This is a genomic window from Palleronia rufa, assembly GCF_000743715.1.
Classification (GTDB): domain Bacteria; phylum Pseudomonadota; class Alphaproteobacteria; order Rhodobacterales; family Rhodobacteraceae; genus Palleronia; species Palleronia rufa.
Genome location: NZ_JQEY01000001.1, coordinates 393,920 through 449,610, shown reverse-complemented (window position 1 = coordinate 449,610; position 55,691 = coordinate 393,920). Strand labels below are relative to the sequence as shown.

General features: G+C 67.1%; 57 protein-coding genes and 1 pseudogene (1 of these 58 cut by a window edge). 35 read left to right on the top strand and 23 right to left on the bottom strand.

The window, feature by feature from the left end; genetic code table 11:
• On the top strand, positions 1–5 hold the final stretch of the coding sequence (locus tag KW83_RS02205; RefSeq protein WP_036173807.1) for an S-(hydroxymethyl)glutathione dehydrogenase/class III alcohol dehydrogenase. Its footprint begins 1,108 nt before the window's first position; only the last 5 of its 1,113 coding nucleotides appear in the window; the start codon falls outside the window, past its left edge; it ends in the stop codon at positions 3–5.
• A gap of 97 nt (positions 6–102) precedes the next feature.
• A complete protein-coding gene (locus KW83_RS02200; protein ID WP_036173804.1) occupies positions 103–822 on the top strand; it encodes an NYN domain-containing protein in 720 nt (239 codons plus the stop codon).
• Positions 823–826: 4 nt separating this feature from the next.
• Here KW83_RS02200 and KW83_RS02195 read toward each other — a convergent pair whose 3' ends face one another.
• Positions 827–1,441: a TetR/AcrR family transcriptional regulator gene (locus tag KW83_RS02195; protein ID WP_036173801.1), complete on the bottom strand. Its 615-nt coding sequence runs from the start codon at positions 1,439–1,441 to the stop codon at positions 827–829.
• 434 nt (positions 1,442–1,875) lie between these two features.
• Between KW83_RS02195 and mbfA the strand changes: the two genes are divergently transcribed.
• From mbfA to KW83_RS02155, 8 genes are all read left to right on the top strand, one after another.
• A complete protein-coding gene (mbfA, locus tag KW83_RS02190) occupies positions 1,876–2,850 on the top strand; it encodes an iron exporter MbfA (RefSeq protein ID WP_036173790.1) in 975 nt (324 codons plus the stop codon).
• 41 nt (positions 2,851–2,891) lie between these two features.
• On the top strand, positions 2,892–3,815 hold the full coding sequence (locus KW83_RS02185; RefSeq protein ID WP_036173788.1) for an AEC family transporter: 924 nt from the start codon (positions 2,892–2,894) through the stop codon (positions 3,813–3,815).
• A gap of 50 nt (positions 3,816–3,865) precedes the next feature.
• On the top strand, positions 3,866–4,699 hold the full coding sequence (gene fghA, locus KW83_RS02180; protein ID WP_036173786.1) for an S-formylglutathione hydrolase: 834 nt from the start codon (positions 3,866–3,868) through the stop codon (positions 4,697–4,699).
• Positions 4,696–5,148, top strand: a complete 453-nt coding sequence (locus KW83_RS02175) for a YaiI/YqxD family protein (RefSeq protein WP_036173784.1) — start codon at positions 4,696–4,698, stop codon at positions 5,146–5,148. The genes fghA and KW83_RS02175 overlap by 4 nt, the downstream gene beginning before the upstream one ends.
• Positions 5,145–5,771 (top strand): HAD family hydrolase, encoded by a 627-nt coding sequence (locus tag KW83_RS02170; RefSeq protein WP_036173782.1) that lies wholly within the window; start codon positions 5,145–5,147, stop codon positions 5,769–5,771. The genes KW83_RS02175 and KW83_RS02170 overlap by 4 nt, the downstream gene beginning before the upstream one ends.
• Positions 5,772–5,843: 72 nt before the next feature.
• Positions 5,844–6,638, top strand: coding sequence for an SDR family NAD(P)-dependent oxidoreductase (locus KW83_RS02165; protein ID WP_036173779.1), 795 nt, complete (start codon positions 5,844–5,846; stop codon positions 6,636–6,638).
• Between the two features lie 13 nt (positions 6,639–6,651).
• The gene (locus KW83_RS02160) at positions 6,652–7,506 is read left to right on the top strand and encodes an SDR family oxidoreductase (RefSeq protein ID WP_036173776.1); all 855 of its coding nucleotides are present in this window, start codon (positions 6,652–6,654) and stop codon (positions 7,504–7,506) included.
• A complete protein-coding gene (locus KW83_RS02155) occupies positions 7,496–9,091 on the top strand; it encodes an alpha-amylase family glycosyl hydrolase (RefSeq protein ID WP_051928132.1) in 1,596 nt (531 codons plus the stop codon). Before KW83_RS02160 ends, KW83_RS02155 begins: the two co-directional genes overlap by 11 nt.
• On the opposite strand, the gene KW83_RS02150 is transcribed toward KW83_RS02155, so the two are convergent.
• From KW83_RS02150 to leuS, 4 genes are read right to left on the bottom strand one after another with little or no spacing between them, the layout of a single operon-like run.
• A complete protein-coding gene (locus KW83_RS02150; protein WP_036173774.1) occupies positions 9,092–9,679 on the bottom strand; it encodes a glutathione S-transferase family protein in 588 nt (195 codons plus the stop codon).
• Positions 9,679–10,698, bottom strand: a complete 1,020-nt coding sequence (gene holA / locus KW83_RS02145; protein WP_036173771.1) for a DNA polymerase III subunit delta — start codon at positions 10,696–10,698, stop codon at positions 9,679–9,681. The genes KW83_RS02150 and holA overlap by 1 nt, the downstream gene beginning before the upstream one ends.
• Entirely contained in the window at positions 10,695–11,243 is a 549-nt protein-coding gene (gene lptE / locus KW83_RS02140) for an LPS assembly lipoprotein LptE (RefSeq protein ID WP_036173768.1), read from the bottom strand. The genes holA and lptE overlap by 4 nt, the downstream gene beginning before the upstream one ends.
• The gene (leuS, locus tag KW83_RS02135) at positions 11,230–13,779 is read right to left on the bottom strand and encodes a leucine--tRNA ligase (RefSeq protein ID WP_036174847.1); all 2,550 of its coding nucleotides are present in this window, start codon (positions 13,777–13,779) and stop codon (positions 11,230–11,232) included. Before leuS ends, lptE begins: the two co-directional genes overlap by 14 nt.
• A gap of 112 nt (positions 13,780–13,891) precedes the next feature.
• Between leuS and KW83_RS02130 the strand changes: the two genes are divergently transcribed.
• Positions 13,892–15,130, top strand: a complete 1,239-nt coding sequence (locus KW83_RS02130) for a glycosyltransferase (RefSeq protein WP_036173765.1) — start codon at positions 13,892–13,894, stop codon at positions 15,128–15,130.
• Here the strand turns inward: KW83_RS02130 and KW83_RS02125 are convergent.
• Positions 15,127–15,594 (bottom strand): DUF3576 domain-containing protein, encoded by a 468-nt coding sequence (locus tag KW83_RS02125; RefSeq protein WP_036173762.1) that lies wholly within the window; start codon positions 15,592–15,594, stop codon positions 15,127–15,129. The two genes, KW83_RS02130 and KW83_RS02125, sit on opposite strands and share 4 nt — an antisense overlap.
• Before the next feature lie 266 nt (positions 15,595–15,860).
• Between KW83_RS02125 and KW83_RS02120 the strand changes: the two genes are divergently transcribed.
• The 3 genes from KW83_RS02120 to KW83_RS02105 all read left to right on the top strand — a co-directional run bounded on the left by KW83_RS02120 (position 15,861) and on the right by KW83_RS02105 (position 18,702).
• Complete coding sequence (locus tag KW83_RS02120) at positions 15,861–16,121, top strand: hypothetical protein (protein WP_036173759.1); 261 nt, start codon at positions 15,861–15,863, stop codon at positions 16,119–16,121.
• A 716-nt stretch (positions 16,122–16,837) separates the two neighbouring features.
• Positions 16,838–17,953 (top strand): porin, encoded by a 1,116-nt coding sequence (locus KW83_RS02110; protein ID WP_161785435.1) that lies wholly within the window; start codon positions 16,838–16,840, stop codon positions 17,951–17,953.
• A 95-nt stretch (positions 17,954–18,048) separates the two neighbouring features.
• The gene (locus KW83_RS02105; protein ID WP_036173752.1) at positions 18,049–18,702 is read left to right on the top strand and encodes a YggS family pyridoxal phosphate-dependent enzyme; all 654 of its coding nucleotides are present in this window, start codon (positions 18,049–18,051) and stop codon (positions 18,700–18,702) included.
• On the opposite strand, the gene KW83_RS02100 is transcribed toward KW83_RS02105, so the two are convergent.
• Both KW83_RS02100 and ribA read right to left on the bottom strand, forming a co-directional pair.
• Positions 18,699–19,193, bottom strand: coding sequence for a L,D-transpeptidase family protein (locus KW83_RS02100; protein WP_036173750.1), 495 nt, complete (start codon positions 19,191–19,193; stop codon positions 18,699–18,701). The genes KW83_RS02105 and KW83_RS02100 overlap by 4 nt on opposite strands.
• A complete protein-coding gene (gene ribA, locus KW83_RS02095) occupies positions 19,190–20,260 on the bottom strand; it encodes a GTP cyclohydrolase II (RefSeq protein ID WP_036173748.1) in 1,071 nt (356 codons plus the stop codon). Before ribA ends, KW83_RS02100 begins: the two co-directional genes overlap by 4 nt.
• A 140-nt stretch (positions 20,261–20,400) precedes the next feature.
• Here ribA and KW83_RS02090 point away from each other — a divergent pair, with 140 nt between their 5' ends.
• Entirely contained in the window at positions 20,401–21,087 is a 687-nt protein-coding gene (locus KW83_RS02090) for a response regulator transcription factor (RefSeq protein WP_036173746.1), read from the top strand.
• A gap of 26 nt (positions 21,088–21,113) precedes the next feature.
• On the opposite strand, the gene KW83_RS02085 is transcribed toward KW83_RS02090, so the two are convergent.
• The gene (locus KW83_RS02085; protein WP_152563448.1) at positions 21,114–21,737 is read right to left on the bottom strand and encodes a hypothetical protein; all 624 of its coding nucleotides are present in this window, start codon (positions 21,735–21,737) and stop codon (positions 21,114–21,116) included.
• On the opposite strand from KW83_RS02085, the gene KW83_RS02080 reads away from it, so the two are divergent.
• The 4 genes from KW83_RS02080 (at position 21,727) to KW83_RS19540 (ending at position 24,341) form a co-directional block, all read left to right on the top strand.
• A complete protein-coding gene (locus KW83_RS02080; protein WP_036173742.1) occupies positions 21,727–22,509 on the top strand; it encodes an exodeoxyribonuclease III in 783 nt (260 codons plus the stop codon). The genes KW83_RS02085 and KW83_RS02080 overlap by 11 nt on opposite strands.
• Positions 22,510–22,575: 66 nt before the next feature.
• Positions 22,576–23,499, top strand: a complete 924-nt coding sequence (trxA, locus tag KW83_RS02075; protein ID WP_036173739.1) for a thioredoxin — start codon at positions 22,576–22,578, stop codon at positions 23,497–23,499.
• Between the two features lie 27 nt (positions 23,500–23,526).
• Entirely contained in the window at positions 23,527–24,168 is a 642-nt protein-coding gene (locus KW83_RS02070; RefSeq protein WP_036173736.1) for an LON peptidase substrate-binding domain-containing protein, read from the top strand.
• Positions 24,165–24,341, top strand: a complete 177-nt coding sequence (locus tag KW83_RS19540) for a Trm112 family protein (protein ID WP_081904407.1) — start codon at positions 24,165–24,167, stop codon at positions 24,339–24,341. Before KW83_RS02070 ends, KW83_RS19540 begins: the two co-directional genes overlap by 4 nt.
• A gap of 3 nt (positions 24,342–24,344) precedes the next feature.
• Here KW83_RS19540 and KW83_RS02065 read toward each other — a convergent pair whose 3' ends face one another.
• Complete coding sequence (locus KW83_RS02065) at positions 24,345–25,553, bottom strand: FAD-dependent monooxygenase (protein WP_036173734.1); 1,209 nt, start codon at positions 25,551–25,553, stop codon at positions 24,345–24,347.
• Between the two features lie 76 nt (positions 25,554–25,629).
• On the opposite strand from KW83_RS02065, the gene KW83_RS02060 reads away from it, so the two are divergent.
• The 3 genes from KW83_RS02060 to KW83_RS02050 all read left to right on the top strand — a co-directional run bounded on the left by KW83_RS02060 (position 25,630) and on the right by KW83_RS02050 (position 31,105).
• A complete protein-coding gene (locus KW83_RS02060) occupies positions 25,630–26,958 on the top strand; it encodes an amidase (protein WP_036173731.1) in 1,329 nt (442 codons plus the stop codon).
• A gap of 113 nt (positions 26,959–27,071) precedes the next feature.
• Complete coding sequence (locus KW83_RS02055) at positions 27,072–28,241, top strand: aminotransferase class I/II-fold pyridoxal phosphate-dependent enzyme (protein WP_036173728.1); 1,170 nt, start codon at positions 27,072–27,074, stop codon at positions 28,239–28,241.
• A gap of 17 nt (positions 28,242–28,258) precedes the next feature.
• Positions 28,259–31,105, top strand: coding sequence for a DNA translocase FtsK (locus KW83_RS02050; protein ID WP_036173725.1), 2,847 nt, complete (start codon positions 28,259–28,261; stop codon positions 31,103–31,105).
• A 95-nt stretch (positions 31,106–31,200) separates the two neighbouring features.
• Here the strand turns inward: KW83_RS02050 and dps are convergent, their stop codons facing one another.
• Positions 31,201–31,683 carry a DNA starvation/stationary phase protection protein Dps gene (gene dps, locus KW83_RS02045; RefSeq protein WP_036173722.1) on the bottom strand — a complete coding sequence of 161 codons (483 nt, stop codon included), beginning with the start codon at positions 31,681–31,683 and terminating at the stop codon, positions 31,201–31,203.
• Between the two features lie 192 nt (positions 31,684–31,875).
• On the opposite strand from dps, the gene KW83_RS02040 reads away from it, so the two are divergent.
• Positions 31,876–32,481, top strand: a complete 606-nt coding sequence (locus KW83_RS02040) for an outer membrane lipoprotein carrier protein LolA (RefSeq protein ID WP_036173719.1) — start codon at positions 31,876–31,878, stop codon at positions 32,479–32,481.
• Here the strand turns inward: KW83_RS02040 and KW83_RS02035 are convergent.
• Together KW83_RS02035 and KW83_RS02030 are read right to left on the bottom strand one after the other, a co-directional pair.
• Positions 32,478–33,062 (bottom strand): transglycosylase SLT domain-containing protein, encoded by a 585-nt coding sequence (locus tag KW83_RS02035; RefSeq protein WP_036173716.1) that lies wholly within the window; start codon positions 33,060–33,062, stop codon positions 32,478–32,480. The genes KW83_RS02040 and KW83_RS02035 overlap by 4 nt on opposite strands.
• A 73-nt stretch (positions 33,063–33,135) precedes the next feature.
• On the bottom strand, positions 33,136–34,020 hold the full coding sequence (locus KW83_RS02030; protein ID WP_036173713.1) for an AEC family transporter: 885 nt from the start codon (positions 34,018–34,020) through the stop codon (positions 33,136–33,138).
• Positions 34,021–34,104: 84 nt separating this feature from the next.
• Here KW83_RS02030 and hspQ point away from each other — a divergent pair, with 84 nt between their 5' ends.
• The gene (gene hspQ / locus KW83_RS02025) at positions 34,105–34,431 is read left to right on the top strand and encodes a heat shock protein HspQ (protein ID WP_036173710.1); all 327 of its coding nucleotides are present in this window, start codon (positions 34,105–34,107) and stop codon (positions 34,429–34,431) included.
• Here the strand turns inward: hspQ and KW83_RS02020 are convergent.
• Positions 34,428–34,802: a rhodanese-like domain-containing protein gene (locus KW83_RS02020; protein ID WP_036174845.1), complete on the bottom strand. Its 375-nt coding sequence runs from the start codon at positions 34,800–34,802 to the stop codon at positions 34,428–34,430. The two genes, hspQ and KW83_RS02020, sit on opposite strands and share 4 nt — an antisense overlap.
• Before the next feature lie 41 nt (positions 34,803–34,843).
• Positions 34,844–35,239: pseudogene (locus tag KW83_RS19535) on the bottom strand (IS5 family transposase); the annotation flags it as partial.
• A 50-nt stretch (positions 35,240–35,289) separates the two neighbouring features.
• Between KW83_RS19535 and KW83_RS02010 the strand changes: the two are divergent.
• Complete coding sequence (locus KW83_RS02010) at positions 35,290–36,222, top strand: IS5 family transposase (protein WP_036173704.1); 933 nt, start codon at positions 35,290–35,292, stop codon at positions 36,220–36,222.
• An 857-nt stretch (positions 36,223–37,079) separates the two neighbouring features.
• Here KW83_RS02010 and KW83_RS02005 read toward each other — a convergent pair.
• The 3 genes from KW83_RS02005 to KW83_RS01995 all read right to left on the bottom strand — a co-directional run bounded on the left by KW83_RS02005 (position 37,080) and on the right by KW83_RS01995 (position 40,025).
• Positions 37,080–38,198 (bottom strand): CaiB/BaiF CoA transferase family protein, encoded by a 1,119-nt coding sequence (locus tag KW83_RS02005; protein WP_036174843.1) that lies wholly within the window; start codon positions 38,196–38,198, stop codon positions 37,080–37,082.
• Positions 38,199–38,284: 86 nt separating this feature from the next.
• On the bottom strand, positions 38,285–38,950 hold the full coding sequence (locus tag KW83_RS02000) for a class I SAM-dependent methyltransferase (RefSeq protein ID WP_036173701.1): 666 nt from the start codon (positions 38,948–38,950) through the stop codon (positions 38,285–38,287).
• A gap of 142 nt (positions 38,951–39,092) precedes the next feature.
• A complete protein-coding gene (locus tag KW83_RS01995; RefSeq protein ID WP_036173699.1) occupies positions 39,093–40,025 on the bottom strand; it encodes a LysR family transcriptional regulator in 933 nt (310 codons plus the stop codon).
• Between the two features lie 115 nt (positions 40,026–40,140).
• Here KW83_RS01995 and KW83_RS01990 point away from each other — a divergent pair, with 115 nt between their 5' ends.
• The 8 genes from KW83_RS01990 to KW83_RS01955 all read left to right on the top strand — a co-directional run bounded on the left by KW83_RS01990 (position 40,141) and on the right by KW83_RS01955 (position 48,723).
• The gene (locus KW83_RS01990) at positions 40,141–41,364 is read left to right on the top strand and encodes a CaiB/BaiF CoA transferase family protein (RefSeq protein ID WP_036173697.1); all 1,224 of its coding nucleotides are present in this window, start codon (positions 40,141–40,143) and stop codon (positions 41,362–41,364) included.
• Positions 41,361–42,077, top strand: a complete 717-nt coding sequence (locus tag KW83_RS01985; RefSeq protein WP_036173695.1) for a glutathione S-transferase family protein — start codon at positions 41,361–41,363, stop codon at positions 42,075–42,077. Before KW83_RS01990 ends, KW83_RS01985 begins: the two co-directional genes overlap by 4 nt.
• Positions 42,078–42,238: 161 nt before the next feature.
• Positions 42,239–43,192, top strand: a complete 954-nt coding sequence (locus KW83_RS01980) for a cyclase family protein (RefSeq protein WP_036173693.1) — start codon at positions 42,239–42,241, stop codon at positions 43,190–43,192.
• Between the two features lie 159 nt (positions 43,193–43,351).
• Positions 43,352–44,323, top strand: coding sequence for an IS481 family transposase (locus tag KW83_RS01975; RefSeq protein ID WP_036173691.1), 972 nt, complete (start codon positions 43,352–43,354; stop codon positions 44,321–44,323).
• 35 nt (positions 44,324–44,358) lie between these two features.
• The gene (locus KW83_RS01970) at positions 44,359–45,333 is read left to right on the top strand and encodes a glutathione S-transferase family protein (RefSeq protein ID WP_036173689.1); all 975 of its coding nucleotides are present in this window, start codon (positions 44,359–44,361) and stop codon (positions 45,331–45,333) included.
• A gap of 82 nt (positions 45,334–45,415) precedes the next feature.
• Positions 45,416–46,609: a lytic murein transglycosylase gene (locus KW83_RS01965; protein ID WP_036173686.1), complete on the top strand. Its 1,194-nt coding sequence runs from the start codon at positions 45,416–45,418 to the stop codon at positions 46,607–46,609.
• 164 nt (positions 46,610–46,773) lie between these two features.
• Entirely contained in the window at positions 46,774–47,757 is a 984-nt protein-coding gene (locus tag KW83_RS01960) for a 1-phosphofructokinase family hexose kinase (protein WP_036173683.1), read from the top strand.
• 411 nt (positions 47,758–48,168) lie between these two features.
• The gene (locus KW83_RS01955) at positions 48,169–48,723 is read left to right on the top strand and encodes a hypothetical protein (RefSeq protein WP_152563446.1); all 555 of its coding nucleotides are present in this window, start codon (positions 48,169–48,171) and stop codon (positions 48,721–48,723) included.
• A gap of 511 nt (positions 48,724–49,234) precedes the next feature.
• On the opposite strand, the gene smc is transcribed toward KW83_RS01955, so the two are convergent.
• Positions 49,235–52,687: a chromosome segregation protein SMC gene (gene smc / locus KW83_RS01950; protein ID WP_036173677.1), complete on the bottom strand. Its 3,453-nt coding sequence runs from the start codon at positions 52,685–52,687 to the stop codon at positions 49,235–49,237.
• Positions 52,688–52,811: 124 nt separating this feature from the next.
• The gene (locus KW83_RS20850) at positions 52,812–52,979 is read right to left on the bottom strand and encodes a hypothetical protein (RefSeq protein ID WP_161785434.1); all 168 of its coding nucleotides are present in this window, start codon (positions 52,977–52,979) and stop codon (positions 52,812–52,814) included.
• A gap of 38 nt (positions 52,980–53,017) precedes the next feature.
• Here KW83_RS20850 and KW83_RS01945 point away from each other — a divergent pair, with 38 nt between their 5' ends.
• Entirely contained in the window at positions 53,018–53,473 is a 456-nt protein-coding gene (locus KW83_RS01945; protein WP_036174841.1) for a GNAT family N-acetyltransferase, read from the top strand.
• Here KW83_RS01945 and KW83_RS01940 read toward each other — a convergent pair.
• Together KW83_RS01940 and trhA are read right to left on the bottom strand one after the other, a co-directional pair.
• A complete protein-coding gene (locus KW83_RS01940) occupies positions 53,448–53,744 on the bottom strand; it encodes a hypothetical protein (RefSeq protein ID WP_051928126.1) in 297 nt (98 codons plus the stop codon). The two genes, KW83_RS01945 and KW83_RS01940, sit on opposite strands and share 26 nt — an antisense overlap.
• A 24-nt stretch (positions 53,745–53,768) precedes the next feature.
• A complete protein-coding gene (trhA, locus tag KW83_RS01935) occupies positions 53,769–54,443 on the bottom strand; it encodes a PAQR family membrane homeostasis protein TrhA (protein ID WP_051928124.1) in 675 nt (224 codons plus the stop codon).
• Positions 54,444–54,579: 136 nt separating this feature from the next.
• On the opposite strand from trhA, the gene KW83_RS01930 reads away from it, so the two are divergent.
• A complete protein-coding gene (locus tag KW83_RS01930) occupies positions 54,580–55,107 on the top strand; it encodes an NADPH-dependent FMN reductase (RefSeq protein ID WP_036173657.1) in 528 nt (175 codons plus the stop codon).
• Positions 55,108–55,127: 20 nt separating this feature from the next.
• On the opposite strand, the gene mscL is transcribed toward KW83_RS01930, so the two are convergent.
• Entirely contained in the window at positions 55,128–55,511 is a 384-nt protein-coding gene (gene mscL, locus KW83_RS01925) for a large conductance mechanosensitive channel protein MscL (RefSeq protein WP_036173654.1), read from the bottom strand.
• Between the last annotated feature and the right edge of the window lie 180 nt (positions 55,512–55,691).

Sequence of the window (55,691 nt, the reverse complement as noted above, 5' to 3'; positions counted from 1 at the left end):
ACTGAAAGGGGCTGCGGATTTGACATCGCGCGTCGCAAGGCGCAGGCCGTGGCCAAATCGTCCCCGTCCACGCGGTGGGGATGCCGTTGGAAAGGCCCTCCCATGACACAACGCGAGCGACCGCTCTATGCCGTTCTGATCGACGCAGACAACATCCCTGCGAAATACGCGGCACCGATCCTCAAGGAAATCACCAAGTTCGGTGAGCCGGCGCTGCGCCGGGTCTATGGTGACTGGTCGTCGGGCCGGTTGTCGAACTGGTCCAAGGTCGTCCGCGACCTGGGACTTGTCGCCCATCAGGAAACGGCCAACACCGTGGGCAAGAACGCCAGCGACATCGGCCTGGTGATCGACGCGATGGACATCCTGCACACCGGTCGCTTCGACGGCTTCGTGCTGGTCTCTTCCGACAGCGACTTCACGGCGCTGGCCAACCGGGTGCGGGAGAACGGCCTGGACGTCATCGGCATCGGCGAGAAGAAGGCGCCGGAGGCGCTCCGGAACGTCTGCAACCGCTTCATCCTGATCGAAAACATCGTCGATGAGCCGGTGCAGCCCAAGTCCGAGGATTCAGGCCGCGCGCCTGCCGGAAAGATTTCGCCGATCGAGGCAGTGCCCCTAATCCTGCAGGCCATGGACCGGATCGAACAGGACGACGAATGGTACGCACTGGGCCAGCTCGGTCAGTACATCACTGCCGAGCATCCGGATTTCGACACGCGAACCTACGGCAAGCGCAAGCTGTCGGATCTCGTCACGGATCTGAAGCGGTTCGAGACCAAGAAGGTCGGCAACCAGCTCCACCTGCGCCGGATGGACTGACGCTTCAGACGCCGTAGCGCGCCAGCCAGGTTTCGACCGCCCCATCCAGTATTCGCCTGCGGTCGGCCTCACTCACCTCGGGCTGGATGCGCAGGCAGAGGCGGGGAAACACCTCGGCCTTGCACAGTTCCGCGAACTGGTGGGCCGCAAGGGTCCTGTCCTCTATGGCAAGCTCTCCGCGCGCTGTTGCCGCCACGAAATAGCTGGTCATCAGCTTTTCCATCAGCCCCGGGCCGTTTTCCCAGAAGGCGCGACCAAGCTCCGGAAACCGCTCGCTTTCCGCGACCGAGATCCGGAACACCTGCTGCCCGGTCTCCGACAGCATGAACTCCATCAGCGCCGCGCCCGCACGGGTCAGGAACTCGCGCGGCGGGCAGCCGAAATCGAGCTGCTCGATCACTTCGCCTGCCTGGCGGCGACATTCGGCGCAGGCGACCTCTACGAACAGCAGGCGCTTGTCGGCAAAGTAGCTGTAAAGCGTGGCTTTCGAGACGCCGGCGCATTTCGCGATCGTATCGACGCTGGCGCCTTCGAAGCCGTCGGCCATGAACACCTCTCTGGCGCCCTCGATGACCTGGTCGTATTTCCGACCCTTCTTGATCTGCGCGTCAACGTTCATGCGGCCCGACCCTTTACACTGCACCAGACGATAGCCGCAAATATGGCCGTGCGGCAACGGCAACCCCCGTCCAAGAGGTGAGGCGGACAGAACGCCGGATCAAGGGGATCCCAGGGTCACCTGTCCCGCGCGACCGGGCAGGAGGGGACTTTGCAGGATGCCGGGATCTGGCGGGCGACGGCGGGCCGGTCGACTGCGATGGATATCTGCTGGCCCGGCGGAAGACCGGGAGCCGACAGAGAACCCGCAAGCGCGGCGCAAGTGAGGAAGGTGAAATTCACGAGAAACTTCCGAGGCGTAACAAAACTGAACTGTTCTGTTCATTTAAGCCGTGCAGCGCATCCCACAAGTAGCGTCCGAACCGATCGGTTCACTGTTGCGGATTGTCTCTCGGGGTCGGGGGAATTAGAAGCGTTCTAAACTGGAGGGCCTCAATGCTTCGGACACTTTCTCGTCGCAGATTCGCGGATCTGACCGAACAGGAAATTCTTGGCCTGGCGATCAGCGCCGAGGAGGATGACGCACAGATCTACCGGATGTATGCGGATCGGCTGCGGGCGGATTATCCGGGGTCCGCGCGTGTCTTCGATGGAATGGCCGCGGAGGAGGACGGTCACCGCCGCAAACTCATTGCACTCCATGAGGCGCGGTTCGGTCCCACGATCCCGCTGATCCGGCGCGAACACGTATCGGGATTCTATGCCCGCCGGCCGGTCTGGCTGATCGAGAACCTGGGGCTGGAGCGCATCCGCGACGAGGCCGAGCGGATGGAGGCCGAGGCTGGCGCCTTCTACGCCAAGGCCGCCGCACGGGTCGCGGATTCGCGGACGCGCGCGCTGCTCGGCGACCTGGCGGCCGCCGAAGCCGGCCATTCCGCCCTGGCCGACACGCTGATCGCCGAACATGTGGACGACACCACCCGCGATGCCGAAGAACGCGAGGCGCATCGCAGGTTCGTTCTGACCTGGGTGCAGCCGGGTCTGGCGGGGTTGATGGATGGATCGGTCTCGACCCTTGCGCCGATCTTCGCGGCGGCCTTCGCCACTGGCGACACCTGGCAAACGTTCCTTGTGGGACTGGCCGCAAGCGTCGGCGCCGGCATTTCCATGGGCTTCACCGAAGCCGCGTCGGATGACGGGCAGATCTCTGGCCGCGGTTCGCCGTTCAAGCGGGGGCTCGCCTCCGGGATGATGACCGCCGTGGGCGGGCTGGGCCATGCGCTGCCCTATCTGATCCCCGATTTCTGGACCGCGACCACTGTTGCCGGCATCGTCGTGTTCATCGAACTCTGGGCCATCGCGTGGATCCAGAACCGGTTCATGGACACGCCGTTCCTGCGCGCCGCGATGCAGGTGGTGCTGGGCGGCGGGCTGGTGCTGGCGGCGGGTGTTCTCATCGGCTCCGGCTGAACGGGCTTGTCCCCCTGGGGGAAACTTCGCAGGAGAGGACCATGATCGCGGTTCTCTTCCAGCTTCTGCCGTTCTTCGCGCTGATCGGCATCGGCATGATTGCGGGTGCCACGGGCATGTTCGACAGCAGGGCCGCGCAGGCGCTGACGAAATTCGTATTCTACTTCGCCCTGTCCGCGCTGCTCTTCCGCTTTGCTGCGGACCTGGATCTGGCAGAGCTTTTCGATCCGGTGGTTCTGGGCGCGTACCTTCTGGCCTCTGTCACAGTCTATGCGGTGACGATGCTGGTAGCGCGGGCCCGCCGCCTCAGCCTGTCCGAAACCGCGGTCGAATGCCAATGCGCCGTTATCGGCAACGTGGGCTTTCTGGGCCTGCCCATGCTGACCATGCTGATGGGCGATGCGGCGGCCGGGCCGATCCTGCAGGTGCTGACCGTGGATCTGGTGGTTTTCGCGTCGCTCATCGTGGTGTTGCTGTCCGTCGCCCGGCAGGGTGCGATCACCCCCGTCGTCGTGGTCCGGGTCGGGCGGGCGGTCATCGGCAACCCGATGATCCTGGCGATCCTGGCGGGGTTCGTCTGGGCCGGTCTGGACCTGCCCCTGCCCGCTCCGCTGGACGACACCCTGCGCCTGATGGGAAACGCCGCGACGCCCGGCGCGCTCTTCGCCATCGGGCTGTCGCTGGCGCAAAAGAGCGCCGAGCGGCTGTCGGTCGCCGCTTGGTTGAGTTTCGCCAAGCTGGTCCTGCACCCGGCCGCCGTGGCGTTCTGCGTGCTGGTGCTGTTCGAGGTGGACGCGTTCACCGCCCGGGTGATGATTTCGGCGGCTGCGCTTCCCGTTGCGGGCAACGTGTTCATCCTGGCGCAGACGTACAACGCGGCGCCGCAGCGGGTTTCGGCGGCGATCCTCGTCTCGACTTTGGTCTCTCTCATCTCCCTGACGGGCATTCTCGCGTTGACGCTGTGAGCCGCAGGCCGTTGTCTTGCGGCGAAATGGACAGAAATCGGAGAACGGTCATGGAAACGAAATCGGAAAACGCAAGCTTCGGCGGGGTGCAGGGGGTCTATACCCATGCCTCAGAGGCCTGCGCCTGCGACATGACCTTCGGCCTGTTCCTGCCGGTAGAGGCGAAAAACGGGCCGGTGCCGGTGCTTTGGTACCTGTCGGGCCTCACCTGCACCCATGAGAACGCCATGACCAAGGCCGGCGCGCAGCAGTTCGCCGCCGAATACGGCATCGCGCTGGTGTTTCCGGACACCTCTCCGCGGGGCGACGGCGTGGCCGATGACGACAGTTTCGACATGGGACAGGGGGCCAGTTTTTACGTCAATGCGACGGAGTCGCCCTGGGCCCGGCATTTCCGGATGTGGGACTACGTGACAAGTGAATTGCCGGACCTGGTCGCACGGGAATTCGCCATCGACACGGAGCGGCAGGCGATCACCGGCCATTCCATGGGCGGGCATGGCGCATTGACCATCGGGATGGGTCTGGGGGCCGAGCGGTTCAAGTCGATCTCGGCCTTTTCGCCCATGTCACGCACCATGGACAGCGACTGGGGGACGCGACAGCTGGGGCTCTATCTGGGAGAGGACCGTACCGGATGGGCGGCTCACGATGCCTCCGAAGTCATGAAGTCCAAGGGCTTCGACGGTCCGGTGCTGGTGGACACCGGCACCGCCGACCAGTTCTGGGACAAGCTCAAGCCCGGCGCGCTTGTCGCGGCCATCGCCGAACGCAGGCAGCAGGCGACATTCCGCCTTCAGCCCGGCTATGACCACAGCTATTTCTTCGTCTCGACCTTCATCGAGGATCACATGCGTTTCCACGCCGAGGCTCTCTACGCGTGATCTACGTGGATGCCGACGCCTGCCCGGTGAAGGCCGAGATCGAATCCGCCGCGACCCGGCACGACACGGCCGTGGCCATGGTATCCAACGGCGGACTGCGCCCGTCCGCCAACCCTCTGGTCCGGATGATCTATGTCTCCGAGGGCCCCGATGTGGCGGATATGTGGATCGCCGAGCGTGCCGGGCCCGGTGACATCGTGGTAACGGGGGACATCCCGCTGGCGGCCAAGGTGGTGGCGGCCGGCGCGCGCGTCCTCAAGCACGACGGTGCTTCGCTGACGGAAAGAAACGTCGGCGAAGCCCTTGCGACCCGGGACCTGATGTCCGACCTCAGGGGGGCGGATCCATTCCGGCAAGGGGGCGGGCGGCCGTTCTCCAAGGCCGATCGCAGCCGGTTCCGCGACGCGCTGGAGCGCGCATTGAGGCAGATCCGGGGAGGGTCGGGATGAAGGTCCAGGCAGTCGTGTTCGACATCGGCAACGTGTTGCTGAACTGGGATCCCGAAGGGTTCTATGACCGGACCATGGGCAAGGTGGCACGGGTGCGCCTGTTCCGCGACGTGCCGCTGACCGAGATGAACCTGGCCATCGACCGCGGGGCGCCCTGGCCGGAGACGGTCGAGCAAACTGCCGCCCACCATCGCCGCTGGTCCAGGGAAGTCATGTTGTGGCGCGACCGCTGGGGCGAGATGGCGGCTCCCTTGATCGACGATAGCGTGGCGCTGCTGCGCCATCTGCGCGGCAAGGGCGTACCGTGCTGGGCGCTCACGAATTTCGGGCGTGAAACGTTTGAGCATGCGCTGACGCTCTATCCCGCTCTGGCTGAATTCGACGGAGCCGTGGTCTCCGGACGGATCGGGATGCTGAAGCCGGAGCCGGGCATCTACGCTGTGCTGGAGCGGGAGATCGGCGTGGATCCCGCCGCGATCCTCTTTACCGACGACCGTCCGGAGAACATCGCCGCCGCAGAGGCCCGGGGGTGGCGGACGCATCTGTTCGACGGGGCCGGCGGGCTTGGGCATCGTCTTGTTTCAGAAGGGCTTCTCCGGGAGACGGAGATCAAGGCGGCCTGATTGCCGCAGCGCGGAACGCCCCGGGTCCCGGCCCCGTTGGACAACCAACGAAGGACAACAGAGGGCTCCGACATGGATCTGGGACTAAAGGGCAAGACGGTACTGGTCACGGGCGGTTCCGGCGGCATCGGGGCCGCTGCGGCGCGTATCCTTCACGACGAAGGGGCGACGGTGCATCTGTCCGATCTCGACCCCGATGCGATCGCGGCGCAGGCCGGAGAGATCGGCCCGGATGTAGGCCATATCGCCGCCGACCTGACCGATACCGACGATATCGCCCGGCTGGGGGATGCGATGAGGGAGGCGGGCGGCATCGACATCCTCGTGCAGGCGGCCGGGGTGACGGGCGCAAAGGGCGATCCGCTGGAGATGGACGACGCGGAATACCACCGCGTCTGGGAAACCAACTTTCTGTCCGCGGTGCGGATGGCCAAGGTCATGATCCCGCAGATGGTCGAGAAAGGCTGGGGCCGGATGGTCTGCGTCACCTCCGAAAACGCGGTCCAGCCCTACTGGGATGAGGCCGTCTACAACACGTCCAAGGCGGCCCTTCTGAACTGGGTCAAGGGCGCCAGCCAGGTGTACGGGCCGAAGGGCGTGCTGATGAACACCGTCGCCCCGGCCTTCATCGAATCGCCCATGACCGACGGGATGATGGAGCAGCGCGCCGACAAGATGGGCGTGTCCGTGGAAAAGGCGGTCGAGACCTTCCTTGAGGAAGAGCGCCCCTATCTCAAGCTGAAGCGCCGCGGCCGGCCCGAGGAGGTCGCCGCCGTCATCGCCCTGCTCTGCTCGGAGCGCGCGAGTTTCACCAACGGATCGGCCTACCGCGTGGATGGCGGCGCGGTCGAAGCCGTCAACACCTGAAAGGAGTGTCCCGATGACAGACCCGAAAATCCCGCCGCAGACCCAGGACACCATGCCCGGACGCGAGAGCGAGATGGACCCCGCACCGGACTGGGCCCCGAAGTTTCCGGGTGTCGGCAAGCTGGACGGCAAGGTTGCGCTGATCACCGGCGGCGACTCCGGCATCGGCCGGGCCGTCGCGGCGCTGTTCGCCCGCGAGGGCGCGAAGGTGGCCATCGCCTACCGAAGCGAGTCCGGCGATGCCGAGGCGACCGGCAAGATCGTCGAGGAAGAGGGGTCCGAAGCGCTGCTGATCGAGGGCGACCTTGGGCAGCGCGACCACGCCGACTCTGCCGTCGCGCAGACAGTCGAGAGGTTCGGCAAGCTTGACATTCTGATCAACAACGCAGCCCAGCAGTACATGGACTGGCCGATCGAGGAGAAGCTGACCGACGAGATGCTCGACGACATGATCTCGTCCAACGTGAAGGCGTATTTCTACGTCACCCAGGCCGCCCTGCCGCATCTCGGATCGGGGGCGGCGATCGTGAACACAACCAGCGTGAACGCGTTCAAGGGCAATGACTCCCTCGTCGGCTACTCGACCACCAAGGGCGCGAACCTCGCATTCTCGCGCTCCATGGCCAGCGGGTTGGCAGAGAGGGGCATTCGCGTGAATGCGGTGGCGCCCGGGCCGATCTGGACGCCGTTCATCCCCGGCACCATGCCCGCCAAGATGGTCGAGGATTTCGGATCCAGCACGCCAATGGGCCGGTGCGGACAGCCGTGGGAAGTGGCGACGGCCTATCTCTTTCTCGCCGGACCGGATGGCAGTTACTACACCGGCCAGACCCTTCATCCGAACGGCGGCATGATCGTTGGGGGATAGATCGTGGCCTGACGCGCCGGCCATCTATGCCGTCTATCCCCGGTCCTTTCTCGACACCACCGGATCGGGGGTGGGCGATCTGAACGGCGTGACAAAGAGGCTCGACCACATCGCCGCGCTTGGCGTGGATGCGATCTGGCTCTGCCCGTTTTTCGTGTCTCCCCTGCACGATGGCGGCTATGACGTGACGGACCATCGCGCCGTCGATCCGCGCCACGGCGCGCTGGAGGATTTCGACCGCCTGGTATCCGCGGCCCACGACCGGGACCTTCTGGTGATGATCGATCAGGTCCACAACCACACCAGCATCGATCATCCCTGGTTCCAGGCATCGCTCGACGGGGACGAGGAGGCGGCCGACTGCTACGTCTGGCGCGATCCCAAGCCTGACGGGACGCCTCCGAACAACTGGCTCAGCCAGTTCGGTCCGCCCGCGTGGACCTGGAACCACCGCCGGCAGCAGTACTATCACCACCAGTTCCTGTCCTGTCAGCCGAATCTGAACCTGCGCCATCCGCGCGTCCAGACCATGTTCCGCGAAACGCTGGAATTCTGGCTGGACCGCGGCGTGGACGGGTTCCGGTTCGACGTGGTGACGGCCTATCTTTTCGACCCGGAGATGCCGGACAACCCGCCGGCGCGTCCCGTCGTCGCGTCCAAGGTGACCGGACCGAACCACAACCCCTATTCCTATCAGGATCATGTCCACGACCTGCTGCCCGGCGACGGCGCGGCCTATACGGAGAACATGCGCCGCTGGGTCGGTCCGGACGTGTTCCTTCTGGGTGAGAGCAACACCGGCAACAATACCGTCGCGATCGCACGCAGTTTTACCGAAGATGGCCGCCTGGATGCCTGCTACACGACCGATCCGCTGTCCAGCGGGCGCGATCCAGTGGCCCTGGCCGATTTCATTCGCGATCTGGACGGCGAGTGGCGCGCGCCGTGGTGGTTCTCTTCCCACGATCATCCGCGGCACGTTTCCGCACTGGGGGACGGTACAACCGAGGCCGCGAAATTCTATGCTGCTCTGCTGACGGTCCTGCCCGGCGCGGCGCTGGTCTTTCAGGGTGAGGAACTGGGTCTGCCCCAGCCGGACCTCACCGAAAAAGAGACGACGGACCCGGTCGACTTGCTCTACTGGCCAGATGCTCCGGGGCGGGAGGGGCCGCGGGTTCCCCTGCCATGGACCGCCGACGCGCCGGCCTTCGGATTTTCGACCGGGACGCCCTGGTTGCCGATGCGCTGGGACCAGGCCCTTTCGGCGGACAGGCAAGAGCAGGATCCCGACAGCGTTCTGCGGTTCTACCGCCGTGCGCTGGAGGTGCGGCGGCGGCTGGGCATCTCCGCGCCGGACCGGGTCGTGCCCGACGCGTCATCCAGCGTTCTGTCGTTGAGGATCGCGAAGGGAGACACCGAATGGCTGGCGGTGTTCAACTTCGCCACCGACGCATCGCTGCCCGTCCCCACCCGCCAGGGCATCGCGCCGGTCTTCGGGACAGGGTGGGACGGACGGCGGCTGGCACCATGGGGTGCCGCGCTGTGGGAGGGAACGGGCGACGTGGCCGACGTGCCCGGCGACTGATCAGTCCCTGGCCGCCGCGCGACGGTAGCCGTCGCGCGCGCGCGCCCGGTCACAATATGCGGTGAATTGCGCGTTCTCGACCGGAAACTTCGCGACTTTCGCCCAGCTTCCGCAGTGGACCGCGACGATGTCCGGTATCGTCAGATCGTCGCCCATGAGGTACGCGCCCTCCATCCGCTGCATCAGCCGATCGACGTTGCGCTGGAACTCCCAGCGCAGCGGCTCTTTGATGGCCGGGATGCGGTGCTCTTGCGGCAGGATGAAGGTGTGGCGGGCGGCGGTCCAGAGAAGGGCGTCGAACTCATCCAGGATCTGGAACGTCAGCGCATCCTGCCGGGCTCGCGCAACGCTGCCGGCCGGCGCGGTGAACCGGCCTTCTCGGTCGGCCAGATAGGTCAGGATCGCGGTGGAGTCGGTGATGTCCGCGCCGTCGGCTTCCAGCACCGGGACCTTGCCCAGGACGGTCCGGCCCGACAATTCCGGCGCGCGGGGCGGGCAAGGCACATGATCGAACCCGAGGCCGAGTTCCTCCAGCATCCAGAGCGCCCGCATGGCGCGTGTGCTGGACGATCCGAAAAGTGTCAGCATCAGCGTTTCCCCATCATCGCCAGCCGGATCAGCGTGCGTTCCGTCAGTGCCATCTGCGGCACCCGCGCGGCGGAGCGCAAGGTCAGGTCGGTCTCTGTCAGCAGGCCCAGAGCGTCCTCCAGACGGTGCAGGCCCAGCCGCTGGGCCTGCCGCAGCATCGCATTCCGGCGCGGTCCATAGACCGGCGGGCGCAGCCTGCCGATGCCCGCACCCGCGCCGCCGGGATCGGAGGCGGCGGCGTGAAGCTGGCGGAAATGCCGGTTCGCGGCGATCACGATGGACACGGGCTGCGCGCCCTGCGCCTCTAGCCGGGTCAGTATCGGGCCGATGTCGGACGCCTTTCCGTCGGCGGTAGCGTTCAGCACGTCGTTCAGGTCCGCCTCTGTAGAGGCGGGGGCGCAGGCGCCGACGTCCACGACAGAGAGGGCGGCGCCGTCGTCCAGCTTGTAGAGCGACAACTTAGCGATCAGTTGCCGAAGGTCGCCCGGACCCAGATCCTGCGCCAGCGCGACCAGCGCGGCCATCGCATCGCGGTCGGTGGTCAGGCCGGCTTCGGACACCCAGCGCTCGACTTCCGCGCGGTCGGGGGGCGTGTCGTAGACGGCGATGCAGCCCGCCCGGGGATGTTTCTCGAACGCCTTGCGCAAGGGAGAGGTCGCCTTGAGCGCGCCGGCGGTGACGACCACATGGGCGTCGCCCGGCCGCCAGTCCGACAGCGCCGCAACGATGCGGTCGGCGACATTGGCCGTCGCGTCCTCCACCAGGGCGACGCGGGTGCCGGGAAAGAACCCCTGGGCCTTGAGCGCATCGTCGAGCAGGGTCTTCTCCTTGCGCAGGTCCCCGGCCTGGATGCGGGTCAGGCGCATCTCCTCGTCCGCGGCGGGACCGGCGAGATTGGCGACAAGGCTCTGCCGCTTCAGCGCCACGCGCATCCCGTCGTCGCCATAGATCAGCGTGCCGGGGCGGTCGCCTGGGGGCTTGGCGATCCAGCTGTCGGCGTCGCGTGCGGAGAGCTTCACCCCTGCCACTCCCCCGCGGACGCCAGAAGCCTGGAGGTCAGCTGGTCGGCCAGGATCGTCATGAGCCGCGACAGCGCGTCCCGTTCCGCCGCGCGAATCGTCACGGGATTGCCCGCGATCGACCGCCGGTCGGCGCCGAACACCGGCGCGGAGTAACTGGTGAAATTGGTGACGGTGCCGGTCTGGAGCACGGTGTTCGTACCGGTTTCCGACAGGGTGTAGTCGAGCGTGCCGACCAGGCGGATCCTCGTGATCTCCCGTTCCCGGGTGATGCCCAGCCCTTCCTCTTGCAGGGCGATCTTCGCCGACAGTCGATAGGGTGCCGCGGACGGGGCGCGGCCCAGGCGTTCCTCCAGAGTGCGGACGAGAAGATAGCCCGCTTCGTCGCGGGGCGCGTCGATGGCGATCTGACCCGAAAGCCCCCGGGCGACGCCCGCGGGTCCGTAGACCGGCGTGAAGCCACAGGCGGCGGCAAGCCCGGTGAGGGCCAGTGCCAGAAGCGCGCGGCGCGACAGCGCACCAAGGGGGGCGTCAGACGACGACATTGACGATCCTGCCGGGGACGACGATCACCTTCTTCGGGGCCTTCCCGTCGAGCGACCGGCGCACTGCCTCGGAGCCGAGCGCCAGGGTCTCGACCTGATCCTTCGGCAGATCGCGCGCGACCGTGATCTCGTCGCGGCGCTTGCCGTTGACCTGGACGGCCATGGTGATCTCATCCTCGATCAGCAGGGCCGGATCGGCGCGGGGCCATGGCGCCAGGGCGATCAGCCCCTCACCGCCCAGCATCTGCCAGATCTCTTCGGACAGGTGCGGGGTCATAGGCGACATGAGTTGCGCAAGCGTGCGCGCGGCCTCGATTTGTGCGGAACGCCCGGCGCGGGACTTCGACAGTGTGTTGGCGAAGGCGTAGAGCCGCGCGATGGCCGCGTTGAAGCCGAAGCTTTCGATGCCGACCGTCACGTCGTGGATGGCCTTGTGGGTCTCGCACCGCAGGTCCGCGTCGCCGGTGCCGGCCTGTTCGGCGTCCCGGGCCGCCAGCGCGATGCGATAGACCCGCGCCAGGTGCTTGGCGGCCGCCTCCGCCCCGGCATCGGTCCATTCCACGTCGCGTTCCGGCGGGCTGTCGGACAACACGAACCAGCGCGCGGTGTCGGCGCCGAAGCGGTCGATGATCTCCACCGGGTCGACGACGTTGCGCTTGGACTTGGACATCTTGGCGGACGGGATGACTCCGACCGGGGTGCCGTCGGCGAGTTTCTTGTCCGTCACTTCATGCGGAAAATGATAAACGACGCGTCCCTGGGCATCGCGGGTCTGATAGATCTCATGGGTGACCATGCCCTGAGTGAACAGCGCATCGAAGGGTTCGATCGCCTTGGCGGGGAGATGGCCGCAGATGTGCATCGCGCGGGCGAAGAAGCGGGAATAGAGCAGGTGCAGGATCGCATGCTCGACCCCGCCGATATACTGGTCGACGTTCATCCAGTAGGCACTCTCGTCGGGATCGGTCGGCGTGGTGGCGCCGGGGGAGGTGAAGCGCGCGTAGTACCACGAAGAGTCCACGAACGTGTCCATCGTATCGGTCTCACGCCGGGCAGGCTGGCCGCAGGAGGGGCAGGGCACGTCGCGCCAGGTCGGATGGCGATCCAGCGGGTTGCCGGAACGGTCGAACTCCACGTCGCGGGGCAGTTCGATGGGCAGGTTCTCCTTCTTCTCCGCCACCACGCCGCAGCCGTCGCAATGGACCACGGGGATCGGGCAGCCCCAGTAGCGCTGGCGGCTGAGGCCCCAGTCGCGCAGGCGGAACTTGGTAACGCCGAGGCCGACGCCGTTGCCCTCGCAGAAGTCGATGGCGGCGTCGATGGCCGCCTCTCCGGTCTGGTGCTCCGTCCCCGCAAAGCCGCGGATGTAGCGGACCGCTTCGGTCTTGGGCGGGACGTAGGCTGCGCCACCCTCCTCCGGCGCGGTATGCGTGCCGGAGGAGGGTTCGAACACCGACACGACGGGAAGATCGTATTTGCGCGCGAACTCCAGGTCGCGCGCATCATGGGCCGGGCAGCCGAAGATCGCGCCGGTGCCGTAGTCCATCAGGATGAAGTTGGCGACATAGACCGGCAGCGTGCGTGCGGTGTCGAACGGATGGCGAACGCTCAGCCCGCTGTCGAAGCCGCGCTTCTCGGCCTTTTCCAGCTCTTCCTCCGCGGTACCCATCCTGCGGCATTCGGCGCTGAAGGCGGCAAGATCGGCATTGTCGGCCTCCAGCGCGCGGGCCAGCGGGTGGTCGGGAGAGATCCCGACAAAGCTTGCCCCCATGAGCGTGTCGGGGCGGGTCGTATAGACTTCGATCCGGTCGTGCCCGTCTGGGCCGCCGTCAAGTCCGAAGGCGAATTGCAGGCCGCGCGACTTGCCGATCCAGTTGCGCTGCATCGACTTGACCTTCTCGGGCCAGTCGTCGAGCCGGTCCAGAGCCGCCAGCAGATCCTCCGCATAGTCGGAGATGCGGAAGAACCACTGCGTCAGCTCTCGCCGCTCGACCGTCGCGCCGGAGCGCCAGCCCTTCCCGTCCTCGACCTGCTCGTTGGCCAGCACGGTCATGTCCACCGGATCCCAGTTCACCACCGCGTTCTTGCGGTACACCAGGCCCTTTTCCAGAAAGTCGAGGAACATCGACTGTTGCTGGCCGTAGTATTCCGGATCGCAGGTGGCGAACTCCCGGCTCCAGTCGAGCGTCAGGCCGAGCCGCGCGAACTGCGACTTCATCGCGTCGATGTTGGCATAGGTCCAGTCGCCGGGATGCACGCCGCGCTCGATCGCGGCGTTCTCGGCCGGCAGACCGAAGGCGTCCCACCCCATCGGGTGCAGGACGGCATGGCCGGTGGCCAGCTTGTAGCGCGCGACGACATCGCCCATGGCGTAGTTGCGCACATGCCCGATATGCAGGTTGCCCGACGGATATGGAAACATTTCGAGCACGTAGTATTTCGGCCTCGACGGATCGGCCTTCGCGGCGAAGCAGCCCGCGCTGTCCCACGCCTGTTGCCATTTCGGCTCGATCTTTGCGGCGTCGTAGCGATCCATTGCGGCCTGGTCCCCGGGTCCATGCGAATGGCGCATTGATAGGCAGGGCAAGACGCAGGGTCCAGCCCGCTCCCGCCTTACCTTGGCCGGATTCGTCGGGCATCAAATCGCCATGATCGTGCTTTTCCTCCACCAGAACTTTCCCGGCCAGTTCACCCATCTTGCGCCCGCCCTGGCGCAGGCCGGTCACCGCGTCTTCGCGCTGACCTCGCGCGTGGCGGAACGCCGGACCTGGCGGGGGGTCGATGTGATTCCCTATCCGTTCAAGGAACGGGACACCGGCGGCGTCCACCCCTGGGCACGGACATTCAGCGCCGCGACGGAGCGGGGGGCGGTGGTCTTCCAGGCCTGCGAGGCGCTGAAGGCGCGCGGACTGAACCCGGACCTGATCGTGGCCCACAGCGGCTGGGGAGAGGCGCTCTACCTGCGGCATGTCTGGCCCGGCGCGCGAATCGGGGTGTTCTGTGAATTCTTCTATCGCGCCAGTGGGGCGGACATCGGCTTTGACCCCGAGTTCGAACCCGTCGAGGAGATCGGTCGCCTTCCGCGGATCGAGATGAAGAACCTTGCCATGCGCCTGCAGCTCGAATCCGCGAACGCCGGGATCAGCCCGACGCGCTGGCAGGCCGACGCGCACCCGGCAGAGCTGCGAAACAGGATCTCGGTCGTGTTCGACGGCATCGACACCGACGATCTTCGTCCCGACCCCGATGCCAGCCTGACCCTGGAGGGACATGGGACGTTCAACAACGGCCAGCAGATCGTGACCTTCGTGAATCGCAATTTGGAGCCCTATCGCGGGTTTCACGTCTTCATGCGCGCGCTGCCGGAGCTTCTGCGCCGCCTGCCGCGGGCACGGTTCGTGATCGTGGGCGATGACGGGGTCAGCTACGGCACCGCTCCGAAGGAGGGCGGGACCTGGAAGAAGAAGCTGCTGTCGGAAGTCGGCCGCGACCTGTCGGACAGCGACTGGGACCGGATCCACTTTGCCGGGCGGCTGCAGCGCGGACCATTTACCCGCCTGCTCCAGGTTTCGACGGTGCATCTCTATCTGACCTATCCCTTCGTGCTCAGCTGGTCGTTGATGGAGGCGATGAGTGCCGGATGCGCCATCGCCGCCTCCGACACGGCGCCGGTAAGGGAGGTAATCGACCACGATCGGACCGGGCTGCTGTTCGACTTCTTCGATCGTGCCGCATTGATCGACCGGGTCACGCAACTGGCCGGGGACGCCGATCTGCGCGCCCGGCTGGGGACGGCGGCACGGCGCCGGATCGTGCATGACTACGATCTCAGGCGCGTGTGCCTGCCGGCGCAATTCCGTTGGATCGAAGCGCTGGCCGGGTCCTAGAGCCGGCCGTCCCGCAGACGCAATTGACGTGCCCGCGTCAGGATCGCGTCCTCGACCGCGCGGCTGGTGGCGGGGGTCACCGGTCCCGCGCGGGTGGCCAGCGCCAGGTTGAGCGACCGCGCATCCAATGCGGGGTCCTGGACGTAGACCGTTGCGCGATAGGCCGGCCCGCCGCCGGGGGGCGTCCCATAGCCATAGGCCAGCACGCCCGAGAACGGGTCCGCCGTTTCCAACGGCAGGAAGTCCAGCACCTCCTGCGCCGCGGCCCAGATGTATTTGTTGACCTCGACGGTACGGTTCGGATCGTCGACGTTGCGGAACAGATCCCAGATCGTCTCGCGCTGGGCGAATGCCTCTACGTTCTCGCGCTGGCGCAGGGTCGCTTCGTCGTTGCCGCTGCAGGCCCCCAGTGCGATCAGCGCAAGGCCCGCGAAGCCCGTCAGCAGTTTTCTGTCGATGCGCATTGTTCCCGTCCCGTCGCCTCAGGCGCCTTTTGACTAGCCGACGCGCCGCCCGCGGGCAAGGAACCAAATCCGCTGGAAACGGTTGTGTCGCCGAGTGACAAATGCGTGAATCCAAGAGATCGCGATTGCGATCTTTTCGGAAATTGTCGTGACTTCCGGTCATTACGGCTCTAAGTCACCCGTATCGGACGGTTGCCAGTTTTGGTTGCCGTCCAAAATCAACCGCCCCTCCGGGCAAACGAAACCCGCTTTGAAAGGTTATCCAAATGAAGCGTATTCTGACCATCGCCGCCGCAACGTCCTTCGTCGCCAGTTCGGCTTTCGCTGCTGCCCACATGCCCGATGAGATGACCATGCTCTCCGGCAAGGTGAACGACGCGCTGACCGGCTGCAACATTTCCATGGAAGAAGAGGACGCGATGAACCTGACCATGGCGCAGGTCTCGGGCATCGTTCTGGCCGATTCGTCGGACGACGGCAGCGACAAGTGCAACAAGATCGAATCGATCGTCGAAGACAACATGTAAGCTGCTTCCGCCCTTCGACCCCGGCCGGTTGCGGATCCAGGGTCGTCGCTCGGGCGAGCCCTTGTTAGTTCTGCGGCACGGGCGGCGGTTTTACTGTCGCCCGTTTTCTGTCGCGTCCGCCGTCGGTCCTAAGTTTCGCGCATAGGAATGTGCCGGGAATAACTCCGGTCGGCAGGAAACCCCCAATAAGTCAGTCGGATGAGGGCGGTCGTCTTGCCCAAGCCCCGGTATTCCGCGTCTGCTTTCTACACGCCGGCGACCGCGCGAACCGGCCCGTCTCCAGGCGCTTCGGGGTCAGCAACGCGGCTGGCAGCGACTCCCGGGTCCTCGTGAACGGCCCGATCGACAATTCCGACTGGCAGGAAACATGAGGCCTCCGGCTTTCAGGCTTCCGCGCATCGTGCGGGTCGCGCAACCATCCGAACATCGGGCCCCCCGATCATCGCGCAGCCGACACGTCCCGCATCGTCGGTAAAGATCGGCCGCTTGTTTCCGTCCACCCGGCGTCTCCACGCCTTCTTTCGTTCAGTCCCTCCCGTGGCCCGGTCTAAGCGGTGCCTGCGCATCCACTGTGGCATCGCTGCACCATCCGTTTGCCGCCGTCCCACGGCGGGCGCCGCCTTGCTTGATGAAATGCGGGAAAAAGAGCACTCCACGCTTGTACCCACGAGGCGACTTGGACCTCTTGGGGCCGGAAAAAGATCATGAGGGAAAACATGAACAAACTTCTTCTTGCCTCCACGGCTCTGGTCGCTTCGACGACCTTCGCCATGGCAGATGTCGACGTCTCGGGCTTCGCCGAGATGGGTATTTTCGGTGGCGAAGCCTCCGACGGGACCAGCATCGACACGCAGTTCCACACGGATATCGACGTGACCTTCTCCATGTCCGGCGAAACAGATGCAGGCCTCACTTTCGGTGCCTCCGTCGATCTGGACGAGTCGATCGGCGACAACAACGCCGATGACGGACTGGGTGAGTCGGCCGCGACCCGCGACGATTCCGACGACGGCGGGGCGACGATCTTCGTCTCCGGTTCGCTCGGCACGCTCACCATGGGCGACACCGACGGCGCGCTCGACTTCGCGATGACCGAGGCGATCATCGGCAGCTCCCTCGGGGATAACCACGAGCACGCCGGCTATTACGGCAACAACGGGCTCGACGGCACGTTCGACGATCAGGTTGCCCGCTATGACTACTCCTTCGGTGACTTCGCGATCGCCGTGTCGGCTGAGATCGACGACGATCCGGACACGCTGGAAATCGACACCAACGGCGACGGAATTCTGGAGGATGCCGCGGACGATTTCGCGCAGGTCGAGAACGACACGATCCTTGGCATCGGCGCGAAGTACAACGGTGAGTTCGCTGGCATCAGCTTTGGCGCCGGCATCGGCTACCAGCAGCTGGGCATGAACGTTGCGGTCGACACCGACGGCGACGGCATAAACGACGATATCGACGACATGGACTCCAGCGTCATCGGCGCAAGCCTGTCGCTGAACATGGAGAACGGCATCCAGGCGATCCTGAACTATTCGTCCTTCGACGAGTCCTTCCTCGGCGGTTTCGAGGACGCCGGCCTCCTCGACTCGCACTTCGGCGTCGCCGTGGGCTACGAGTTCGGCAGCTTCCTCGTCGCCGTGAACTACGGCAAGTTCGACTTCGAGGACGGTGGCGACAACAGCGGTATCGGCGTGATCGCCAACTACGACCTGGGCGGCGGTGCCGAGCTTCAGGCGGGCTACGGCCGGAATGAGATCAACCGCGACGACCTCGATGACCAGGAGTACGATACCTACTCCTTCGGTATCGCGATGGCCTTCTGATCCCATCGGATCGAACGACGGATCGGGGCGGCTCTTCTGAGCCGCCCTTTTCTTTTGCGCGCACCTTGACCAAACAGTCGGCAGGAGGAAACGCCATGGACCTGACCGAAATTTCAAACCGAATCCGCAGCGCCGAGGCGAGCGCCGGTCGCGCGGACGGATCGGTGACCCTCGTCGCGGTGTCCAAGAAGCAGCCGGACGAGCGTGTCGCGCAGGTCCTAGAAGACGGTCACCGGGTGTTCGGAGAGAATCGCGTCCAGGAGGCGCAGGCCAAATGGCCCGGGTTCCACGACCGGTTCGGGCGGTCGGCGCTGCATCTCATCGGTCCGCTCCAGAGTAACAAGGCGCGGGACGCCATGGAGCTTTTCGACGTCATTCAGGTGCTCGACCGGCCCAAGCTGGCCCGGACCATCGCGCGGCTGGCGCAGGACCTCGGGCAGTGTCCAAGCCTCTTCATCCAGGTGAACACCGGTGCGGAGGACCAGAAAGCCGGCATCGCACCGGGCGAGACCGACAGCTTTGTTCGGGAGTGCCGGTCGCTCGATCTGCCGGTCGACGGGCTGATGTGCATCCCGCCGGTCTATGAGGAGCCGGCGCTGCATTTCGCCCTGCTGGCCAAGCTGGCCGAGCGAAACGGTCTGCCCAATCTGTCCATGGGCATGAGCGCGGATTTCGAGGCCGCGATCGCCCTGGGCGCGACACATGTGCGAATCGGCTCTGCGCTGTTCGGAGACCGCCCGACCGGCTAGCGGACGATGAGCCGGCTCTGCGGCCTGATCCGCCTGCAGAGCCAGAGCAGGTCGGAGGCGGCCATGGCGATGCAGCCTTCGGTGGGGAAACCGGGTCGTCGCCAGCGATGCAGAAAGATCGCGGAGCCGCGCCCCGGGACCGCGATGGGCCAGTTCCAATCCGTGAGGACCACCAGATCATAAAGTGGATCGGACCTGGCAAGCCGCTCATGGGACAGCGCAGAGGGGCCCCGGGTCAGCTTGTTGTAGTCGGGATCCGACGGATCGTCCGACCAGATGTCGCGGGGGCGGATCGGCACCGCCCATCCCGTGGGTGCGGCCAGCCGGTCGGGCCGGTAGAGCAGTCCCACCAGCCGGTGCACACCCGCGGGCGTGGCGCCGTCGCCCTCTCGCTTGCGATCGGTCACTCCGCCGCGGCCGACGGTGCAGGGGATGCGGCGTCCGAAGGCGCGCAGACCCGTCGGGGTCAGGACGAGGTCCGAAACGCTCACCGCAAATGGCCGGACTTGTCGGACTTGACCCGCAGATAGTCCGTATTGAAGCGCGTCTCACCGACCCAGATCGGCACCCGCTCCACCACTTCTATGCCCTCCCGGCTCAGCCGCTCGACCTTGCGCGGATTGTTGGTCATCAGCCGCACCCGTTCCACCCCGAGCGCCGACAGGATGCCCGCGCCGATGCCGAAGTCGCGCTCGTCGTCATCGAAGCCCAGCCGGTGATTCGCCTCGACCGTATCGAACCCCTGATCCTGTAGTGCATAGGCGCGCATCTTGTTGGCCAGGCCGATGCCGCGCCCCTCCTGGTTCAGATACAGAAGGATCCCGCCGCCCGCACCGCCCATGTGGTCCAGCGCCGCCGACAATTGCGGGCCGCAGTCGCATTTCAGCGATCCCAGCACGTCGCCCGTAAAACAGGCGGAATGAAGCCGCGTCAGCACCGGAGACGACAGGTCCGGGCGGCCGATCTGCACCGCATAGTGCTCCTCCGCGCCGTCGGCGGGCCGGAAGATATGCAGCCGCGTCCCCTCCGCCGCGCGGATTGGCAGATGCGCCGCGGCGACCGATCTCAGTCGCGCGGGAGTGGGCGGCGCGATGTCCTCGATAGAGATTTCGGTCAGGTCGCGGGGCGCGCTTTCGACGGACCGGAGCACGACCGCCGGCAGGATCCGCGCCGACTTGGCCAGCGCAAGACCCGCACGCGCCAACGTGGCGTCGCCGCCACGCAGCGCCCGAAACGGTCCCTTGAGCGGCGTGGCAAGGTCCGCGACCGGGTCGATCAGTGCGCGGAGTTGATCGATCAGCGTTTCCGGCGTCAGCGCGACCCGGGCCAGGTCGCCGTCGTAGATGCGGATCTTCAGCGTCTCGGCGCGCCAGTGAGTCAGGGCCAGTTCCGCCTTGGCACCCCGGCAGATCTCTGTCAGGCGCGCCTGCGCCACCGTCTCCGCGCCGGCCACCAGCGCCCGCCGCCCGCCGTCCCGAAGCACGACAGGAAGGCCCACGCGCAGGTCGTTGCGCGCGCGCGACAGCCATTCCGATCCGCTGGGCGACATCGTCTCCATGCCCCGGACATAGGCGTCGCCCGACGGGATTGGAAACGAAACCCGCGCCTGTGCACACGGACCCGTGAGCGATTGTCGCATAGCTTGCGCGAAGCGGGTCGCGATCACATTTGCGCGGTGACGGCGTGACGGAGGCGATAATGAGTACGTTGAAGAAGATCCTTCTGGTCGATGACGATGACGACCTGCGTGAAGCGCTGAGCGAGCAGCTGGTCATGACCGAGGACTTCGATGTCTTCGAGGCCGAGACAGCCGCCCATGCCATGGAACGCGCCAAGAGCGACCATTACGACCTGGTGATCCTGGACGTGGGCCTTCCCGATAGCGACGGGCGCGAGTTGTGCAAGCTTCTGCGCAAGCAGGGGGTCAAATGTCCGATCCTGATGCTGACCGGCCATGACAGCGATGCCGATACGATCCTTGGGCTGGACGCCGGCGCCAATGACTACGTAACCAAGCCGTTCAAGTTCCCGGTGCTGCTGGCCCGGATCCGCGCGCAGTTGCGCCAGCACGAACAGTCAGAGGACGCGGTCTTTCAACTGGGACCCTACAGCTTTCGCCCGGCGCAGAAGATGCTGGTCGACGAGGCCGACAAGAAAATCCGCCTGACCGAGAAAGAGACCAACATCCTCAAGTTCCTGTATCGCGCACCGGATGGCGTCGTGCCGCGGGATCTCCTTTTGCATGAGGTCTGGGGATACAACGCCGGTGTGACGACCCATACCCTGGAGACGCACATCTACCGGCTGCGCCAGAAGATTGAGCCCGATCCGTCGAATGTCCGGCTGCTGGTCACGGAAACGGGCGGCTACAGACTGTCTGTATGAACGGAGCCGCGGCGGGGCCCCGTCCCCTACTCCGGCGCGCGGAAGACAGTCGCCTGGAAATTGCCGTCGATCGTCGTTCCCCGATCTTCTCCGATCAGCAGGTCTTCGGAATCGCCTTCGGACAGGGTCGCCGTGAGATTTCCGGACACCACAAGGCTGTCGCCCTCTATCTCGACGCCGTTCAGCGACAGATCGACGTTCTGGCCGGTCGCAATCATCTGCGTGTCGCCGGTCGAAAAGGTTACCTCGATCTCCTGCGCCTCACGCTCCTCTGCCGTGCCCGCCGCGGTGAACACGATCCGCAGGCGGTCAGCCCCGTCGATCTGCGTCGCCTCGGGATAAGCGTCGAGTGTCACCCTGGCGCCGCCTTCGACGTCCTGCCAGCCGGTCTCTACGTCTTCGCCGTCTAGGATCGACCAGGAGGCCGGGTCACCGTCTAGTCTGCCGCTGACAGTCCCGGCGACGGTCTGCGCGACGGCGGGCGTCGGAAGCGCCATGGCGGCGGCAATAAAACTGGCGCGAAGGATCATATCGTTACTCCTGTTCTGTTCATCGACCCAATTGCGCAAGGCGCCGGTCGTTCCGGTGACACGACGCCGCGCCGGCGCTAGGAGAGCACAACGGCCAAAAGGAGAGACGATGCCCTTCACCATCTGCACCTGGAACATCAACTCCGTTCGTCTGAGGGAAGGGCTTGTTCAGCGCCTGATGCAAGAAGAGGCGCCCGACATCCTGTGCCTTCAGGAATGCAAGTCGCCGGTGGAAAAGATGCCCTCTTTCGAGACGCTGGGCTATCCGCACCGCATCGCCCGCGGACAGAAGGGCTATAACGGCGTCGCCATCCTGTCCAGGCGGCCGATCGAAGAGGTCAGCGCTTTCGATCATGCGGACCTGGGCCATGCACGGCATGTGGCGGGGCGGCTGGCGAACGGCGTGACGATCCACAATTACTACGTTCCCGCCGGTGGCGACGTGCCGGACCGGGAGGTCAACGCGAAGTTCGGGCAGAAGCTCGACTACCTCACCGCCATGCGCGACGCCTTTCACGCCGATACGCCCTCTCGCGCGATCCTCGTCGGGGATCTCAACATCGCCCCGCGGCCGGACGACGTCTGGAACCATCGTCAGCTTCTCAAGATCGTGTCCCACACGCCCGTGGAGGTAGAGCATCTGGCCCAGGCGCAGGACGCGGGCGGCTGGGTCGATGTCACCCGACAGGACATTCCCGACGGCCAGCTCTATTCCTGGTGGTCCTACCGCGCCCGGGACTGGGACGCAGCGGACAAGGGCCGGCGGCTGGATCACGTCTGGGCCTCACGCGATGTCGCGGGCGCGGCGCATGGCAGCCGCATCCTGCGCGCCGCAAGGGGCTGGGACGGCCCCTCCGACCATGCCCCCGTCTTCGCCGCCTTCGATCTCTGACGCCTTGCGAAGCGGGAAGGAACGGGCCATCTAACGGCGTGAACACGGACACTCGCGAGGCATGACATGGTGATCGAACTGGGCGCAGCGTCGCAACCGCAGGGCGGCGACGACCTGATCAAGGATACGACCGAAGCCACATTCATGGCCGACGTGGTCGATGTCAGCCAGGATATTCCCGTCATCGTGGATTTCTGGGCGCCATGGTGCGGGCCGTGCAAGACCCTCGGCCCGATGCTGGAGGATGCGGTCAGGGCCGCCGGCGGAAAGGTGAAGATGGTCAAGGTCGACATCGACCGCAGCCAGCAGATCGCAGCGCAACTTCGCATTCAATCGATCCCGACAGTCTATGCCTTTCACAAGGGCCAGCCTGTCGATGGATTCCAGGGCGCCGTGCCGGGGTCGGAGATCAAGGCCTTCGTCGATCGCCTGATCGCTCTGGGTGGCAACGGAGAAGAGGGCGATGGCCTGGCCGAGGCTGTCGTCGCCGCCGAAGAGATGCTGGAGCAGGGCGCGCCTGAGGACGCCGCCCAGACCTTCCAGGCGATCCTGGCCGAAGATCCCCTCAACGTCGCGGCCCATGCAGGGTTCGTGCGCGCCCTGATCGCGCTGGGCGATCTCGACCAGGCGGAGGCGGCGCTGAACGGCGTCGATGCGTCGATCTCCCGCGCGCCGGAGCTTGAGGCCGCCCATGCACAACTTCAGCTTGCGCGACAGGCGGCCGATGCAGGTCCGGTGGATGAGCTGAGGGCCAGGGTCGAAGCCGATCCGGAGGACCACCGGTCCCGGTTCGACCTGGCCCAGGCCCTCTACGCCAACGGTCGGACCGAAGAGGCCGTGGATGAACTTCTCGATCTCTTCCGGCGTGACCGGGAATGGAACGACGGGGCCGCTCGTGCGCAGCTGTTCACCATCTTCGACGCGCTGCCGCCGAAGGATCCGGTTGCGCTCAAGGGCCGCAGGCGCCTGTCGTCCATCATATTTGCCTGACGGCCCGCCCGTCCTACGTGCCGACGTATGTTCAATTCAGCGGATCTGCCGCAGTCGATCCCCGTCTTTCCTCTGCCGGGCGCGCTTCTTCTGCCCCGGGGCAGGTTGCCGCTCCATATCTTTGAGCCGCGCTATCTGGCGATGGTCGAGGATTGCATGAAGACGGGTCATCGGCTGATCGGAATGATACAACCCAGAGATGTTCCGCGGAGCGAATCCGCGCGCCTGCACCGCATCGGCTGCGCCGGGCGGATGACCGGATTTTCGGAGACGGACGATGGCCGCTACATGATTACCCTGGCGGGGGTCTCCCGCTACCGGATCCGCGAGGAGGTCGAGGGATTCGCCCCCTATCGCAAATGCGATGTCGACTGGTCCGGATTCGAGCGCGACCTGGGCGGCGCTGAGAAGGACCCCGGCTTCGACCGCGACAGGTTCCTGAAGCTGATCGACAGGTATTTCGCCGCCGAAGAGCTCAAGACCGACTGGGATTCGCTGACGGAGGCCGAGGATGAGCTTCTCATCAACGCCCTGTCGATGCTCTGCCCGTTCGAGCCAGAGGACAAGCAGGCGCTCCTGGAGGCGCCGACCCTGGAAACCCGCCGCGAGACACTGGTGACGTTGCTGGAATTCGCCCTTGCCGGCGGAGGAGAGGAACGGCTGCAATGACGCAGATCGACCGCAAGACGCTCGAGGCGCTGGTTTGCCCGGAGACCCATGCCGTGCTGACCTTCGACGCCGAGCGGCAGGAGCTGATTTCGAAAGCCGCCCATCTGGCTTATCCGATCCGCGACGGCATTCCGATCATGCTGGTCGACGAGGCCCGCAAGCTGGAGGACTGACCGTCAGGGCTTGCGTCCGCGCAGCAGGGCAGGGCGGTCTCCGCTGAGGCCGGCCGCCTCGCGGATGAACCCGCGGCGCAGGGCCGGCAATCTCTGAACCGCCGCAAGCCCCAGGTCCCGCGCTATACGCAGAAGTCCGTTGTCGTTCGAAAACAGCCGGTTGGCCCCGTCCGTCGCCAGCGCAAGGGCGGTCACGTCGAACCGCCGCCAGCGTTCGTGCCGCGCCAGTACATCGCTTCGCCCCGGATCCTCGCCGCGCCTGCGGGCCAGGACCAGGACTTCGGCGATGCTGGCAACGTCCTTGAGCCCCGCGTTCAGGCCTTGACCGGCGATGGGATGCACCGCGTGGGCCGCGTCGCCCACCAGAGCGACCCGCGGGCCGACGAAGCTGTTGGCGATGGACAGCGCCAGGGGAAAGGTATGACGCGCTCCGGCCAGGGCGATATCGCCCAGAAAGTCGCCAAACCGCGGGCGCAGAACGTCCAGGTAGTCGTCGTCCGGCATGGCCGTCAGCGTTTCGGCGCGGTCCCGGCGCTCCGTCCAGACGATGGAAGAGCGATTGCCTTTCAGCGGCAGGATCGCCAGTGGACCCTCTGGCATGAAGAACTGATGTGCCACGCCTTCGTGCGGGCGCTGGTGGGCAATCGCCGCGACCAGCGCGTTTTGCCCGTAGTCCCAGCCGGTGCGCCGGATCCCGGCGCGCGCCGCCACGCCGGAATGGCGCCCGTCAGAACCGATAAGGACCGCCGCCGACAGGAGGCGCCCGTCATTCAGCGTGGCCTCCACCGCGGCGGGCCCCGCAAGGTGGTCCGTCACGCTCCCTTCGATCACCGTCACACGGTCGAGGGCGTTCAGGAGAACCGGCCGCAGGTGGCGGTCCTCCACCATGTGGCCCATCGGGCCTTCCTCGATCTCCGCGTGATCGAAGGCCAGCGTCAGCGGCGACGGGCCGTCGGTCACCCGCCCGTCCGAGATGCGGATGTCCAGGATCGGTTGCGCCGACTCCGCAAGCTCGACCCAGAGTCCGAGCGCGCGGAGCAGGTTCCGGGATGCGACCGACAGCGCGTAGCTGCGGCCGTCGAACCCGTCACCGCTCCGCGTCCGTTGCGGCACCGGATCGACCAGCGCGACCGACAGGCCGGCCTGGGACAGGGCGACGGCCAGGCTCGACCCGACCAGGCCGCCGCCGGCGATAATGACATCGTGGTTCATGGGGTGGACTATGGCCTGCGATCAGGCATTGTCCATGCGCCCGGCTGACGCTGCGGGCCAGAGCTGTGAGGGAGCCATGACGGACTGGCTGAAACGGGGCGCCGCGGTCCTGGGACGTGACATCGCGGCGGGCAGGATCGTGCCGGAGGAATTGTGCGAGGCGTTTCTGGACGCGATCGCGGCGCACGATCTGTCCCCGCGGATCTATGCCCGCACCACGCCGGACCGCGCGCGGGCGGAGGCTGCCGCAGCGGGGGAGCGCGCGCGGTCGGGAACCCGCCGTCACCCCCTGGACGGCGTTCCCCTATCCTGGAAAGACCTTTTCGACAGTGCGGGCACGGCGACGGAATCGGGCAGCCGGCTTCTGGCCGGGCGAACCCCGTCCCGCGATGCCGCGGTTCTGGAGGGCGCGTCCCAGGCGGGATCGGTGTGCCTGGGCAAGACCCATATGAGCGAACTTGCTTTCTCCGGCCTCGGCCTCAACCCGTCGACCGCAACCCCGCCCTGTATCAACGATCCCGGGGCCGTGTCGGGCGGATCCTCCTCTGGCGCCGCAACGTCGGTGGCTTTCGGACTCGCCGCCGCGGCGGTGGGATCGGATACCGGCGGGTCCGTGCGCGTTCCCGCGGCATGGAACGATCTTGTGGGCCTGAAAACCACGCATGGGTCGGTCCCCCTGCGTGGCGTCGTGCCGCTGTGCCCGCGCTTCGACACGGTCGGTCCGCTGACGCGGACGGTGGAGGATGCCGCCCAGCTCTGGGCGCTGTTGGCGGGGCGGTCCGTGCCCGATCTGAGCGGCGCATCGCTATATGGCTGCCGGTTCATGGTGCTGGAGACCAGCGCGCTGGAGGACCTGGAGCCGGCCGTCGCGGAGGGGTTCGACACGGCGCTCAGGCGGTTGGAATCCGCCGGCGCCCGACTTTGCCGGGGGCGGGTCGATGGGGTGGCCGACGCGATGCCGCTGTCCGCTACGCTCTTTGCGGCCGAGGCCTATGGCGTCTGGGGGAAGACGATCGAGGCCGACCCGGACGCGATGTTCGCCCAGGTGCGCGCGCGATTCCGCAGCGGCCGGGATGTGTACGCCTCCGACTACGTCGCTGCGTGGCGACGGCTCGAGTCTCTGCGGCAGGCATATCTTGCGGCGACGGCGGGTGTCGATGCCGTGCTGCTTCCGACCTGCCCGATCCTGCCGCCGAACCTCCACCGGCTCGAAACCGACCCCGACTACTACGTGGAGCGCAACCTGATGACCCTGCGCAACACCCGGATCGGCAACCTGATGAGTCTGGCCGCGCTGACGGTGCCGACGGGGGTCGCGTCGGTCGGGCTGTCGCTTCTGGGTCCTCCGGGGTCGGAGGCGCGTCTGCTGCGGCTAGGCCGCGCGGCCGAATCTCTCTTGGCGTAAAAGTCACAGGCAAGCCCCCCGCCCTGATCGCGACGGCGCTGCGCTGGACCGCGACGACAGCAAGAGGCTAGAGTTGACCCAAAGGGGCGACAGACCCCGGCTTGAGGCTCGGTATGCAATTTCCACGGCGGTTTTCGGCTCTGCCCGACTACGCTTTCCCGCGTTTGCGCGCTCTGCTGGACCGGCATGAGCCGGGTGGCCCCGTGCGGCACATGTCCATCGGGGAGCCGCGCCACGACCCGCCGCCCTTCGTGGGTCAGGTCCTGGCCGACAGCCTTGCCGATTTCGGACGGTACCCGCCGAATGACGGGTCGGACGCGCTCAGGCAGGCCATCGCCGGATGGGTGTCGCGCCGCTATGGCATCCCGCTCGACGCGGATACGCAGATCCTGGCCCTGAACGGGACGAGGGAGGGCCTGTTCAATGCGGCCGTCGCCCTGTGCCCGGAGGGCGGCCCGGTCGTGTTGACGCCCAATCCGTTCTATCAGGTCTATGCGGTGGCGGCGCTCGCGGTGGGGGCAGAGCCGCGCTATGTTCCGGCCACATCCCAGACCGGGTTTCTACCGGACTACGCCGCGTTGCCTGCCGCGGTGCTCGACCGGACGGCGATCGCCTATCTCTGCTCGCCCTCGAACCCGCAGGGTGCGGTCGCGTCAGAGGACTACTGGCGCGATCTGATCGAACTGGCCGAACGCCATGACTTCCGCATCTTCGCGGACGAATGCTACTCCGAGATCTACCGCAACGCGCCGCCACCGGGCGCCTTGGAGGTCGCGCACAGGATGGGGGCGGACCCGGAGCGTGTGGTGATCTTCCATTCCCTGTCCAAGCGGTCGAACCTGCCGGGGCTGCGATCGGGCTTCGCCGCCGGCGGACCGCGGACCATCGCCCGGATGAAGCAGCTGCGGAACTACGCCGGCGCGCCCCTGCCGGGTCCGATCCAGGCGGTGAGCGCCCGTGCCTGGGCGGATGAGGCGCATGTCGAGGCAAGCCGCCTCCGCTACGCGGCCAAGTTCGACACGGTGGACGCGATCTTCGACGGGATCGACGGCTGCGCCGCGCCAGAGGCGGGCTTCTTTCTCTGGCTGCCGGTCGATGACGGCGAGGTGGCCACACTGCGGCTCTGGCGCGAAACCGGGGTCCGGGTGCTCCCGGGATCCTACCTCAGCCGCACGGTCGATGGCGCGACGCCGGGCGAGAACTTCATAAGAGTGGCCCTGGTGGCCCAAGAAGACGAAATGCGGCGCGGGCTGATCCAGCTTCGCGACTGTCTCTACAGGTAACGGAGAGGACTGCCGGAATGGCGTATCAGACTCGCGGGCGGAACCCATTGTTCGACAGCGACACCCAGGCGATCCTCGAAAAGCGGGGCAAGGAACTGGTGGGACTGCTGCTGGTCGCGCTCGGGGCTGCCTTGGCGGTGACCTTGCTGACCTACCGGCCGGAGGATCCGTCCTGGCTGGCCGCCACGTCGGAGCCGGCGCAGAACGCCCTTGGCCGGATGGGTGCTTCCATCGCCTCGCCCATGATGATCATCGCGGGGCTGGGGTCCTGGGGTCTGCCGGCCGCATTCCTGGTCTGGGGCGGGCGGTATATGTTCCACATCGGCTCTGACCGGGCGCTGCAGCGCGCGATCTTCGTGCCGATCGGCGTGGCGCTGCTGTCGATCTATCTGTCCACCCACGCGCCGGATGCAGAATGGGGCCAGAGCTTCGGTCTGGGCGGACTTTTCGGGGACACGGCTCTGGGAACGATTCTGGGGCTTGCGGGGGTCGAGGGCGCCTTCGGCCTCAAGTTGACCGCGGCTGCGATGATGCTGGCGACGGTTCTGGCGGGTGGCTTCGCGCTGGGCTTTACCTCTGTGGAGGTCAAGTCGATCCTCAACTGGCTGATCCGCGGCACGGTGATGTCCTACGCCGCGCTGATCGCGCTGTTGGGCTTTGGGGGACGCGGCATGACGGCGGGTGCGCGCAAGGCGGCGAACCGGATCGGCGATGCGCGCGTCCGGCGCGACCAACGCCGCCGCGCGGCCGAGGAAGAAGACGATCCAATCGAGACCGCCGCCGCCCTTCGCCCGACGGACGGCGCCTGGCCGCAGGACCGGTACGACACCGATTTCGAGATCGAGCCGGGTTTCCTGTCGCGGATCGGCGGTGCCCTGGGTTTCGGGGAGCGGGACCCCGTGGGAGAGGACACCGGGGACGACCGGATCCGGGCCAAGATTTCGGACGCGATCCGGCAGCGCGCGCGCAACCAGCCGAAGCTCACGGCTGGCGGGCCGAAACCGGAGGCGCGGGAGCGCCGCCGCCACCCACGTGGACCCCAACCGATCATTTTGGCCCGGGCGACCGCCGACCGCGTGCTCGACGAGGATGAGGAGATGCGTGAAGAGGTCACCTATCCTGAGGAGATCGACGCCACCCAGTACGATGCCGACGATTTCGACGCGGAGTTTGGCGCGGACCTTTCCCCAGCCGGGCCGCAAAGCGGTCCACAGGTTGCGCCGGCGATCAAGCGCGAAGCGCCGAAGCCCAAGGTGCAGCATGTCCAGAATCGGCCACTGGTCTCCTCTGCCCGGGACGCGGCGGATGCGCGGCCGTCGCCGGCCTTCGACGCGGGGGATCCGGCGGCATACGAACACCCGCCACTAACGCTTCTGACCGATCCCAAGACCGTGGAGCGTCACGTGCTGTCCGACGAGGCGCTGGAAGAGAATGCACGGATGCTGGAAACCGTGCTGGACGATTACGGCGTGAAGGGTGAGATCGTTTCGGTCCGTCCCGGCCCGGTCGTCACCATGTACGAGCTGGAACCGGCACCGGGCCTCAAGGCCAGCCGGGTGATCGGTTTGGCCGACGATATCGCGCGGTCGATGAGCGCCCTGTCGGCCCGCGTCTCCACGGTGCCGGGCCGTTCCGTCATCGGCATCGAACTGCCCAACGACAACCGCGAGATGTGCGTGCTGCGCGAGATCCTGGCCAGCCGCGACTTCAGCGACGGCACCCAGCGCCTGCCCCTGGCGCTGGGCAAGGACATCGGCGGCGATCCGGTCGTCGCCAACCTGGCCAAGATGCCCCACCTTCTGATCGCGGGGACCACCGGCTCGGGCAAGTCGGTGGCGATCAACACCATGATCCTGTCGCTCCTCTACAAGCTCACGCCAGAGGAATGCCGCATGATCATGATCGACCCCAAGATGCTGGAACTCAGCGTCTATGACGGCATCCCGCACCTCCTGTCCCCGGTCGTGACCGATCCGAAAAAGGCGGTCGTCGCGCTGAAATGGGTCGTCGGAGAGATGGAGGACCGCTACCGCAAGATGTCGAAGATGGGCGTGCGCAACATCGACGGCTACAACGGCCGGGTGCGCGATGCCCTGTCGAAGGGAGAGCTGTTCGAGCGCACGGTCCAGACCGGGTTCGACGAGGACACCGGCGAGCCGATCTTCGAGACCGAGGAGATCCTGCCCGAGATCCTGCCCTTCATCGTCGTCGTCGTTGACGAGATGGCGGACCTGATGATGGTCGCCGGCAAGGAGATCGAGGCCTGCATTCAGCGTCTTGCGCAGATGGCGCGGGCCTCGGGCATCCACCTCATCATGGCGACGCAGCGCCCGTCGGTCGATGTCATCACCGGCACGATCAAGGCGAACTTCCCGACGCGGATCTCTTTTCAGGTAACGTCGAAGATCGACAGCCGCACGATCTTGGGCGAGCAGGGCGCCGAGCAGCTTCTGGGCATGGGCGACATGCTCTACATGGCCGGGGGCAGCCGCATCACCCGGGTTCACGGGCCATTCTGTTCCGATGAGGAGGTCGAGGACATCGTGACCTATCTCAAGTCCTTCGGCCCGCCGGACTACAAATCCGGCGTGGTCCAGGGACCGGACGACGACAAGAGCGGTGACATCGACGCCGTGCTGGGACTGGGGACGGGCGGCAACACCGACGGTGAGGATGCGCTCTACGATCAGGCGGTCCAGATCGTCGCGCGCGACCGCAAGTGCTCCACCTCCTACATCCAGCGCAAACTGGGCATCGGCTACAACAAGGCGGCCAGGCTGGTCGAACAGATGGAGGACGAGAATGTCGTATCCTCTGCCAACCACGTCGGCAAGCGCGAGGTGCTGGTCCCCGAGGTTCATTGACCGCGAAACACCGCACAAAAAAGCCCGGCACGAGGTGTGCCGGGCCAGGAAGGCGAACCAAGGAAGGACAGGTTCGCCAGGGAGAACCTTTGCGATCAGGCCTGCGCTGCGTTCGCGCCGATGAACCACGCGTCCTTGTCGATCTGCCGGGACACTTCGATGAAGAGATCCTCGACATCGGAGTCCCCGATGTCGTCGGCCTCCTCTGCCGCCGCCCGGATCTTCGCGCCGACGTCCAGGAACCGTTCCTTCAGCGCCGCGACATGGGCCTGAAGATCGGTCTCCTCCACGGGGTAGGCGGTCATCGTGGTCTCCTCCGCCACCACCTCTGTGGTGCCGCGGGCGATGCCGCCCAGGATCACGGCGCGCTCGGCGATCATGTCGGAACTCTCGCGCAGCCGGTCCGCGACCTCGTCCAGAAGCTCATGGACGCCGATGAAGCCCCGGCCCTTGAGGTTCCAGTGGGCCTGCTTGACCGCCATGGCAAGAGAGATCACGTCCGAAAGCCGGGCGTTCAGAAGGTCGATCGTCTTGGTGCGCGTGTTGTCGTTCAAGCCGCTGACGAATGCTTCAGGCATTCCAATCTCCTGTCGTTTCGTGTGTGACCCGCGGCCGGCAGAGAACCTGGCCGCGTCGTGCGACCAATTCCCGGCGCCGGAGAGGGTTCCATCCGCGACGCCGGTCGATGACAGGCTCCTGATATGGCATGACGGTGACGGGCCGGGGCAGAGCGCCTATATCGAAGCCCAAGCCAATCAACGGAGCCCACAATGCTCGACCGCAGAACCTTTCTTGCCGCCGCCGCTGCCGGTGCGCTGATCGCGTCGCCCGCCGTGGCCGCACCAATTCCGCTGGCACAGCTGTCGCAGTATCTCAATTCCCTGACCACCGCGCAGGCGGACTTCACCCAGATCAACGCGGACGGCACGATCTCTACCGGAACGCTCTACATCCACCGCCCGGGCCGGTTGCGGTTCGACTACAAACCGCCGGCGGAGATGCTGGTGATGGCTGGCGGTGGGCAGGTGGCCGTGTTCGATGGAAAGTCGAATTCGGTCCGGCCGGAGCAGTATCCGCTGAGCCAGACGCCGCTGTCGATCATCCTGGCCCAGAACGTCGACCTGGGGCGGGCCGGGATGGTCGTGGGTCATCGGCAGGACGGCAACAAGACCATCGTCACAGCACAAGACCCCGAGCGCCCGCAGTACGGCAAGCTTGAGATGGTGTTTACCGGCAACCCCGTCCAGCTTCGCCAGTGGGTCGTCGTGGACGGGCAGGGTGCGCGCACGACCACGGTACTGGGCGATCTGCGTCGGGTGAACGGGCTGCCGTCGCGCTACTTCTCCATCCCGACGGAGGTACAGTCGCGCTCCTAGATCTTGCGGCAGCCGCGAAGCTGGGCGTCGTAAAGCACCGCCCGCGTCTGCACCCGCTCCGCCACGGTCATCAGCCACGGCTTGGAATTATAGCTGCCGTTGCGATAGCCGGTGCGGCCTTCGTGATAGGCAAGGTATTGATTGCGCGCGTCTCCACGTGAAATGCCCAACCGTTTCGTGGTCTGGTCCATGTACCAGCCCATGAAATCGGTTGCGTCCTCTATGTCGTCGCGCTTGGCACGCCGCTTGCCGGTCTGCTCCTTGTATTCGTCCCAGGTTCCGTCCAGCGCCTGACTGTAACCGTAGGCCGAACTCTGACGGCCCATGGGAATAACTCCCAGCGCGAAGCGCAGAGGCGTCCGGGCATTGCCGATGAACTTCGATTCCTGGTGGATCGTCGCCATCTGAACCGCGATCGGGATGCCATAGCGCCTTTCGGTCTTGCGCATTGCCCGCAGGTAGTGCGGCCGCTCGTCAGCGATCGAACAGGCATTTTCCAGGTCTCTGGGGGCCGTGGCTTCTGTTCCGCCGCAGGACGCGACGAAGGTCAGAAGGATGACCGCGCGTAGAATACTGCTCATGTGCCGTGTTTTCTTTTGTGTTTTGCAGACACGATAGCAGGCGTGAGCCTGCAAAGAAACCGTCTTGCGCGGGTCAGGCCATCACGACCCCAAGGATGAGCGGAAGATAGACGACGGAGGCCACGGTGGAGACGACGACCAGCCCCGCCACCGCGTCACTGTCGGCGCCGTATTTTTCGGCGATGAGATAGGAGGTGACGGCGACCGGTGTCGCGACCTGGATCACGAGCACCGCGAACGCCACCGGTGGCAGATCGAAGGCGCGACCGATCGCCGCGGCAATCACCACGCACACACCGGCCTTTATGGTCGAGAGCACGATCGGGCGCACCAGGCCGCGCGGGCTCAGACGTGCCACCGCGACGCCAAGGGTGATGAGCATGAGCGGTATCGCGAGTTGGCCGATCAGGCTGAGTGTGTTCGTGAGAAATACCGGCGTGGTCCAGCCCTGCCAGAGGAACACGGCGCCCAGCACCGTGGCAGTGACCATGGGCTCCCGGATGACCCGCTTCAGCGATCCGCCGCCCGACACGATCCAGATCCCGGCGGTGAAGGAATAGATCGCCATGACCGCGAAAACGACCACCGCGTAGCCCAGCCCCTCATCCCCGAAGGCGAACAGCGCCAGCGGCAGGCCCAGATTTCCCGTATTTCCGAAGATCAGCGGCGCCAGGTAGGTGCGGAACTCCAGCCCGAGGATCAATGTTATGGCAAGTATCGCGGCAGTGACGGCGCCATAGGCCGCGACGGCGGCCAGCGACAGGGTGGTGAGGGCGGCGGGATCGATCTCGGTCTGCATCAGGGACACGAAGATCAGACAGGGCACGCCCAGGGTCATGGACATGCGGGTGACGAACGCGATCTCGTACTCGAACCCGGCTTTCACCCAGACGAACCCGATCGCCGCCAGCAGGAACACTGGCGCTGTCACCTCCGCCACGGTGAGCGCCAAGTTCACGACGTGGTTTCCGCGATTGACGGCTCGGACATGGACTTATCCCGCATGGTCCGCCATCTTTACCGCTGCTGAAAGGGGGCCGCCATGCTTAAGACGCGCGCAAGATACCATCTCGGGCAGATCGTCCGCCATCGCAAGCATCCGTTCCGCGGAGTCGTGTTCGACGTGGATCCCACCTTTTCGAACACCGAAGAGTGGTATCTGTCGATCCCCGAAGAGGCGCGCCCGGCGAAGGACCAGCCCTACTATCATCTCTTGGCCGAGAACGAGCAGAGCTATTACATCGCCTATGTATCCGAGCAGAATCTGGAGCCGGACGATTCGGGTGAGCCGGTCGGCCATCCCGATCTTCCCGACTTCTTCGGCGACATCGAGAACGGCAGCTATCCTTTGCACGCCCAGCTGAACTAGTCCCGCGCGGTCGGCCATTCCCGCCGCGCCCAGCCGGCGAAGCCTCCGTCCATCTCCGCCATGTGCATCAGGCCCATGTCCAGCAGCGATGTTGCCGCGAAGTACGATCGCTTGGCGGTTGCGCAAAACAGGATCAGGCGTTTGTCGGTCGCAAGGGTGTCCTGGCGACCGGGACTCTGGGGGACCACCCAAAATTCCAGCATCCCTCTGGGTGCCGGGATTGCCCCGGGCACGCGGCCCTGGCGCTGGAGCTTGCGGATAGCGACCGTGATCGCCGTAGTCGCCTGAACCTCGGGGCGTGCGTTTTCGGGACTGAGCGCGATGATCTCCCGCTTGGCACGGGCGACCAGATCCGTGAGGCTCTGTTGCACAAAGCTTTTAATACCCGAGATTCCCCTTTCCCCGGACGGATTCATCCCACGGCCTCTGTGACAGGGATGCCAAGGGCGGTGTAGCCGTTCATGACGGCGATGCGGACCTGGACTTCCGCGACTTGTCGGTCGAAGTCCCGCGCCATGAGGCGCTGCCCCAGCAATTTAACGCAGTGCATCTTGGTTTCGACGCGGCTTCGGCGGTGGTATCCGCTCCAGTTTCGCCAGATCGCGCGACCGAGATATTTCGAAGCTCGCAGGGCCTCGTTTCTGGCCACGGCACCCGCAGTGACGGTCTTCCACGGCTTGGCGTTCTTGCGGGGTGGGATGACGGCATTCGCCCCGCGGTCAGCGATGGCGTCGTGGCATTTGCGGGTATCATAGGCACCGTCTGCAGTGACGCTGCCGATCGCCTCGTCCGGGCGTTGTTGCAGAACTCTAGCCGTAAAGGATTCACATCGGGAATTCATGCGCTTAGACGAGCAGCATGAGCAAGCCCAAGCCCGCCCGCTACCGCACGACGAACTGGTCCACCTACAACGATGCGCTCAGGAAGCGCGGGTCGCTGCTGATCTGGCTGGACAAGGAGATGACCTGGCACGCGCCGCATGAGGGACGCCCGGGGCGCCCCCCGGTCTTTTCGAATGCCGCGATACAGTTCTGCCTATCGATCAAGGTTCTGTTCAAGTTGCCGCTCAGACAGACTGCCGGGATGGTCGCCAGTCTGCTGCGACTCGCGGGGCTGGACTGGCCCGTTCCGGACTACTCGACCCTGTGCCGTAGGCAGAAGACCTTGAAGGTTCAGATCCCCTATCGCCGTGCTGGCGGGCCACTGAACCTGCTGGTTGATAGCACCGGCATCAAGTTCCTCGGCGATGGCGAGTGGCAGGCCCGGAAGCATGGCATTCAGGGTCGCCGCCAATGGCGCAAGGTGCATCTGGCGATGGACACCGCCACCTCGGATATCCTGGCCGTCGAGTTCACCCACAGCCGGGAAGGCGACAGCCCCGTCCTGCCGGACCTGTTGGGCCAGATCCCCGAAGACGAAGACATCGGCACCGTGACCGCGGACGGCGCCTACGACACCCGCCGCTGCCACGGCGCCGTCATCGCACGCGGTGGCACGGCAATCATACCCATCCGAAGGAACGGTCGGGCTTGGAAGGAGGACTGTCCGGCTGCCAAGGCACGCAACGAAACCCTGCGCGCCACGCGTCACTACGGTCGGGCGTTTTGGAAGCGGTGGACCGGATACCACGCCCGAAGCCGCGTGGAGGCCAAGATGCGATGCCTGAAGGCCTTCGGCGAGCGCATCGCCGCGAGAGACCCAGACCGCCAGACCGCCGAAATCCACATCCGTGTCGCCCTTATCAATCGCTTCAACGCGCTCGGCACCGCCGAGGTCGTCCGCGTGGCCTGAACCCGAACGGGAAAGGGACACTCACGCCTCAGACGGCCTTTCTGCAACAAAAACCCCAGGGCTCCCCCCTCTTTCGATTGCCGTCCGCCGACCGGCCCTGTTGACGTGTGAGGATCTCCACCTCGGGTGCTGAGCCATTCGAGGTTGCCGGATGGGCAGCAGCCTTCATCCGCGCGACGTTGACCGACACGCGATGCCGACCGCACTGTCCTGGCCGGGATTGCGACCCCGGCTGCATCGGCCCTGTTCCCCGGTTTTCGCGCAGGCCGTGCTCTGGAGTGCCCGGATCGGCGGCCCATGGCGCGATCCGCCGGAGGAGTCCGGAAAACGGAACGCGGTCCTCAAACGGTTCCACGGGGGTGAAATCTGGCGCATTCCATTGTATGTTCAGGATGTTGGCCCAGGATGCCGACGTCGAACATGCCATGATCGACGGCGGTATCGTCAAGGTCCACCGCCACGCTCAGCGTGCCAAAGGAGGACTCAGAGCCGGGCCATCGGAGGTTCTCGCGGCGGCATGACCATCACGGCTCTGACCGGCGCGCTCGGCGATATGATCGGCCTCCACTCGATCGCCGGCGCGGCAGCCCCGATCCGACGGGCTGTCCCGTCGCCGTTTCCTCGCGGATCGCGCCTGCGACGCCAATCGACTGCGCCATGCGCTGACCGGCGCGGGGATCTCCCGGACGAATTCGACCGAGACCCCTGAAAACGGTGGCATCCGATTGAAAACTCCTTTGGAAAGGTGAAGGAATACAGGGCCATCGCCACGCGCTGCTCCACCACAGGAGACAGTTCCAGCACGTTCATCTCCACCGCCGAGACACGCGTCAGGCCGCGATGAACGTCAACACGCCCTACGCGAACTCGGCGCGCAAGGCCGCGCCGTGCTGGTCCAGCTCCGGGACGCCGCCGCACGCCGTCGCATCGCGGTCCCGGACGATGGCGCCGGGGGCCAGCAACTCGACCGGGCCGTTGGCTGTCGGCACCTCGATGAACCGGTTCTGCGGATGCTCGACCACGTCCTGCAGGTCCGACAGCCGTCCGATGGCGATACGCGCCGATTGCAGCAGGTCGATATTCTCTTCTCGCCCGCGTCTGGCAAGGTGCGCACCGACGAAGGCATCGGTCGCCGCGCGGTTTTCCACGCGCGCGTTGTTCGTCCGAAACTCGGGCCGCTCCGCCGCCTCCGGCTCACCGAAGAGCGCGCAAAGCCCGGCGAATTCGCGGTCGTTCTGAATGGACAGGAGGAGCACCTTGCCGTCGGCGCAGTCGAAGGCGCCGTAGGGGGCGATGGTGGGATGCCGAAGCCCTTGCCGGCCGGGCGTCTTGCCCCCGTAGCGGTGCTGCAGATACGGCACGTTCATCCAGTCGGCCATGGCATGATAGAGCGACACTTCGATGATCCGACCCTCTCCGGTTATGCCGCGCCCGATCAGCGCCTCCAGGATCGCCTGATAGGCGGTCATTCCCGCGGCGATGTCGCAGACCGACACGCCGACCCGGGCGTGCCCTTCCGGCGTTCCGTTGATGGCGCAGAGACCCGATTCGGCCTGGATCAGCAGGTCGTAGGCCTTCTGCTGGGCGCGCGGCCCCTCCGAGCCGTAGCCGGAAATCGTGCAGATGATGAGTCGCGGATGGGTGCGGCGCAGCTCCTCGGCGGGAAAACCCAAACGGTCCAGCACACCGGGGCCGAGATTCTGTATCAGGACGTCCGCGCCCTCGATCATCCGGGACAGAAGCGCCGCGTCGCCGTCGTTCTTGAGATCCAGCGCGATCGACTCCTTTCCCCGGTTCAGCCAGACGAAATAGGCGCTGTTGCCCTTCGCCAGACTGTCGTAGCCGCGGGCGAAATCGCCCTCCGGCCGCTCCACCTTGATGACCCGCGCGCCGGCATCGGCCAGCTTCACGGACGCATAGGGGGCCGCGACCGCATGTTCGACCGAGACGACCGTCAGCCCGCTGAGATCCGACATCGCATCCTCCATGTTGGCGCCGCCAGCATCCCGTGCCCGCGCGGAAGGTGCAAATAGGATGTCTATGGGTACGGGATAGGTTCGGCCTATGGGGTGGGGCCGGAAGCCGGCGCCAGGACGTGAACTTCCATGGGCTGATCCAGCCCGATACCGCCGGGACCTTCGTGCCCAAGGCGGTCGAACCGGGCGCGCAGATCGGCACCGCGACGGCGGGCGCGCTCGGCGCGGGCCGGGTCCGCGGCGGTGAGAGATGCGAGAAAGGCGTCGAAGGCCGCGAAGCGTTCGATGCGGTCGTAGCCGAACGTGTCGATCAGGGTCAGCGCGTCGCTGGTCCGCACGGCATCGCGGGCGGCGGTACGGATTGCGGTCTCGTCATCCACGACCGCGATCACTTGGGACAGATCGCCATGCGCCTTGGGTTCGACAACGATAACGCAGCCGTGGGGGCGGGTCACGCGGGCGGCCTCACGCAGCGCATCGGCCATGGCGGCGGGCGGAACATGGTGCAGCGAATTGACGAAGATCGCCGCGTCGAAGCTGTCGTCCGGCCAGGGCAGAGACTCGGCCCTGCCCTGGCGGCGGGAGGGGCCGGCCGCCGGGGCCGGCTGCGGGTCGATACCCTGCCACCGCTTCCCGGCGTGTGTCAGCGGAGCCTCAAGCGCGCCGGCGCCGCAGCCGATGTCGATGACATCCCGCAACTCGTCTCCGAGCAAATCCAGCAGGACGGAGAGGGCAGAGCGCGGTTGGGACATGGCGGGCGGCTCCGAACACGGGAGGGGCTTGGCAGAACCTAGCATACGGGACGTCGCCGGCCATGTCGTTCCGGATGGCGAACCGGCGCGGACCGGTCCCGCTGAGTGCGCGCCGGCAAAACGCCGGCCCGCCAGCGGCGAGTCAGATCTCCTCGGCGCTCCAGATGCCGCGGCGCACCAGATCGCGGATCACATGGACGGTCAGTTTCTCGACCGATCTTGCGGCCAGGGTCTGGGGCCGCGCGGGGTGTCGCACCAGGTAGATGGTCCGGCTGATCGCCGGCTCCACGACCGGGGCCATCACCAACTCGCCCCTCTCGACCCGGTCGATTGCGGCGGCGGGGGCCAGGATGGTATGTCCGCTGCCCCTGGCCACCAGCGTCTTGATCTGCGCCAGCGCGTCCATCTCGACCACCACGTTCAGACGCAGGCCCTGCGTCCTGGCGAAGCGGTCGATGAGAGCGCGCAAACCGTGACTTTTGGATGGCAGGATCAGATCCACGGTTTCCAGCGCCCGCATCGGCACCGGATCGCCCGGCGTCGTGTCGAAGGGCCAGGCGTCGGGGGCCGAGAAGAAGCTGAGCGTCTCCGTCACCAGCGGGCGATGGCTGAGATGGCGTACCGCGGACACGTCGTAGAGCATCCCCATGTCGATCGACTGGTCTGTGAGCCAGTCCTGGATGAAGCCGCTCATCGCCTCTATCGCGCGCAGCCGCACGTCGGGCAGCTCATGGCGCACGGTCTCGGCCAGGGGAACGGACAGGACCATCGACACGGAGGAGGGCAGTCCGAAGCTGACCGGTCCCACTGGTTTTCCGCCGGCCTGGCGCACCGACTCCCTGGCCGCGGCGACCGCCTCCAGGATCCGGCGGGCGTGGTCCAGAAGCATCGTACCGGGTTCCGTCAGCGCCACCCCGCGGGACGATCGCTCCAGCAGCGTGACGCCCAGCTCCTGCTCCATCTTCCGCACCTGCTGGGACAGCGACGGCTGTGCCACCCGAAGGCGCTGGGAGGCCGCGGACAGCGATCCCTCTTCGGAAATCGCGACGAAATAGGTGAGTTGGCGAATGTCCATGGGGCCTCCGCCCCGGACCTGAGCCGGATTCGGGCGCGCAGGCAAGGGCAGCGCGCCATCGATTTTTCCCCGCCGGAGCTTAGGTTCGAAAGCGGGACAACAGGAGCAAGCGACCATGACGGGACCGCTGGACGGCGTGCGGATCGTCGATTTCACCACCATGATCTCTGGTCCGCTGGCGACCATGATCCTGGCCGACCAGGGCGCCGAGGTCATCAAGGTCGAGCATCCCCGCGGCGGCGACCACAGCCGGCGCGTGGCCGACCGCCGCGGCGGCATGTCGGCGTCGTTCCTGAACAACAACCGCGGCAAGCGGTCGGTCACCCTGGACCTCAAGACCGAAGAGGGACGGGGCGCCGCCCTCCGGCTCTGCGCCGGGGCCGATGTCGTGGTGCAGAACTTCCGCCCCGGGGTGGTCGACCGGCTGGGGCTGGCGGAGGCCGCCGTCCGGGCGCTGCGCCGAGACGTGATCTACGTCTCCATCTCCGGTTTCGGGGTTCAGGGCGACTGGGCGGCGCGGCCGGTCTATGATCCGCTGGTCCAGGCGCTGTCCGGACTTGCGGCGGTGCAGGGCGGCGGGCAGGGACGGCGGCCCCGGCTGGTGCGCACCATCCTGCCCGACAAGGTCACCGCCATCCAGGGTGCCCAGGCGATCTCTGCCGCGCTCTTCGCGCGGGAGCGGACCGGGGAGGGCGCGCATGTGACCCTGTCGATGCTGGGCACCGTGGTGGCGTTCCTGTGGAGCTCCGACATGGCGGGGCTGACCTTCGTCGGCGATGAGGACGCGCCGGACGCAGCCCCGCACGACGCCCCCGCGCAGGATTATGTAGAGCTGATCTACCGGACCGCCGATGGGTGGATGGCGGTTTCCGCCCATACCGACAGCACGTGGGCGGGGCTGTCGCGCGCGGTCGGGCGGCCCGACTGGCTGAAGGACCCCCGCTTCGCCAGCGTCGCCCTGCGGGAGACCAACAAGACCGCGCGGCTGGACCTTACGCAAGAGGCGCTGACGGCCGACACCACCGCCAACTGGATGAGGCGGCTGACGGCAGAGGACGTGCCCTGCGCGCCGGCCCTCACCCGGTCCGAGATGATCGCCCACCCCCAGGTCGCGGCGGCCGGCATCGTGGTCGAGAGCGATCATCCCCAGGCGGGGCGTATCCGGCAGGCCCGCCCCGCGGCGCGGTTCTCGGCCGTTGCGGCAGAGCCGTCGCGCCCCGCGCCGCGTCTGGGCCAGGACACCCGCGCGGTCCTGGCCGGCGCGGGCTATGACGACCAGGAGATCGACGCCATGATCGCCGCGGGCGTGGCCACCGGACCCCAGGAGGGAGAACCATGATCGACTTCTACTACGCGCCGACGCCCAACGGCTGGAAGGTCGCCATCGCTCTGGAGGAGATGGGCCTCGACTACGATCTGAAGCTGATGAGCCTTGCCGAAGGCGACCAGTTCGACCCCGCCTTCATGGAGATCAGCCCGAATGCGAAGATGCCAGCCATCGTCGATCGCGACCCGGGCCCCGGCTGGGGCGGCACGCCCGTGCCGGTGTTCGAATCCGGGGCGATCCTGTGGTATCTGGCCGAGAAAACCGGACGGTTCGGCGCGCCGGACGACAAGCGGCTGCGCAAGGAACTGGATGAGTGGCTGTTCTGGCAGGTCTCCAACCAGGGTCCCATGGGCGGCCAGCTCAGCCATTTCCGCAACTACGCCCCAAAGGGCGACCGGGACTATGGGTTCCGGCGCTACCTGGGCGAATACGATCGCAGCCTAGGCGTGCTGGAGCGGCGTCTGGCGGACCGGGACTATATCGTGGGGGACTATTCCATCGCCGACATGATCGCCTTTCCCTGGGCCTTCATCGCCAAGCCGCTGGGGGCCTCTCTCGACGGGTTCCCCCGCGTGGCGGACTGGCGCGCCCGGATAAAGGAGCGCCCCGCCGTGCGCCGCGCGATCGACCTGCACAAGGACGCCCAGAACGGCGGACGGCACCGGGTGGACAACAACCCGGTGCTCTTCTCGCAGGACTCGCGGTCGCTGACGCGCGGTGGATAACGCCGCTCGCCGCACGGGCCGGGGCCGCGGCGCGCGACCCGACAGACCGACCTTGGTCGTATCGTCCGCGGGCCTATGGCCACCGGTCCACGCAGCCACTGGCGGCGATCGGCTCTGCGGCTTACCTTGGGTCAAAGGGGATCTCAGAGGGAGGAGCCACCATGAAGACCCATCGCACCTTGCGCGCCACGCTCGCCGCCATATCCGTCGCCCTTGCGACGCCGCTGGCGGCGCAGGGGGTGACCGTCTCCGACTGGGGCGCGGACGACCAGCTGGGAGCCGCCAACCGCATGACGGACCAGTCAGTGCTCGACGCCGCCAGGCTGGTGACGACGGGAAAGGTCTACAGCCTTGGTCTGATCGTGGACAGCGACACGCCGGCCTTTCCGCCGCGCTCGCTCAGCGTCACGGTGCTGCAGCCCAACCAGACCACCAATTCCGGTCTGGGCAGCAACAAGTTCACCTATAACGACGACATCTTCATGGGCTGGCTGGGAATCGGTCCGCAGATCGACGGCCTGGGTCATGCTGGCATCGATCACGTCTACTATGGCGACCGCGCGCTGGACGATTTCGCCAAGGCCGACGGGTTGCAGGAGCTGGGACTGGAGCAGTTGCCGGGACTCGTGGGGCGGGGCGTTCTGCTGAACATGGCCGATTATTACGGTCAGGACCCGGTCGAGGAAGGCACCGCCTATACCCGTGAGGATATAGAGGCCGCCGCGCAGGCCCAGGGCGTCGAGATCCGCGAGGGCGACGTGGTCCTGTTCCACTCCGGCTGGCTGAACCTGCTGGACGGCGAATCCGCCGATCCGGCGCGCTACGGCGCGGTCGAGCCGGGGGTCGGCGTGTCCGGCGGAGAGTATCTGGCCGAGCTGGGCGTGATGGCCGTGGGTGCCGACACCTGGGGCATGGAGGTCGTTCCGGCAGAGGAAGAAGGCGTCGCCTTCAGGGTCCATCAGATCCTGCAGCCGGAGAACGGGATCTACATCCTCGAAAACATGGACACGCGGGAACTGGCCGCCGACGGCGCGACGGAGTTCCTGTTCGTGCTGGGGCAGGCCCGGCTGCGGGGCGCGGTGCAGATGATCATCAATCCCATCGCCATCCGATAAGCGATAGCTTTTGCCTATGACCCCCTCGGTGCCTGCCTATTTCGCGGGAGCCGTCCGGGTTGCTAGGTGTTCAGTCCCGAACGATCACATAGACTCTCGCCGGTCTGCGCTCTTCATGGCAAGGTCGTTTCTGCGTGAGGTTCGGGATGGGGGACGATCATGCTGATCTCTCTTCACAAGCAGGCGACGACGACACCCAGGATCAGAGCTGCGATGCAGGCGAGCGATGAGCCGGCGTGGATGGTTGCGGAGCGCTACAGCATCTCCGAACAGACGGTCTGGAAGTGGCGCAAGCGGGATGGCGTTCACGACCACAGCCACACCGCGCACAGGCTGCAGACGACGCTGACCCCTGCCCAGGAGGCGGTTGCCGTAGCGTTGCGGAAGGCTCTGCTGTTGCCGCTCGACGACCTGCTGTCCGTCGTTCGCGAGTTCCTGAACCCGAACGTCTCGCGCTCCGGGCTGGATCGCTGTTTGCGGCGACATGGGGTGAGCAAGCTCCGCGACCTCACACCAAAGGCGCCGAAGCCTGCGCACAAGCCTTTCAGGGCCTATGAGCCCGGCTATCTGCATGTCGACGTGAAATACCTGCCGCAGATGCCGGACGAGCAGCGGCGACGCTACCTCTTCGTGGCGATTGACCGTGCGACCCGATGGGTCTTCGTCCGCATCTACCCAGCGAAGACGGCCGCCAACGCGCGCCGCTTCCTGCGTGACCTGGAGCGCGCCGCGCCGATGAAGATCACACGTGTTCTCACCGACAACGGCAAGGAGTTCACCGACCGGCTGTTCGGCCTGCGCAAGCGCGCGGCCACGGGCAACCACGAGTTCGACCGCCTCTGTGCCGACCTCGGGATCGAGCATCGCCTCGCACCACCGATGCGGCCGCAAACCAACGGCATGGTGGAGCGCTTCAACGGGCGGATCGAGGACGTCCTGCAGAGTCATCGCTTCCGATCAGGCGAGGACCTTGAGCAGACGATCCTGCGCTATGTCCGCCTCTACAACGGCCAGCTCCCGCAATCCGTCCTGAAGGGCAGAACGCCTATCGACGCCCTCAAGGACTGGCATCGCCAAAAGCCAAGGCTCTTCAAAAAGCGGCCATACAATCAAGCGGGATCTGACACCTAGGTGCCGGGCAGGGCCAGCGGAGAGGGAGGCGGACCATGGGGCAGCTGACGGACGGGGTCTGGACGACCGCACGGGCCGATACCGGGTCCACCGACGGGGCGTTCGAACGTCCCGACCAGCAGTTCCGCCACTGGATAACGTCCGACGGCGCTCCCGGCCCCACGGGAGAGGGCGGGTTTGCCGCAGAGCCGGGCCGCTATCATCTCTACGTCTCCTACGCCTGCCCGTGGGCGAATCGCGCGCTGTTCTTCCGGCGGCTCAAGGGGCTGGAGGACCTGATCGGCGTCTCCGTCGTGCATCCCGACATGCTGGCGGAGGGCTGGGAATTCCGCACCGATTTCGACGGCGCGACCGGCGACCGCGTTTTCGGCCTGCCCTACCTGCGCGACGTCTACCTGCGGGCGGCACCGGAGATGACCGGCCGGGTCACCGTCCCGCTGCTGTGGGACCTGCAGCGGGACTGCATCGTGTCCAACGAATCCGCCGACATCATCCGCATGTTCAATGGCGCCTTCGACGGGCTGACCGGCAATGCCGACGACTACTGGCCCGAGAATCTGCGCGTCGCCATCGCCCCGGTGAACGAGCGCATCTACGACACGGTGAACAACGGCGTCTACCGGGCCGGCTTCGCCACCAGCCAGAGCGCCTATGACGCGGCCGCCCGCGCGCTGTTCGAAACGCTGGACTGGCTCGAAGCGCGCCTGGACCGGAGCCGCTACCTGATGGGCGCCCGCGCGACGGAGGCCGACTGGCGCCTCTTCTCCACCCTCGTGCGGTTCGATCCGGTCTATCACACTCATTTCAAGTGCAACCGCGCATGGCTCAGGGAATACCCGAACCTTTGGGCCTACGCGCGCGACCTCTACCAATGGCCCGGGATCGCGGATGAGGTGCGGTTCGACCACATCGTGCGTCACTACCACTACAGCCAGGACAACGTGAATCCGCACCGGATCATCCCGATCAACCCGGTGCTCGACTGGTCCGAACCGCACGGTCGAGGCTGATCACCCGTCGGTGAGGACGGCTTGCCTGCTGCGGCGGTCCTGTTATCGGAGGCGGCGACATCCCCCGCTTTCGGAGATCGCCATGCGCGCCGCCCTCACCGCCCTTGCCCTGATCCTGTCCACCCCGGCTCTTGCGGCCCCGCAGGAGGGGGAGGTGATCGTCCCCTGCGGCGGGTCTTTCCCCGATTTCGTCCAGGCCATGGAGCAGGCCGCCGTCGCGCGCGGCGCCGACCCGGCGACGGCGCGGGCGTTCTTTTCGGGCGTGCGGCAGGATCCGGCCACGCTCGACGCCGACCGCCGCCAGGGCGTCTTCACTCTGCCGTTCACCGACTTCGCCCGTCGGCTCATCAGCCAGAACCGGCTGCAGACCGGCCGGGCACTGGCCGAGCGTCACGACGCCACCTTCGACCGGGTCGAGGCGGAATTCGGCGTCAGCCGCGGCGTGCTGCTGGCCTTCTGGGCGTTCGAGACCGATTTCGGCGCGGTCCAGGGCGACTTCAACACCGTGAACGCGCTGATGACGCTGGGCCACGACTGCCGTCGTCCGGGCCTGTTCCAGCCGCAGGTGCTGGCGGCGCTGGAACTCTATGCGCGCGGCGACATCGACCCGCGGACCACGACGGGCGCCTGGGCCGGAGAGATCGGCATGGTCCAGATGCTCCCCGAGGATATCCTGACCAATGGCATCGACGGCGACGGCGACGGGCGCGTGACGCTCAAGACCTCGGCCGCCGACGCGCTGATGTCCGGCGGCAATATGCTTTCCGACCTGGGCTGGCGCGCGAACGAGCCGTGGCTTGAGGAAGTCACCGTGCCCGCGGACATGGACTGGTCGCGCGCGGGGCTGACCACCCGGATGACCCCGCGCGAATGGGCGGCGCTGGGCATCGCGCCGCGGTCGGGCGGCTTCGCGGCGCCCGATCTGCCCGCGACGCTGGTGCTGCCCCAGGGCAAGGACGGTCCGGCGTTCCTCGGATACCCGAACTTCGACGTGTTCTTCGAATGGAACCAGTCCTTTACCTACGTCCTTACCGCCGCCTATTTCGCCACCCGGCTGGAGGGCGCGCCGGTCTTCGATGCCGGCAACCCGCCTCCGCCGCTAGGCGACGCGGAGATGAGGAGCCTCCAGCAGAAGCTGTCCGCCCGCGGCCACGACGTGGGAGAGATCGACGGCATCCTGGGCGCGGGCACCCGCGCCGCGGTCCGCACCGAACAGGCGCGCCTGGGCCTGCCCGCCGACGCCTGGCCCACCCGGGAGCTTCTGAACGCGCTGTGAGGGCCGCGCCGCGCGCCACTGCCTGCGGGCGGGGCGCTGCGACCCGCCCGCAGCGCGGCAAAAGCGCGCCGCAGACGCCTTCCCGACGCTAGGATATGACACCCGGCAGTCTCCGCCCGACCTAGGGTCTTGACACTGGCCCCGGCTCGACCGACTCCGCTGCCATGTCCCTCGATCCTCCCGCCGCCGTCCTTACCCTGACGCTGAACCCGGCGCTTGACCTGTCCACGGAGACCGCAAAGCTGGTGCCGGGACGCAAGCTGCGCTGCGGCCCACCCCGGCTCGACCCCGGCGGCGGCGGCATCAACGTCAGCCGCATGGTGACCCGGTTGGGCGGCGACACGACGGCCTTCGTCGCGCTTGGCGGGGCGACGGGGATGCGCCTTGTCGCCGCCCTCCAGGCCGAGCGGATCTCGACCCGCATCATCCCCATCGCCGGGGAAACGCGGACCAGCCTGTCGGTCCGCGACGCCGCCACCGGTGAGCAGTTCCGCTTCATGCTGCCCGGCCCGGCGCTGACCCAGGCCGAGTACGACGCCACCATCGCCGCGCTCAGCGAAGAGGCCGCGACGGGGGATTTCGTGGTGATCTCCGGCTCCCAGCCCACCGGCGCCGCGCCGGACTTTCCCGCGCGGCTGTCGCGCGCACTGGGCGACAAGCGGGTGCGGCTGGTGGTGGACACCTCCGGCGCGGCGCTCGACCATCTGGTGACCCACCCGGCCGGGGAAATCGCCGCCCGCCCGGAGATCCTGCGCTTCGACCATGCGGAGGCGGAGGACGCCGCCGGCCGCGCCCTTCCAGACCTGGCGGACACGGCGCGCTTCGCCGCGGAGCTGGTGGCGCGCGGCGTCGCCCGCCGGATCGTCGTCGGCCGCCAGGCCGAGGGGAACCTTCTGGCCGATGCCGACGGCATCTGGTTCTGCCGCGCGGCGCCGGTAGAGGTCGTGTCCACGATCGGCGCGGGCGACACCTTTCTGGCCGCGCTGACCTATGCGCTGGCCATGGGCGACACCGCGCCCGAGGCGCTGCGCTGGGGCACCGCCGGGGCCTGCGCCGCCGTCGCCACCCCCGGCACCAAGACCTGCGACCCCGAAACCGTCGAGGCTTTGCGTCCCCGGTGCACGGTCGCGCCCGTCGCGCTGGCCTGACCGGACCGTGCCGGCGGACCCGTCAGGGTCCGGCACCGGCAGACCCGTCCCTGCGCCCCGCCAACTGCCCTGCCTGCCTTGCCCTGTCCCCGTCCGCCGGTTCGGTCCCGGCAGACCTGTGGGGGGCGGCGGTTCCGCGAGTCTTTTGGGGTTGCGCTCGGTTCTGACGGGCGGGCGATTTCGCGCTGCAATGACGTCAATGGCTTACGTGGAGTCGCGTTGCGGGGATTTTGGCAGTTCGGGCGGTTCTCGCGCCTGTTCGGCCCGATGGCCGGACGATGTATCGGACGAGATCAAGCCCCGATTTTCCGACTCTGCGCCAAAGAGCGCACGCCGCACGATCTGCCGATCAGCTTTCCGGCGACACCGTATGCCACTCCGTGACGCCCGGTTGAGGGTGGGTGGGTTTCGTTGTCGTCGTTGAACCACCCTGCGATCAATCCGGGGACGGTCGCTTCGTCGGGCAGCGGCGTGATGTGGAGGCAATCGCGCTCTGGCGTCGTCACGGATGCTTCGGCTATCCCGTTGCTCCGCAGGCCCTTCACCGGCGTGCAACAGGGTTTTCGGGCCGATTTGGCGGCCGAGGATGCGGGTGTCCCTGGCGCTGTCGGGCGCGCCGTCGTCGGTGAGCATCTCGACGGGATTTGGCGTCTTGCCGGCCGCGAACCGTCGCTGGACCGCATCATGTCGCGGATGTCCGATGCCGGCATCCACCACGGCCCGCCGAAAGACGATCTCGCGGTCGAGCGGCTGAACGCGTTTGGTTTCCCTGCCTGCCTGCCTGCCTGCATTGCGGAAGCGGTGGACGTTGCCGCCAGCGACCGGGTGGCCCGCAACGGCCGATCGGTTGTCGGTATAGAGGCGATCGAAGATGCCGTGCCGTTGGCGGACGCGGAGGATCAGATGAACCGTCTCGATCCGCGTTTTCCGACCTGGTGGGCGTCCAGACGTTGCTTGAAGAGGTGATAAGTTCGGATGAACTGGACGGCGTCGAGCCTGGCGGCGATGCGTGGAAGACCCTGACCGGGCGACGTGCGTACGAACACGCTTGGCGGCTACGTCCTGCCCGAACAGACGGCTGCGAGAGCCGCCGGCATGAAAATTGCGACAGGGTAGCGTCAATCGTTGGGGTCTAGCTTGACGATCTTGTCGTCGCCTCCTCGATTTCGTTGAAAATTCGTCACCCCACCTGCCGAAACATCCATTCTTTCCTCTGCCGCGACAAACCGAGTGAAACGCGGGCTGGCAGGCCACTGATCTTGTTTGTCTTTTTGTCGGAGTCATGAAAAACCAACTGAAAGCGCTACCCCTTGCAGCCGCGTGACGGCTCCGGCAGGCGGAGCCCGTCCGGTCTCGACGAATGGCAGAATTGTCCCGGGGATCGTCCGGCATCGCGGCGGTGCCGGGTGCGCGACACGCGCGTCCCCGGGCGGTTCGGTGCATCCGGCGCAGACTCCTGCCCCCCGGATCGCCCGTTTCAGGCCACCATCTGCTCGGCCCGCTTGAGGTCGACGCTGACCAGCTGGCTGACCCCCTGTTCACCCATCGTCACCCCGAAGAGCCGGTCCATCCGCGCCATGGTCACCGCGTGGTGGGTAATGATCAGGAACCGCGTCTCGGTGCGGCGGGTCATCTCATCCAGCAGGTCGCAGAACCGAGTCACGTTGGCGTCGTCCAGCGGCGCGTCGACCTCGTCCAGCACGCAGATCGGCGCCGGGTTGGCCAGGAACACGGCAAAGATCAGCGCCATCGCGGTCAGCGTCTGCTCGCCGCCCGACAGCAGCGACAGGGTCGCCAGTTTCTTGCCGGGGGGCTGGCACAGGATCTCCAGCCCGGCGTCCAGGGGATCGTCGGATTCGATCAGCTCCAGATGCGCCTCTCCGCCGCCGAAGAGATGGGTAAAGAGCGTCCCGAAATTGCGGTTCACCTCCTCGAAGGCGGTGAGCAGGCGCTCGCGCCCCTCGCGGTTCAGCCCGGAGATGCCGCGCCGCAGCTCGGCGATGGCCTGGTCCAGATCCGCCTTTTCGCGCACCAGCGTGCCGTGCTCGGTTTCGACCTCCGCGGCGTCCTCCTCGGCGCGCAGGTTGACGGCGCCCAGCGCGTCGCGCTGGCGGCGCAGGCGGGCGATCTCGATCTCGATCTCCGTGGCGGGCGGGATTTTGTCCGGATCGGCCACGCCGAGCCGGTCGAGAAGCGCGTCCGGGGCGGCGTCCAGATCCTCGCGGATGCGCCGGTCGGCCTGGGCGACGGCATCGCGCGCCGCATCGGCCTGGGCCTGTGCGGCGGCGCGGGCCTCTCGCGCCTCGCCGGCGGCGCGTTCGGACTGCCGCTCGGTCAGGGTCGCCTCGGCCAGCGCGGTCTCTGCCGCCTGCCGCGCGGCCTCCGCCGCACGGCGGCGCGCCTTGCCCTCGGTCAGACCGGCGTCCAGCGCCTCCTGCCGGGCGGCGATGCGCCCGGGCGCCTCCCGGCCGTGCGCCAGTTCCGCTTCCGTGCGGGCGTGACGCGCGCGGATCTCTTCCAGCCGACCCCCGGCACTGTCCAGCCGGGTCGTCCAGGACGCAACCTCCCGTGCGATGGCCGCACGACGCTGCGCCCGTGCGGCACCGTCGCGCGTCAGCTCGTCATGGGCGGCGCGCTTGGCCATGGTGGTCATCCGCGCCGCGTCCACGGTCAGCTTGATGTCCGCCACCCGCGCCCGCAACGCGTCCAGATCCGCAAGGCCGGTCATCCCCTGCTCGGCCTCTGCCAGCCGGGCGCGCTGGCCTTGGGCCTCCGCGGCATGGCGGGCGACGGCATCGCGGGCGGTGTCGCGCTTGCCGGCGGCGATGTCGCGGTCGGCCTCGGCGCGGGACAGGGCGCGCGACAGCTCGGCCACGCGGGCGTCCGCGTCGCGGCGCGCCTGCCGGGCGTCGCGGTCCGCCGCCGCCAGCGCGTCGAGCCGCGCGCGGAGCGTGTCGTGGTGGCGGATCGCCGCCTCCGCCCGCGCTTCGGTGTCGGCCACCTCGCGGCCCAGGGCGTCCAGGCGGTTCTTTTGCTGGAGCCGCAGCGCGGCCTGCGACGGTGCGTCCTTGGGCACCGACCGGTAGCCGTCCCAGCGCCACAGGTGTCCGTCGCGGCTGACCAGCCGCTGGCCGGGACGCAGGCCGGGTTGCATCGCGGGGCCGTCGGCGGGGTCCACCAGCCCGATATGGGACAGACGCCGGGACAACGCGTCGGGGGCAGAGACGTGTTCGGCCAGCGGGGAAGCACCCGCCGGCAGGGCGGGCACGTCCGGGTAATCGGCCAGCGCGATCCAGCCGGTTCCGTCGGTCACGACCGGGGCGCGCAGGTCGTCGGCCAGGGCGGCGCCAATCGCCGCCTCCAGGCCGGGTGCGACGCGCATCCGGTCCATCACGCTGTCGCCGCCCGCTGAATCCCGCGCCAGAAGCCGGCCCAGCGCCTGGTGCTCCGCGCGGAGCGCGCCGAGTTCGCCGTCGGCGGCGGCGCGCGCGGCGCGGGCCTCTGCCTCCTCGGCCTGCACCCCGGCGCGCGCCGCCTCTGCCCGGTCGAGCGCGGCCTCGGCCGCCTCCGCCGCGGCACCGGCCTCCGTGCGGGCCGCCCCGGCGGACCCGGCCCGCGCGATGGCGTCGTCCAGCGCGGCCTCTGCCGCGGTCACGGCGCCCTGGGCGGCGGCAGAGGCCCGGTCCGCCCGATCGCGCGCGGCGCGGCAGTCGTCCAGGAGCCGCTGCGCCGACTGGTGGCGGGCGGCAAGGCGCGCGACATCCTCGGTCAGTTCGGAGAGGGCGCCCTCACGCTCACCCAGGATGCGGGCGGCGTCGTGGGCCTCCGTCTCGGCGGCGGCGACGGCGGTCTCATGACCCTCATCGGCGGCGCTCAGATCGGCCGCCTCGGCCTCCAGCCGGGCGATGCTGTCGCCCGCATCGGCGTTCAACTGCGTCTCGCGCTCCGCGTCGCGGTCGAGCTGGCGCAAGCGCCCGGACAGCTGCTCGACCGTCTCCCGGGCCTGCGTCGCCTCCTGGGCCAGGGACGCAGCCTCGACCTCCAGCCGCTGGACCAAGGCACTGGCGATGGCCTCTTCCTCGCGTACGCCGGGCATCCGCCCTTCCGCCGCCTCGCGCGCCGATCCGGCGTCGCGGGCGACCCGCTCGGCGCGCGCGGCCTCGGCGGTGCGGGCGGTCAGCGCGGCCGCGACGCGGGCCAGCGCCTCGTCGGCCTCGCGCCAGCGCCGATAGAGCAGCAGCCCCTCCGCGGTCCGGAGCCGCGCGCCCAGATCGCGGTAGCGCGCGGCCTGCCGGGCCTGCCGGGCCAGCTGACCCAGCTGCGCGGCCAGCTGTTCGATGGTGTCGTCGAGACGTGACAGGTTCGCCTCGGCGCCCTTCAGCTTCAGCTCCGCCTCATGCCGTCGCTGGTAGAGGCCCGAGATCCCGGCCGCTTCCTCCAGGATCCGGCGGCGGTTCCTGGGTTTGGCGTGGATCAGTTCCGAGATCTGGCCCTGCCGCACCAGCGCCGGGGACTGCGCTCCGGTCGAGGCATCCGCGAACAGCATCTGCACGTCGCGCGCGCGCACGTCGCGGCCCAGCACCTTGTAGGCGGAACCCGCGTCGCGGGTGATGCGGCGCACGATGTCGATCTGGTCGGCCCCGTTGAAGGCGGCGGGGGCGCGCCGGTCGGAATTGTCCACCGACAGCGCCACCTCCGCGAAGTTCCGGGCCGACCGCGACGACGTGCCGGCGAAGATCACGTCCTCCATCCCGCCGCCGCGCATGGCTGTCGGGCGGTTCTCTCCCATGACCCAGCGCAGCGCCTCCAGGAGGTTGGACTTGCCGCAGCCGTTGGGGCCGACCACGCCGGTCAGCCCCTCATGGATCACCAGATCCGTGGGATCGACGAAGGACTTGAAGCCGTTGAGCCTGAGTCGTGTGAACTGCATCCGCTGCGTCGCCTGCCCGTTTTTTTCCCATCGTCCGGGCTCGGACCCCTTATGTCAACGGTTGCGTACCATATCGGCCGTGTATGGCCGCGTTTTCCCCAAGATATCGCGCGATCTTCCAGATCTATTCGTCGTTATGGTCCTCCGGGCCCCGGATAGGCTTGTCCCGGCGTTCGTCCGTCGCGGTATCCTGCGCGCCCGTCGAGGGCTTGTCGAACTTGGTCTTGCCGGGTTCCCGGCCCTTGGCCTCGCTGATGCCGAAGCCGGTCTTGCGGTCTTTGTCGTCGCCCACGCTTGATCTCCCTGGATATGTGGGGCCAGAACGTGCCGATGGCTGTCAGGGTCCGACCCATCGCCGTGACCGATGCGCGCGCCGCGCGGCTGCTGGCCGCCGCGCGCACCGAAAGCGACCGCCTCTATCCGCCGCAGGACAATCACGGCATCGACCCCGGCGCGCCGCCCGCGGCGCTGCGGCTCTTCGGGGCCAAGGGCGGCCTCCGGCTGCTGGGGATCGCGGGGCTGTTGCCCCGGGACGGCTACGCAGAGGTCAAGGCGATGTTCGTCGTCGATACGGCGCGGGGCCGTGGCGTCGGCGCGGCGCTGCTGGCAGAGATCGAGCGCGCGGCGGCAACGTCCGGCCTGCGGGTCCTGCGCCTGGAGACCGGCGCCGCGAGCGTCGCCGCCTGCCGGGTCTACGCCAGGGCGGGCTTTGCGCCCTGCGGCCCGTTCGGCAGCTACCGGGCCGGCGGAAGTTCGATCTTCATGGAGAGGCGGCCGGGCAGGTGAGGCGGGCGCGCACGATGGCCTGGTCGCCGCCGACGCGATCGACCGTGCAGCCGGAGGCCCGTTCGATCGCGACGGTGGCGTTCTTGAACACTTCCCGCTCGCGGGGCAGCCAGGCGCGGCTGATGCGCATGGCCTCTGCGGTGTCGTCGCGGAGGCGGACCGAGAACGTCATGCCGCCCGCGTCGATGCGCTGTGCGGGGATGCCGGTGAACCGGAGGCTGGGCGAGGCGCATCCCGCCATGAGAACGAGGGTCACAAGGATCCGGCGCATGGCCGTCATCCTGCCCGCACTTCGTTAACCGACGATGAACATCCGCTCCGGCACGGCGGCGATCTGGATGTACATGGCGGCATAGAGGAACCCGGTGGCGACCAGCACGAAGAGGTGCCAGATGGCAGTGTGGAACGGCAGCCTTTCCCACAGAAAGAACGCGACGCCCGCGGTGTAGATCAGCCCGCCCAGGGTCACCGCCTGCACCGCCCCCGGCGTCATGGCGGCAAAGATGTCCTGACCGAAGATCACGCCCAGCCAGCCCAGTCCCAGATACAGCGTCAGCCCCAGCCACCGCAGCGAATCCGGCGCCAGGATCTTGAGCGAGGAGCCGCCCAGCGCGACGGCCCAGATCGCCGACAGATACACCGCCCCCGCGCCCCCGGTCATGACCACCAGCGGCGTGAACGTGCCGGCGATCTTGAGAAAGATTGCCGTATGGTCCATCCGCTTGAAGATATGGCTGAAACGGTGCGGTCCGGTGACGTTGTAGATGGCCGACGAGACCAGCATCGCCAGCAGGCTGACACCGTAGACCGCGACCGCGGCGGTGACGCCGCTGCCGCCCCGGTGGGTGACGCTCATGGAGATCAGGACCGGCACCGCGGCCAGGGCCGCCATCACACCGACCGCATGAACGGCGGTGTCGGTGACGTGCTCCGCCCGCGCAAATCTCTGTGTCCGTTCCCGTGTCATCATGGCAGGCTAAGGTCCGATCCGGCTGCAGAGAATGACCCGAAGGCGGTAAACCCCCGGTTAACTCCGCTCATTCGCATTGCGACCCATACCTCTGTCGCTAGGATCCGGCCGATCTGACCGGAAGGGGTGAAGGCTCATGCTGATGTGTATCTCAGGATCGTTGCGGCGGGGTTCAAGCAACACCGCCCTCCTGCGTGAGGCAGCGCGGCTCTACGGCGGGGACCATCGCTTCGCGGACCTTCGCCTGCCCCTCTATGACGGCGACCTGGAAGGCGCATCCGGTCTGCCGGAGGATGTCCTCCGCGTGACGCGACAGATCGAAGCGGCAGAGGCGGTGGTGGTCTCGACCCCCGAATACAACAAGATGCTGTCGGGCGTGCTGAAGAACGCGCTGGATTGGATCAGCCGCACGAAACCCTTCGTGCTGCAGGACAAGCCCGTGGCGATCCTCGCGGCGGCGGCGGGCCAATCGGGCGGCGCGCGGGCGCGATACTCTCTGATGATGGCGCTGGCGGCGTTCCGGCCGCGGTTCTCGACCGGGCCGGAGGTGCTGATCGCGGGCTCCGGCGCGGCCTTCGACGCGGAGGGCCGGCTCAGCGACCCCCGAAGCGTGGCGGTGCTGGGTCAGGCGATGGACCGGCTCCGCTCGGAGGCCACGGCGTGACCCACCGCCTTGGCGCCCGGTCAGCCCCGCTTCAGCGCGTCGCGGATCTCCAGCAGGACGTCCAGTTCCGACGGGCCGGTGTCGACTTCGGGCGCCACGTCGTCGGGACGCTCGGCGGCCGCTTTCACGCGGTTGACGACCTTGACCAGCAGAAACACCACGACGGCCACGATCAGGAAGTTGATCACCGCGGTGATGAACTTGCCGTACATGAACTGCGCGTCGCCGACCCCGAAGGACAGGCCCGAAAAGTCCAGCCCGCCGGCCACCAGGCCGATGAGCGGGTTGATCAGATCCTCGACCAGCGACGTGACGATGGCGGTGAACGCCGCGCCGATGATAATGCCCACGGCAAGGTCCATGACACTGCCCTTGGCGATGAAATCCCTGAATTCCTGGATCACGCGGCCTCTCCCCTCTCTCCGCGGCACCATGCCGCGCGGAAGCGGCGTATCACAATCGACCCGAGATCAAAGTTCTATTCTAGCGTGACAGTGTAGTTTGCAGTGTTTGACAGTGTAGTTTGCAGCAAGCGTTTTTTTGCGCCGGTGCGGTTGGCGGGGTGGTGTGCGGTGCTCAAGACC

Bases quoted from the DNA above. Each gene is read 5' to 3' on its own strand.
- KW83_RS02200 (WP_036173804.1), top strand. From the start codon at position 103: ATGACACAACGCGAGCGACCGCTCTATGCCGTTCTGATCGACGCAGAC.
- KW83_RS02195 (WP_036173801.1), bottom strand. From the start codon at position 1,441: ATGAACGTTGACGCGCAGATCAAGAAGGGTCGGAAATACGACCAGGTC.
- mbfA (WP_036173790.1), top strand. From the start codon at position 1,876: ATGCTTCGGACACTTTCTCGTCGCAGATTCGCGGATCTGACCGAACAG.
- KW83_RS02185 (WP_036173788.1), top strand. From the start codon at position 2,892: ATGATCGCGGTTCTCTTCCAGCTTCTGCCGTTCTTCGCGCTGATCGGC.
- fghA (WP_036173786.1), top strand. From the start codon at position 3,866: ATGGAAACGAAATCGGAAAACGCAAGCTTCGGCGGGGTGCAGGGGGTC.
- KW83_RS02170 (WP_036173782.1), top strand. From the start codon at position 5,145: ATGAAGGTCCAGGCAGTCGTGTTCGACATCGGCAACGTGTTGCTGAAC.
- KW83_RS02165 (WP_036173779.1), top strand. From the start codon at position 5,844: ATGGATCTGGGACTAAAGGGCAAGACGGTACTGGTCACGGGCGGTTCC.
- KW83_RS02160 (WP_036173776.1), top strand. From the start codon at position 6,652: ATGACAGACCCGAAAATCCCGCCGCAGACCCAGGACACCATGCCCGGA.
- KW83_RS02150 (WP_036173774.1), bottom strand. From the start codon at position 9,679: ATGCTGACACTTTTCGGATCGTCCAGCACACGCGCCATGCGGGCGCTC.
- lptE (WP_036173768.1), bottom strand. From the start codon at position 11,243: ATGTCGTCGTCTGACGCCCCCCTTGGTGCGCTGTCGCGCCGCGCGCTT.
- leuS (WP_036174847.1), bottom strand. From the start codon at position 13,779: ATGGATCGCTACGACGCCGCAAAGATCGAGCCGAAATGGCAACAGGCG.
- KW83_RS02130 (WP_036173765.1), top strand. From the start codon at position 13,892: ATGATCGTGCTTTTCCTCCACCAGAACTTTCCCGGCCAGTTCACCCAT.
- KW83_RS02125 (WP_036173762.1), bottom strand. From the start codon at position 15,594: ATGCGCATCGACAGAAAACTGCTGACGGGCTTCGCGGGCCTTGCGCTG.
- KW83_RS02120 (WP_036173759.1), top strand. From the start codon at position 15,861: ATGAAGCGTATTCTGACCATCGCCGCCGCAACGTCCTTCGTCGCCAGT.
- KW83_RS02110 (WP_161785435.1), top strand. From the start codon at position 16,838: ATGAACAAACTTCTTCTTGCCTCCACGGCTCTGGTCGCTTCGACGACC.
- KW83_RS02105 (WP_036173752.1), top strand. From the start codon at position 18,049: ATGGACCTGACCGAAATTTCAAACCGAATCCGCAGCGCCGAGGCGAGC.
- ribA (WP_036173748.1), bottom strand. From the start codon at position 20,260: ATGGAGACGATGTCGCCCAGCGGATCGGAATGGCTGTCGCGCGCGCGC.
- KW83_RS02090 (WP_036173746.1), top strand. From the start codon at position 20,401: ATGAGTACGTTGAAGAAGATCCTTCTGGTCGATGACGATGACGACCTG.
- KW83_RS02080 (WP_036173742.1), top strand. From the start codon at position 21,727: ATGCCCTTCACCATCTGCACCTGGAACATCAACTCCGTTCGTCTGAGG.
- trxA (WP_036173739.1), top strand. From the start codon at position 22,576: ATGGTGATCGAACTGGGCGCAGCGTCGCAACCGCAGGGCGGCGACGAC.
- KW83_RS02070 (WP_036173736.1), top strand. From the start codon at position 23,527: ATGTTCAATTCAGCGGATCTGCCGCAGTCGATCCCCGTCTTTCCTCTG.
- KW83_RS19540 (WP_081904407.1), top strand. From the start codon at position 24,165: ATGACGCAGATCGACCGCAAGACGCTCGAGGCGCTGGTTTGCCCGGAG.
- KW83_RS02065 (WP_036173734.1), bottom strand. From the start codon at position 25,553: ATGAACCACGATGTCATTATCGCCGGCGGCGGCCTGGTCGGGTCGAGC.
- KW83_RS02060 (WP_036173731.1), top strand. From the start codon at position 25,630: ATGACGGACTGGCTGAAACGGGGCGCCGCGGTCCTGGGACGTGACATC.
- KW83_RS02055 (WP_036173728.1), top strand. From the start codon at position 27,072: ATGCAATTTCCACGGCGGTTTTCGGCTCTGCCCGACTACGCTTTCCCG.
- KW83_RS02050 (WP_036173725.1), top strand. From the start codon at position 28,259: ATGGCGTATCAGACTCGCGGGCGGAACCCATTGTTCGACAGCGACACC.
- dps (WP_036173722.1), bottom strand. From the start codon at position 31,683: ATGCCTGAAGCATTCGTCAGCGGCTTGAACGACAACACGCGCACCAAG.
- KW83_RS02040 (WP_036173719.1), top strand. From the start codon at position 31,876: ATGCTCGACCGCAGAACCTTTCTTGCCGCCGCCGCTGCCGGTGCGCTG.
- KW83_RS02035 (WP_036173716.1), bottom strand. From the start codon at position 33,062: ATGAGCAGTATTCTACGCGCGGTCATCCTTCTGACCTTCGTCGCGTCC.
- hspQ (WP_036173710.1), top strand. From the start codon at position 34,105: ATGCTTAAGACGCGCGCAAGATACCATCTCGGGCAGATCGTCCGCCAT.
- KW83_RS02010 (WP_036173704.1), top strand. From the start codon at position 35,290: ATGAGCAAGCCCAAGCCCGCCCGCTACCGCACGACGAACTGGTCCACC.
- KW83_RS02005 (WP_036174843.1), bottom strand. From the start codon at position 38,198: ATGTCGGATCTCAGCGGGCTGACGGTCGTCTCGGTCGAACATGCGGTC.
- KW83_RS02000 (WP_036173701.1), bottom strand. From the start codon at position 38,950: ATGTCCCAACCGCGCTCTGCCCTCTCCGTCCTGCTGGATTTGCTCGGA.
- KW83_RS01995 (WP_036173699.1), bottom strand. From the start codon at position 40,025: ATGGACATTCGCCAACTCACCTATTTCGTCGCGATTTCCGAAGAGGGA.
- KW83_RS01990 (WP_036173697.1), top strand. From the start codon at position 40,141: ATGACGGGACCGCTGGACGGCGTGCGGATCGTCGATTTCACCACCATG.
- KW83_RS01985 (WP_036173695.1), top strand. From the start codon at position 41,361: ATGATCGACTTCTACTACGCGCCGACGCCCAACGGCTGGAAGGTCGCC.
- KW83_RS01980 (WP_036173693.1), top strand. From the start codon at position 42,239: ATGAAGACCCATCGCACCTTGCGCGCCACGCTCGCCGCCATATCCGTC.
- KW83_RS01975 (WP_036173691.1), top strand. From the start codon at position 43,352: ATGCTGATCTCTCTTCACAAGCAGGCGACGACGACACCCAGGATCAGA.
- KW83_RS01970 (WP_036173689.1), top strand. From the start codon at position 44,359: ATGGGGCAGCTGACGGACGGGGTCTGGACGACCGCACGGGCCGATACC.
- KW83_RS01965 (WP_036173686.1), top strand. From the start codon at position 45,416: ATGCGCGCCGCCCTCACCGCCCTTGCCCTGATCCTGTCCACCCCGGCT.
- KW83_RS01960 (WP_036173683.1), top strand. From the start codon at position 46,774: ATGTCCCTCGATCCTCCCGCCGCCGTCCTTACCCTGACGCTGAACCCG.
- smc (WP_036173677.1), bottom strand. From the start codon at position 52,687: ATGCAGTTCACACGACTCAGGCTCAACGGCTTCAAGTCCTTCGTCGAT.
- KW83_RS01945 (WP_036174841.1), top strand. From the start codon at position 53,018: ATGGCTGTCAGGGTCCGACCCATCGCCGTGACCGATGCGCGCGCCGCG.
- KW83_RS01940 (WP_051928126.1), bottom strand. From the start codon at position 53,744: ATGCGCCGGATCCTTGTGACCCTCGTTCTCATGGCGGGATGCGCCTCG.
- trhA (WP_051928124.1), bottom strand. From the start codon at position 54,443: ATGATGACACGGGAACGGACACAGAGATTTGCGCGGGCGGAGCACGTC.
- KW83_RS01930 (WP_036173657.1), top strand. From the start codon at position 54,580: ATGCTGATGTGTATCTCAGGATCGTTGCGGCGGGGTTCAAGCAACACC.